The sequence below is a fragment of the Bacillus sp. JJ1532 genome (genome assembly GCF_036965085.1).
Classification (GTDB): Bacteria; Bacillota; Bacilli; order Bacillales; family Cytobacillaceae; genus Cytobacillus.
Genome location: NZ_JBALOW010000033.1, coordinates 68,283 through 113,389 on the forward strand (window position 1 = coordinate 68,283; position 45,107 = coordinate 113,389).

Here is a 45,107-nt window from a genome sequence, read left to right on the forward strand (position 1 = left end):
GCGTTTTCTTCGGTTCCCACCTAAAACGGTCGTCATAATACAATAATCCTTGTTCATTATTGAAGTTAAACACATTTCCCTAATGAAGTAATTTTTTTCTATATCAATTCACTCTTCTCCTGAAACTGCTGCTTTCCTAATTCGTACCAATCGTTTCCATTACTATCAATAATCACGACTGCCGGAAATTGATCAATTTCTAATTTGTAGATCGCTTCTGGACCTAAATCATCGTACGCTACAACTTCCATTGATTTAATCGTTTTAGCAATTAACGCGCCTGATCCTCCGATAGCAGCAAAGTATACAGCTGTATTTTTCTTCATAGATGCTATGACTTCCTGGCTTCGGTAGCCTTTTCCGATCATTCCTTTCAGGCCGCGATCTAAAAGAGAAGGGGTATACTTATCCATTCTGCCGCTTGTTGTCGGACCAGCAGAACCTATAACAAGACCAGGCTTTGCCGGGGTTGGCCCAACATAATAAATCGTTTGACCAGAAATAGCAAAAGGGAGTTCTTCCCCTTTCTGAAGAGACTCTGCCATTCTTTTATGAGCCGTATCTCTTGCTGTATAGATTGTTCCACTGATTAGAACACGATCTCCTGCTTTTAATGTCATTAATGTGTTTTCATCGAAAGGACTTTTGATTTGAAGAGTTGACACCTGCTTCCCTCCTATAATCGTACTTCTTTATGCCTGCTAGCATGGCAATTTAAGTTGATAGCCACTGGAAGTGCAGCAATATGACATGGCTCTATTTCAATTTTGACATCGAGTGCTGTTGTATTCCCGCCAAGCCCTTGAGGTCCAATCCCAAGCTCATTAATTTTGAACATGAGTTCTTCTTCTATTTTTGAAATTTCAGGCCGTTCATTCCGATGGCCGATGGGTCTAAATAAAGATTTCTTGGCCAAATAAGCACATCTCTCAAAGTTTCCGCCAATGCCGATTCCTACAACTAAAGGAGGACACGCATTGGGACCTGCCTTTGAAACGGTATCCAGAATAAAAGCTTTGATCCCCTCCAATCCATCTGAAGGCTTCAGCATTTTCAGCGTACTCATATTTTCACTGCCTCCGCCCTTCGCAGACATATGAATGACGATTTCATCGCCAGGAACAAGCTCAATATGAATAATGGATGGAGTGTTATATCCTTTACTTTTTTCACGGGTAATCGGATGATCGACAATGGAATGCCTTAAATAGCCTTCTTCATATCCCTTTCGAACCCCTTCATTAATCGCGTCATAAATACTGCCACCCGTAATATGACAATCCTGACCAACCTCAACGATAAAAACAGAAACTCCCGTGTCTTGGCACATTGGCACTCTTTCGCTCTTAGCAATATCAGCATTCAAAATTAACTGTTCTAAAATGTCCTTCCCCGTTTCAGATGTTTCTTTTTTTAACGCTGACTGAAAGGCCTTAATCACATCTTGACCTAACTCAAAATTTGCCTCTTGGCACATGCTCGCAACCTGAGTAACGATCGCATTATAAGTGATTGTTCTCATCCATTCTCCCCCTTTCATGAAAATTGATGTTCTACTTTATTGTCTTTGACTGCTATTCTCCGAAAAAATAATAGAAGATTTATAGATGATAATTTTCTTCTCCCATTCCTCTTTTTCCTCTGGAATATCAAGAATCTTGTGCGCTCCGCGGCTTTCTTTTCGGGTCGCCCCTGCTAATGCCGAAGCCCACGCAGTCCGAACCTTATCCTGTATAGGTAAATTTAAGACATCTTGCTCCTCTTCCAATTGCATCGCGATGGATTCTAACTCATCTGCTGCTTCCTGTAAGGACTGAATGGTTCTTTCAATTCCAACCTTTGCCCACATAATTTCCTTCATTCTCTGTATTACTTCTTGTTCTATTGTTCGTTTGTCCTCCCTTACGAAGAACTCATCAACTAAACTCTTTTTGTTTTTCTGGGATTCCCTCATTTCACTTGCTGCCATTTTTCCGGCACGATGCCCAAAAACTAATGCCTCCGTAAGTGAGCCTCCTCCTAAACGATTAGCTCCATGCAGACCACCTGAACATTCTCCGCATGCATATAATCCTTGCAAATTTGTTCTGCCCCATTCATCTGTCTCGATTCCACCCATGCAATAATGCTGTACAGGGCTCATGATCCATTCATCTTCATGTCCTTTTTTAAAGAGGCGATAAAGGTGGGGGCTGTCTGTTTGAATATCTTTTTCCTTCACATTAGAGAAATCAAGCAGCACTTTACCTTGTTTAAACATGGCATAGCTTAATATATCTCTTGTTTCAAGTTCCTTCCTTGGAAAGTGATCCATAAATCGGACCTGCTCTTCATTTAAAAGGAAAGCTCCCTTTCCAAAAATCCTTGTCATAATATCAACATTGGCCGGAGATTTAAGCCTATATGGATAAAATTGCACAAATTCCATATCGACAAGCCTTGCACCGTACCGCCAGGCCATGCCAATTCCTTCTCCCGTAATATCCCGCGGATTATCAGTAGAAGAATAGAGTCCGCCAAAGCCTCCCGTAGCTAGAATAATAGCTGAAGAATAATAGACATACATATTCTTATCCCGCAAAACAACTGCTCCAGTAATCCTCTCATTCTCTTTAATCAAATCAACCAAAGTAGTCTGCCCATGAATATCAATCCCAATTTCCCTTGCATAGCTGCCCATCGTTTTTGTAATATTTCGGCCAATGCCTTTTCCAGCGTATACCCTCCTAGGAAAAGAATGTCCAGGTGTACTAATTTGCCTTTCCCTCTCAAGCTCGATCCCAAATTTACTTTCTAGCTCGTTGACTCTATCAGTACATTCCTCTGCTAAAATTCTAGCTAAATCACGATTTGCAACTTGCCTGCTTCCTATAATAATGTCTTGATAAAATAGATCCGGAGAGTCCCCAGAAGAAAAGATAGCAGATTGAACGCCGTCTGATATAACAGACGATCCGCCTAGCCCAGCCTTTCCCTTCGTTAAAATGGCAACAGATGCACCTTCCTCTTTAGCTGCAATCGCTGCAGCTAAAGCAGCCTGCCCGCCGCCAATTACAAGCACATCATAGGTAAAAGTTTGTTCTATACTCATTTCTTTAACCAGCTCCATAATGCGTAACGGTTCGCATCTTTATTTAACTCAGCTATCGCAGTGGTTAATGGAATCTCTTTCGGGCAAACTTGAACACAGTTTTGGGAGTTTCCGCAGTTGCTTATTCCTTCTTCACCAATGATGACCTCTAGTCGTTCATTTTTTTGCTGTGCACCTGTAGGATGCATATTAAAATATTTCGTTTGTCCAAGGGCTTGAGGTCCAATAAATGGTGATTTGCTATTCACATTTGGGCATGCTTCAAGGCAACAGCCGCAAGTCATGCATGTTGAATATTTATAGGCTTCCTGCTGATCATCAGATGAAATTAACGGACCTGCCCCCATCGCATAGGTCCCATCTATTCTGATCCAGCCTTTAATTTTCTTTAGGGCATCAAACATTCGGTCACGATTTACGACTAGATCCTTTTCCACAGGGAAGGTTTCCATCGGTTCCAAGGAGATGGGCTGCTCTAAACGATCTACTAATGTGGAGCATGCCTGCCTTACCTTTCCGTTAATCTTCATACTACAGGCCCCACATACTTCTTCAAGGCAGTTATACTCCCAAGCAACAGACCTTACTTTTTCACCATTTGAATTAATTGGATTTCTTTGGATTTCCATTAAGGCGGAGATCACATTCATATTTTTTCGGAAAGGAATACTAAATTCTTCCCAGTAGGATTCACCATCGGATGAGTCTTTTCTTTTTATTTTTAGCCGGATATCTGTTGTAGTGGTCACCTTCATCACCTTCCTTTCTTAAACCTTTGAAGGTTCCTCATTTTTTTGCTGTTCTTCGCTAGATGTGACAATGTCGTATCTTCTTTGTCTCGGTGTGATGTATTTCAGATCAACCGGTTCATAGGATAGGCTTGGACCAAAAGGTGTATAGGTAGCAATTGTAGTCTTTAGCCAATTTTCGTCATCCCGTTCCGGAAATTCAGGCTTATAGTGTGCGCCCCTGCTTTCATTACGGTTTAAGGCGCCTAAAGTTATTACTCTAGCAAGCTCAAGCATATTTTTAAATTGACGTACAAAAGGAACCGTTCTGTTCTGCCATCTGGAAGTGTCGTCGATTCCAATATGCTTCATCCGCTCCTGAATCTCCTGCAACTTTTCATCTGTTTTTTGCAAACGGTCATTATGTCTTACAACGGTCACGTTATCTACCATCCAATCGCTCATCTCTACATGTAATTGATACGGATTTTCCGGCCCATCCATTTTGTAGATTTTTCCGATTACTTCCTCCTGCTTTTTTTGCTCACGTTCAAAAATAGAAGTAGGAAGATTATCACATGATTCCGCAAGACCATTTACATAATTCACTGCATTAGGGCCCGCAACTATTCCTCCATAAATTGCGGACACTAAAGAATTAGCGCCAAGGCGATTAGCTCCATGGAATTGATAATCGCATTCACCACAAGCGAAAAGCCCAGGAATATTAGTCATTTGCTCATAATCAACCCATAGGCCGCCCATTGAATAATGCATTGCTGGGAAAATTTTCATTGGCAGCTTTCTCGGGTCATCCCCAACAAACTTTTCATAGATATCGAGAATTCCGCCGAGTTTACGCTGAAGCAGTTCTGGCGGCAAATGGGATAAATCTAGATAAACCATATTTTCTCCATTAATCCCTAGCTTCAGATCTACACAAACATGGAAGATTTCCCTTGTCGCAATATCTCTCGGTACTAGGTTTCCATAGGCAGGATATTTTTCCTCTAGGAAGTACCACGGCTTTCCATCGCGATACACCCAGACCCTGCCTCCCTCTCCACGAGCAGATTCAGACATGAGCCTCAGTTTATCATCTCCTGGAATAGCTGTTGGATGGATTTGAATAAACTCCCCATTTGCATATCTAGCGCCTTGCTGGTAGGCAATACTATGTGCACTTCCTGTATTAATGATAGAATTTGTACTCTTTCGGAAGATGTTTCCGATACCGCCCGAGGCAAGAATAACGGCATCAGATTTGAAAACTTGAATCTCCATTGATTTTAAATTCTGCGCCGTAATCCCCCTGCATCTTCCCTCATCATCTTTCACAAGTGAGACCAATTCCCAATATTCAAACTTTTCAACAAGTCCTTCCGCCTCATATTTTCGAACCTGTTCATCCAATGCATATAGAATTTGCTGTCCTGTCGTTGCTCCAGCAAAGGCTGTTCTTGAATATTTAGCTCCTCCCAGCCTTCTAAAATCAATATGCCCTTCTTCCGTCCTGTTGAACTGGACGCCCATTCTTGCCAGTAAATAAATAATGTCTGGTGCTGCCTCACACATCGCTTTTACCGGCGGCTGGTTAGCTAAAAAATCCCCGCCGTAAATCGTATCATCAAAATGTTCCCATACGGAGTCCCCTTCACCCTTTGTATTCACCGCACCATTTATCCCGCCCTGGGCACATACTGAATGGGAACGGCGAACAGGAACGAGGGAAAATAATTTCACTTTTCTTTTGGCTTCTGCTATTTTAATAGTCGCCATCAGCCCGGCTAGGCCGCCGCCGACAACAATGATTTCTTGATTATTCATATATATCATCCACTCTCCCGTTGTTTCTCCTGTAGAGGAATCCCTAACTAACAAATGAGATTAAGCTCCATACTCCTACTACAGCTAATACGATACATACGACTGTGCAAACTTTCCGAATGGCATTTTGCGAAGCTGGCCCAATCGTAATCCCCCAAGTAATGAGTGCTGTCGATATTCCATTTGAAAAATGGTATACCGTACTCAATACACCGGCTAAATAGAAAACAAAGATAAAAGGATTCGATAAATGTTCACTTACAAGCTGGAAATCTACCTCTATTCCCTTCAATACAGGCCCTATTCTTAATGCCCACACATGATAAATAACGAAAATAAAGGTAATGATTCCTGTCACTCTTTGCAAAACAAAGCTAATATTTCGGCCATATTTATAAACATGAGCATTCTGTGTTGAAATAAAAGATAGATAGATTCCATAAACGGCATGATACAGCAGTGGCAATGCAATAAATACTACTTCTAAGACGAGCAAATATGGCAAGCTGGTCATAAATTGAACATGTTCATTAAATCTTGCACTTCCTTGTATCGCTAACGCGTTTCCCATAAGATGCTGAATGAGAAAAAGGCCTAGCGGGATCAAACCCGCTAGTGAATGCAGTCTTGAAAGAACAAATCTACCTTTCCTTTTGGAAGGACTCGTGAAAGACAGTGGGGTTACTGTATTTGTTTGCACGATGGTTCCCCCTCTTTTAAGGACATCCACTCTTTTACAGTCCAATCCTCTAAGTGTAAAATGGCCTTAATTTGGTCTTCTGCATTATCAATTTTCCCATAAGTCATAACCTCAAATTTCTGAATCAATTCGTCCTTGGCTGCCGGCTTTTCCGGATCCCCCTTCGGATAGTCAGTAGATTGAATGAATGTTCTGCCATCCTTTAATAGTATTTCTACCTTCGCGCCCCATTTTTCTGGATAGGCATTTTCGTAGTATGGATCGACTAGAACCTCTACTTTACTCATTAACTCTCTAATTTCTGCTGAATATAAAATCTCTTCGCTATAATCGTTAAGTGATGCCCTGCTATTAGCTGCTATAAGGGCTGCACAAAACTGGCTGCTGAATTTGGATGCATAAACGGTATCCGGATTCGGATTATCTGTGATATTTAGAACGGTTTGATATGTTTTAATGGTAATCTTTTGAAGTTGATCATGTTGGAGGGATTGTTCTTTCATAATATCTAAGACACAGTCCATTGCTGGGTGCGTATGACGGCAGGATGCATGAATTTTAAAGCTGTTCTCGATGATTTTGAATTCCTGGCCAAGATTAGTTGTTATTTTTTCAGGATCGAATTTCTCAGACATGGCATGGAAAAAGCCGCGTCTGCCTTCTAAAATTTTGCTAGCTGATGTGAAATTCTTCTTCGCTAACAAAGCCGCAACTGTTCCGTTATAAGCAGCTTTCGCTGTATGAAGCTGTTTCGTGTTTGCTCCATCCTCAATGAATTCCCATAATCCTGCCGCCTGTGTTCCTGCATTCCCTAATGCATAGGCTGTTTGTTCGATTGAGAGATTTAACAGCTTTGCTACAGCCGCTGCAGAGCCAAACGTTCCACATGTTGCGGTATTATGCCAATAGTAGTAGTGGGAGGGGGAAACCGCTTCACCAATTCTGTAGCAAATTTCATATCCTGCTACAACAGCTGTAATTAAGTCTTTTCCACTTAAATTGTACCCTTCTGCAACAGCAACCGCTGCAGGAATAACGACTGTTCCAGCGTGGATAATGGAGGATTTATGAATATCATCCAATTCAACAATGTGGCTTGAAGCGGCATTTACTAAGCACGCATTCCCGATCGAGGACTTTCCTCCTGTAATGAGAGTTGCCTGCTCATGACCGCCCCATTCCTCTATCAATTCCTTTATCGATTGAATAGGCTTTTCATCTTTACCTGCTAAAGCAGAACCATACCAATCAAGAATACATAGCTTTGTAAACTCAACAACCTCTGAAGGCAAATCCTCATATTTAAGTTTAGTGGCATACTCAGCTAACGTCTTCGTTAATGTCATTTCACTTCACCCACTTTTACATTTAATACCGTTTGCAACACTTGAATCATATCATCATAGTGATCAACTACATGAGCTCCCGCCTCTTTCAGGGCCTGGATCTTAAGGGATGGGCGCCCTACATTTCCTGAAATCATGGCTCCTGCATGCCCAAAAACCGTCCCTTCAGGCATTGACTCAGTAAACTTGCCGGCAACAAACGAAATGAGAGGCTTTGTAAATCCTCCTTCTTGTAAAAATTGAGCCGCTTCTTCTTCGAAGGAAGTTCCTGGTTCAGAATAAGTGATCACTGCTTCCGTTTCATCATCTTTTTCAAACAAAGCGAGCAAATCCTTTATTGTCGTCCCTATTAAACTATCACCGCCAATCCCAACACTTGTTGAAACGCCAAACCCTGCCCGTTTCACCATCCATGAGGTTTCAGCAGTCATCCCTCCGCTCCTGGATATAACCCCGACACTGCCCGGAATGAAGCAACGTTCTGGACGATCTCCGCCAATCGAGCCCATTTTGATTTTGTCCTTTGGATTAATCAGACCAACCGTATTAGGTCCGATAATCGTAACCTTTTCTTTTTTCGCTGCGAATAACAGTTTTACTACGTCATGCTGAGGAATATTTTCTGTCGTTACGACAATTAGCTTGATCCCATTTGCAATCGCTTCAAGTACAGCATCTAAAGTAAAGGCTGGAGGAACGACAATTAAACTCGCGTTTACTTGATGATTTTTAACTGCCTCGGCCAATGTATCGTAAACAGGAACACCTTGGATATGCTGTCCCCCTTTCCCTGGTGTAACACCAGCATAAATGGCTGTACCATAGGAAAGTGTATGTGTAACAATCATGGAAGCCTCTCTTCCTGTTATTCCCTGAACAACTAGTCGTGTCTGTTTATCTACTAGAATAGCCATTTACAAAACTCCCTCCATTTTCTTAACCATTTCAGCCGCCGCTTCTTCAATTGTTCGATCTTCTCCAAAATAGGTAATTCCAGCTTCAAGGAAGATTCGTTTTCCCTCCTCATCATTTACCCCAGCTTCCCGGACAACGATTGGAAAGTGCTCCGGATTGATGTTCAGTTCTTGAATCGCAGTTACTATTCCTCTTGCCATTACATCAATTTGGGTATTGTTCGTTATGTTATGTGCTACAAATAAACCTTTTACCCCATCTTTGGAGAGAATTCCTTTTGTTAATGCCGCCACTTTTTCCTCAGAAGGATTTCCTCCCGTTTCTGTATAATTAGCCGGTTGTGCTCCTAAATGGACGAGTGCATCGAAACTAAGCAGGCTGCCGCCTCCACCACCGCACATGAATCCAATCTCGCCATCCTCCATTTCTGTGTACCGGGCTGTTCCGCGGTAATCTGCATCATTCACCTTTACCATCTCTTTTTCCAATTCAGTAAGCGGTCTCCATGATCTTTCACTGCCTGATTCCACAAGTCCATCCAGCTCTGGGTGCCTGTAAAGTGCTGCATCATCTACCCCCATTACAGAGGCAGCTGCCATCACATCTTCACCCTTTGTTAGCACTAGCGGATTAATCTCAAGAATATAACAATCGTATTTTGTAAAAACATCATACAGTTTACAAAGAATGGCGGATGCTTTAATAAGAGGTTTTCCTGTAACGCCTAGTCGGCTCCATATTTCCTTTGCTTGATAAGGATGGAGGGAAGAAAATGGCTCGACATGATAAATAACAACCTTTTGTGGGGCATCCCTTACTAGATCCTCTACCTCGACTCCGCCTTCTGTCGTGGCTATGATGACTGGCTGCTGTTTTTGGGGATCAATCGTAATGGAAACATACCATTCTTCATCTATATCAATCTTGTTTTCTAGAAGGACTTTTTCTACAGGGTAGTTTCTAACGACCATTTGAAAAAGTTCATCTGCTTTCGTCTTTGCTTCATTAACCGTATCCGCAAATTTAATGGCACCTGCTTTACCTCTTTTTCCAACTGGGACTAGAGCCTTTAATACCTTTGGTTCCGATATATGCTCCTCTCCAATTTCTGCACTTGAACTAATAACTAAATGTCCTGGAATAGGAATTCCATTTTCTTTAAGAATTGTTTTACTCGCATCCTCTAACATTCTTCCCATACCGTTTTCCTCCCGTTTTAGGATATTGGATCCAATTTTATTGTAAAAAAACTTCAAAGCCGATTTTCCTTATCATCCTCCAAGCTTTGAATTAATTGTTCACCTGTTCTAAAGATATGTTTTGAAACAAGTGCGGCTGCAGTTTCTTTGTTTCCACTAATAACAGCCTCAAGAATTTCCCTATGCTCATGATTAGACGTTTCCATTTTCCCCTTTATTAAATGAGGGGTCTGCTGCGGAAATCCACTCCATAAAGTCCCGATAAAAGAATTTAGTCTTTCCCATTTACAGCGCCTAACAAGGAGCCGATGGAAATCAATATTATGCTGAATAAACTCATCCACATCCACAGCAGATTCCATTTTCTCTACAAGATCGGATAACTCATTTTTATCCTCTTTTGTAAGGAGATCCATGCTTTTATATACAGCCATTTTTTCAAGCTCTGCTCTGAGTGCGTAAATTTCTTCTATATCCTCAATGTTGATTGATTTTACAACAGCTCCTTTATGAGGCTCCAGAAGGATCAGCCCTTCGGATTCTAATTTTCGAAAGGCCTCCCTCACTGGCATGCGGCTTACTCCCAATTTATCGGCTAAATCCGATTGCTTTAATCTTTCTCCCGGCCTGAAATCCCCCCTGATAATCGCTTCTCTTAAAATATTGCATACCTTTAAATGTAAAGTGTCTCTGTTCTCTATGCGCAATTCTGACATTTCCGGCTACCTTTCTTTTGACATTTTTATAAATCCTTACAATAAACCAATCCAGTTCCACCATGTTGCTGCGGTTAATACGGTCACAGCTATCATCGCTATAGTCATCCATAACCCAGGAATTAAAAAATCCTTCTGCTGAATTTGTCCAGTACTGTGGACAACAATATTAGGTGTTGCTTCTACTACAAGAATATAGCCATGCAGACAAGCAAGTGAAGCAGTGACACAGATTAAAACTGGATCCGCACCAGCTGTTGTTGCTAGCCCTATAAATATTGGAATGAGAATCACCACAGCTGTCGATACGTTGGCAACGACTAAATGTAAAACTTGTGTAATGACTAAGACAGAAAAAACAGCTAAAATAGGCGAGCGAAGGAGATCAATGAACCAGCCAGCTGTTAAACTGCCGCCAATCAATTCGGTTGCTCCCGAATGATTAAATGCATATCCTAAAGATAAAGTAACCCCCATGAGTAAAATGGTATCGAAATTTATTTTCACCATACTTTCCCACTTTGAGCAGCCAATTCCTGGGAAAGCCATTAAAATTGCCCCTAAAAGTGCTGGGATGCTAGGATGCAATCCGTGAAAAGGCTCTGTAAACCATAACCCTACAATTAAAATGAGAATCGCGATGCATTTTTTTTCTTGAACATTTAAGCTTCCAAGCTCATCTAATTTCTTTTTCATTTCTTCCTTCACATGTGGAAATTCTTTATTTTCTGGCTGCAATGCAAAGCTTTTTAATAGAACGAACCAAACTACCGGAATAAGCAGGAGCCAAATTGGTACTGTGTACAGGAACCATTGAAAATAAGTTATTTGAATTCCGAGGAATTCTTTTAATAACTCAACAGTTAAAATATTTCCAATGGCTGCAGTCATGACAACAGTCCCGCTGATTGTCCCTCCAAAAGCTACGGCTAACATAATCATTTTCCGCAGATTCCCATTTTCCTTTACCTCTATTGTGTCGAGAGTCATCATTGCAACTGGAATAAGAAGGGTTGCTCTAACAGCTACAGCAGGTATAAAGAAAGCCTGAATTTGCGGAATGATAATAATACTTCCTACTAATCCTTTTGCCGTTCCTCCCCATTTCGCCAGGATAAAATAGGCGAGTCTTTTGGCGAGAGGGGTGTCATTAACCCCGATCGCAAGCATCATCCCACCGATGATCAGAAATACGGCAGGGGATGAAAATCCGCTATATACCACTTCTTTTGGGACAATCCCAAAAACCGTCATTAAGATAAGCAATAGGACGGCTGTCACTCCTAATGGAACAGGTTCAAACGTCCAGTAGAGAACACTCATACCTAAAAGCCCAAGCATGATTTTTGCTGTGTCACTATAATTTTCCGGGAGTATGAAATAAATAGCGGCCATAATAATAACGCCTAAAACAAGCGTAAAGACCTTTGACCTATCAATGGGAACTGAACTAGATTGTTTTATACTTGGAACTACATGTACTTTTCTTTTTGCATTTGGAGAACCCATACTACTCTCCCACTTTCATTGAAAAAGCTATGAGCTTATTTCATGTTCTACTACCTAATAAATAGGATTACTTATTTTTGAAGGCTTGCATTGTTTAATAAATTCACTTAAATCATCTAATTCTTCAAATCGATATACGTAATCAATTAGCCTGTTCTTAGATTCTTCACTTATGATCCTTCCTGTTACATCCAAAAACTTAGCCTTTAGTTGCTGATCAGTCATCGGAACATCCATACTGCCAATGGCATGCTCTACAAAATACCTAATCTCACGTCCATCTATCAGGGTGACTGTGACTATGGCTTGATCTTCCTTCATTTTTTCATCAATCGTAAGCGCGATTTTTGACCTAAGCTCTTTAACCTTTGGATCATTTACAAATTCATCTGAAAACTCATGAACACTTGCCTTTAAATTTAGAAATCCTGCAGCGACACAGTGGAAAACACTGAACTTCCCTTCAAGTCCTGTCGTAATTTCTGTTTTTCCTGTTAACTCTTTTACGAGTGGATGGCCGGTAAGACTAATGGATGCAACTTCCTCTGCCTGTAACTGGTGTTCCCTCTGAATGTTGATGATTCCATCGATAGCTGGGTGTGTTACGATTCCGCTTGCAAATGGTTTATAGGAGTTCTTTTCAATTTCCCATGATTGCCCCCATCCTTCAGTTAGAAGCTCTAGTTTATTTTCTTCCGACAATACATGAATAAAGCCCCGTTCAGCCTCTAAAGCCTTTGTTGAGCTTGTAAACCCTTCTCCTGCAATAAGTGCGGCAAGCATTCCATTCATGGCGGCTTTTCCTGGGTGATAAGGTTTAGTCATCGTTCCAAACATTTCCCTTAAACCAGTTGGGTCAGTTGCGGCAATCCCAATGGCATAGGCTGTTTTTTCCTCATCAAGGCCGAGTAGTTTGCATATAGCAACAGCTGCTCCAATTCCCCCGACACTTCCGGTGATATGCCAGCCCCTCCAATAATGGGATGGATAAATGGCTTTTGCTAATCTTGCTTGAACCTCGCAGCCAATGATAAATGCTTCTAATACCTCTTTCCCTGTTCTTTTATGATGCTCAGCAAAAGCTAAAATAGCAGGAAAAACAGGTGCAGAGGGGTGAAGGACTGTTTCCAGCAGCGTATCATCGAAATCAAATATATGGGATGACATTCCATTTAATAATGCCGCAAATAGCATATCCGTTTTTTCATTTCTTCCTAAAATGGTTGCCTGAGGAGTGCTTTCCATCATTTTCGAAACAGCTAGCACTTTATCCATTGAATCATGGTTAGCTGCTCCAATTGCTACACCTAGCCAATTCAGCAGGCTTCGTTTTGTTTCATAAACTGCATTTTCGCTAATATCTTCATAGTTTGTTTGTTTAATATAGGATACTAATTCGCTCGTTACCAAATCATTGCCTCCTCATAGTGTTATTCACCCGAAAACTGTAAAAGACCTTTTGCTTTCTTATAAACAGGGTAGTCTACTAGTTTATTTCTAACTGAAATTGAAGCTATTCCCTTCAACTCTGCTTCTTCAAATGCCTTCACAATTTCCATTGCTTCTTCTATCTCCTCTGCCTCCGGAGTGAAAACGCGGTGAATAGGTTCAAGCTGCTTTGGATGGATGGCTAACTTTGCTTTAAACCCAGATCTTCTTGCACGAACAGCCTCATTAGTTAATCCTTCATCATTTGCTAAATCTGGATATACTGCATCAACCGGATTTCCGATTCCTGCTGCTCTTGATGCGTTGACAATTTGGGATCTTGCATAAATGAGTTCCTCGCCGCTGGCTGTCAATTCACAATCAAGATCGAGACAGTAATCAATCGAACCAAATACTAGCCGTGGAATGAAATGATGCGCGTTTGCGATATCAAAAGCAAAATGAACCCCCTTTGCGGTTTCAATAAGCGGCAATACCTCGAATGGACATTCAGCTTTTTCTAATCTTTCAAAGCGTTCAATCACTGTTTGACATATGACCTTCATGTTACTGCCATTTTCTGATTTGGGCACAATAATTCCTGCTGCACCTGCGTCAACAGCAGCCTCAACATCCGCTCTCCATAAAGGAGTTGTAATATCATTGATCCGAACATAAATATCCTTTTCTTGCGGGTTATTAATAAGGAAATTTTTTACCCTTTCTCTTGCAATATCTTTTTCACTAATTGCCACTGCATCCTCTAAATCAAAAATCACACAGTCAGCTTCACTGGCTATTGCCTTGCCCATCATTTTCTCAGAAGTTGCAGGAACAAATAAATAGGATCGCTTTATTTTCATATAACCTTCTCCCTTAATGGATATTGGATCCAAAATTTTTATGAAAAGTTGGCAGAGCTATGAAAATTAGCTCTACCGTAATGGGTTCAATTAATCTTCTATAAATTCCAGGAGCTTATTGCCAGCCCTCATGATGTGATTTTCGACCAATAATCTTAATTTTATTGGATCATTCTCTTCTAAAGCCTTAAGCATATTTTTATGCTCCTGATTAGAAACTACGACAGTATTTGGGATTAATATTGGAACGTATGCCGGATATCCCTCAATTAATTCCTTTGTAAGGATTTTTATCTTTTTCCACTTACAACCTTTTTGCAATAATGAGTGAAACTGCTGATTATGGTTCATGTAAGAGTCCATATTGTTCGTTTCAATATCATGATCCATGGACTCGACAAGTGTTTGGAGCTCCGCTTTATCCTTTTTCGTTAAAAAATTCATTGATTTTTGCACAGTAATTCCTTCTAATAAAGATCTTAAATAATAAAGCTCTTCAATATCCTCATTACTAACTCCAATAACCTGTGCCCCTTTGTGAGGAAAAAATATCACTAGCCCTTCCCTTTCAAGGCAACGCAATGCCTCCCTCACCGGCATTCTGCTTACACCAAGCTTTGTTGCCAATTCATCCTGGATTAATCTTTCTCCAGGCTTAAATTGCTGTGTAAAAATGGCTTCCCTAATCATTGCTGTCACCTTTTCCTGCAATGTAAGAAAATCATTTGACTGTTTCATGAAAGTACCCCTCATCGACAACACACTATATTTATTTTGCTAGAAATAAAGAAATTTGCGGGAAAATAACGACCAATATTAATGCTAATAGTATGAGGAAGAAGAAAGGGACAACTCCTCTTACTACTTCCCCAACCTTTTCCCGAGTAATTCCACTGACTACGAATAAATTTAATCCGACTGGAGGAGTAATCATAGCAATTTCCATATTAATTGTCATAATAATCGCAAAATGGATGATATTAATGTCAAATAACACAAGGACAGGAAGTAAAATAGGCAAAGTGATCAAAATAATCGCTACTGCTTCTAAGAACATTCCTAGTACAAAGAACATGAGATTGACGCCAATCATGAATATCCATTTATTAGATGAGCTTTCCTCAATCCAAGTAGCAAAATTTTGCGGTACTTGTTCCGTCGTTAAGAACATGCCGAAAATCATCGCGGAGGCAATGACTAGAAAGATCATAGCTGTAATATTTATTGATTCCCTTAAAACTTCTCTAAATTTAGGGAATGTTAACTCCTTATATATAAATACGGAAACAATTATTCCATATAAACAGGAAACGAATGCTGCTTCAGTTGGTGTTACAATCCCCGAGTAAATTCCGCCAAGAATAATAACTGGCAGCAGAAAGCCCCAAATCGCTTTATATGATTTTTTCCACCTTACATCCATAGGCTCTTTCGGCATTTGTCCATAATTATTAATTCTTGCATTAACGATTGCTGACACTAACAAGATTCCACCCAGCATAAGACCTGGAAGAACTCCTGCAGCAAACAGCTTTCCTACAGATTCCTCTGCTACCGATGCGTAAATGATCAATGGAATAGATGGGGGAATCAAAATTCCGAGCGTCCCTGCGGCTGCCACTAACCCCATAGCATACCGTTTGCTATAGCCCGCTTTAATCATTCCAGGAATCATGATACTGCCTATCGCAGCAGCTGTTGCTGGGCTGGAGCCTGAAATAGCAGCGAAAATCATACAAGCAAGAATCGTAACAACTGCTAAACCGCCGCGAATATGTCCAACCCATGATTTTAATGCTTCAATTAAATGATACGAAATGCCGCCCTTTGACATAATAATTCCTGCAAAAACAAAGCCAGGGATCGCCATTAATGTTGCGGAATTTAAAGAGTTAAACATTTTTTGGATAACAGTATAAAGGGTAAAATCAGTCATAGATAACGCAACAATACTTGAAAGTCCTAGACTGACCGCAATGGGCACCCTAATTAGACAAAGAATCGCAAACACTAGAAATAGGACTAAGACTGGACTCATGCCCCTACCCCCTTGTCACCTGAATGATTTGCTGCTTCCTTCATTTCTTCATAAAGAGTCTCAATTTCTCCTGCCAGTTCACGCTTATCACCCTTCATTGCGCGATATGCGTTAATAAAGAAGTAAAGACCAAGCAATCCCATTCCAACTGGCAGAACGAGATAAGTTATCCAAATTGGAATCCCTACATCAATCGTTGTCATTCCCTGTTCCTTTGAAAGCGTAATCAATTCTATTGACGAATAAGCAAGAAAAATTGAAAAGCATCCACCGATAATATTAGCAATGGTTGCAACTACTTTTTTCATTCCAAAAGGTAATAAATCAAACAAAAGCTCCACCTGGATATGCCTCTTATCCTTTAGTGCCATTCCAAAACCTAAGAATATGGCCCATACTAGCAAAAACTCAAAAACCTCCGTAATCCACGCCGGCGGTGCATTCACCACATATCTCATAAATACACCATACAAACTTACCAATACCCCTGCAGTAAACAGCACCCCAGCTGCACCTTCTTCGATGCGATCAAGCCATTTAAAGAGTTTCATCCTTATCAACTCCTTTTTAGATTGTATCCAATCTTAATCTCATTCTATTTTTTAATATACTAGATATGCCTGAAAAAATAAACAGAAAATTTGATATTTTTATTTATTTTTGTATATTCACAATATTGCGTTAGTTTGTTATAATATTTTCAGCATCATAGATTTACTTTACCAAGTTTTACATTGTATCCAATTTTTTATAAGGAGGTTGGCTTGTGGAATTAGAAATTAGAAAGATTGTCACCATCCAAGAAGAAACATTTATCGAAGGCTTCAAAAAGGCACAGAATCCAGTCCGTATTGCAGCTGCTTTAGCAGTTATCAAAAATCCATATGCAGGTAGGTATGTTGAAGATCTTCTTCCTTTAATTAAAACGTATTCCGAAAAGTTGGGAGAAATATTACCAAAAAAAGCAATGGAGTCGTTAGGAATTACTGGTGAAGAGGTTGAAGCATACGGAAAAGGAGCTCTTATTGGTTTGGATGGAGAAATTGAGCATGGCTCAGCTATCATTCATACGCTCACTTTCGGAAATCCATTTCGCACACTATGTGGAAACGCGGAAACACTTCTTCCTTCTGCTGAAAAAAGAGGGAATGCAGGTTCCACTCTCGATTTAGCTATTAAGCATAAGATGGATGCAAAAATTAGGAGCCATCATATGACCTTTGAGATTCGTATCCCGGATGCGCCAAGAAATGATGAAATTGTTATTGCTGCAGTAGTAACAACTAGCGGCCGGGCACATCCACGGATTGGCTCTTTACATAAAGAGCTTGAGGGAGTTTTTCCTTCATGAGTGAAAGCATAGGTTTTATAGGGCTAGGCAAAATGGGATTACCTATGGCTAAAAATCTATTAAAAAAAGGCTATTACGTTTTTGGATTAGATGTTGACCAAACTGCCATGTCTGAATTTCAATCCTTCGGTGGAAACATCGGAAAAATAGAGGACTGGGTTCACGATGTCCAGTTTATTCTCCTCATGCTCCCCTCCTCTACGATCGTTAACAAAGTTTTGCAGGAAATACTTGACGCCTATTCTTCTGAAAAAAATATTCAACAAGAATCTCTTATGATAATTGATATGAGCAGCTCGTACCCTACCGAAACAAGGAAAAATTGTGAAAGATTAGATTCCCATCATATTTGCTTTATCGATGCTCCAGTTAGCGGTGGAGTAAAAAAAGCGATCGATGGATCCTTAACCGTAATGGCAGGAGGAACTTCTGAACATTTCGAAAGATGTAAGCGTTTGTTAGGTGCATTAGGGAGCAATCTTTTCCATATAGGTCCTGTAGGTAGCGGACATTTAATGAAAGCCATTAATAATTACCTATCCGCTACTCATCTTCTTGCGTCTTGTGAAGCTGTTCAATTATTGGAAGCATTTGACGTTCAACCTGAACAGGCAATTCATGTCATCAATCAAAGTACTGGCAAAAGCGGTTCTACTGAGTATAAGTTTCCTAATTTCATCTTAAATGAAGAGTACAACTCAGGTTTTACTCTCGATTTATTGAGAAAGGATGTAGAAATGGCAAAGCAAATATTTATAGATGCTCAAGCAGCCACTTCTATGCCGCAGCTTGTTTTTGAAAAATTCAACGAGGCAAGCAAAGCTCTTGAAAAAAATGCCGACCACACAGAGATTAACAGATTCGTTTCATCCTATTTATTAAAAAGGGGGATTTCCAATGAAGAAAGTAAGAAAAATGTTACTGGCTGCTCTGACCCTAGTATTCGCGTTCGGTCTAGCAGCATGTAGCAGCGGTTCATCCACTCAAAAAACAGAAGGAAATTCTAAGGGGACAGCGGAAGGAACAGAAAGTAAAGAAAGCGGAGTACAAGAAATAACCATTAAAATTTCACACGTTGTTGCTGAAAACACACCAAAGCACCAAGGTGCATTGAAGATGAAAGAAGTCATTGAAGCCGAATCTGGCGGTAAGATCAAAGTCCAAGTGTATCCAAACAGCTCATTGTTTGGGGATAAAGACGAATATCAGAATCTAGTTGCTAATAACGCTCAATTCATTATCCCGGATATGTCTAAGCTTGTAGGAAACGATCCAGGCTTTAATATTCCCGCTATGCCGTTTTTATTTAAAAGTGATGAAGCAGCAGAAGCTTTCTGGGATGGAGAAAAAGGACAGGAAATTTTCAAACGTTTAGAAAAAGATGGTGTTCTCGGTAGTGCATTTTGGCCAAATGGAACCAAACATATGACAAATGATAAACATCCGATTAGTAAGCCAGAAGACCTTGAAGGAATGAAAATTCGTACACAAGGCGGTCAATTACTCGAAGCTCTTTATGCTAAACTAGGTGCAGGTTCAACATCAATCCCATTTGCAGAGCTTTATACAGCCTTACAGCAGGGAACGGTTGATGGGCAAGAAAATACATTCAGTAATATTGAATCAAAGAAGTTTGATGAAGTACAAAAATATATGACAATTATGGGCCATACTCGTGTTGACTATGCATTATTAACAAATACGAAGTTTTGGAACAGCCTGAACGAAGAAACATTAGCTGTTGTTCAAAAAGGAATCGATGAAGCTACAAAGATTGCTAGAGAGTCTGCAGCAAAATTAAATGAAGATGCTCTAGAAAAAATGAAAGCTAACGGAAAAATTGAAATTAATGAGTTATCTGAAGAGGAGATTGCGGAATTCAAAAAGTTTCTTGAACCAGTATACAAAGAGTGGGCAGAGATAATTGGTGCTGATATTATCAAAGACGCTGAGAGCAGATAATTCTTAAGGAGAAAACCGCAACCATGCGGTTTTCTTTTTTATAAGCTAAGTCAGTAATTGTTGCTGCTTTAGCCATATGTGTGCATGTGAAAGGGTTTTATTTGGGATGAAAACATTCGAGAACATGTGCACATATGGCGGTTTGTACATCACCAAGATAATTTAACAAAGCCTTTTTATATAATCGAAAAGTAAAAAGACCCCAACCTAATGGCTGGAATCTCCTTTTGTTTATCTTCCTTTGAAAGCTTATACAGACACAGTCCTTTTTAGTCTTTCACATATTTCGTCCCCTACTTCGTTTGTTGAAGCAGTCCCGCCAATATCGGGTGTTTTAATGCCATCATTCGTAACATCCTCTAAAACGTCAAGGAGCTTTTTCCCTAACTCAACTTCTCCAAAATGATCAAGCATCATTTTTGCCGTCCAGATTTGGCCAATTGGATTAGAAATTCCTTTTCCATAAATATCAGGAGCTGATCCATGAACAGGCTCAAACATCGATGGGTACTTTCCGTTTAAATTAATATTCGCAGCCGGAGCAATTCCAATGCTTCCCATAATAGCGCCGCCGATGTCTGTTAATATATCTCCAAATAAATTACTTGCGACAATCACATCAAATATTTGTGGTCTCGTAACAAAAAAGGCTGCTAATGCATCAATATGGAACGAATCTGTTTTAATATCAGCATAATCCGATTTAACATCTTTAAAAACCTCATCCCAAAAAGGCATAGAGTGAAAGATTCCATTGGATTTCGTTGCAGAAGTCACATGCCCCCTTCTTTTTTTCGCTAGCTCAAAGGCATACCTCATCGCACGTTCTGTCCCTTTTCTAGTAAAGACAGCATTTTGAATGGATAGTTCATCTTCCCCTTTATGAATTCTTCCCCCTACCTCACTATATTCTCCCTCACTATTTTCTCTAACGACAATCAGATCAAAATCGTTAGGATTAACGAGCGGAGACCTTAGCCCTTTAAAATATTTGGCTGGGCGAATATTAATGGATTGCTCGAATTCTCTTCTAATTTTAATGAGAAGGCCCCATAAAGACACGTGGTCCGCAATGATTGCAGGGTTGCCAATGGCCCCTAGAAAAATAGAATCAAAGTTTGCAAGTGTTTTCAATCCATCATCAGGCATCATTTTTCCATGTTCCATATAGTAATCACAGCTCCATGGGAATTCTTGATACTCAAATTTCAATCCTCCATGAACCTCAGCTACTGTATCTAGAACCTTTAATGAAACCGGCACTACCTCTTTCCCAATTCCATCCCCAGGTATTACGGCTATTTCATATTTTCTCATTTTCACACAGCTCCCTTATTTGTTTTTTGATGATAATTTTCATATTTGGCTATTTCCTGCTCATACAAATCACCGCCATGTGAATCATAAGCTACGAGTAGTGGAAAATCCTCTACTTCCAATCTCCGAATAGCTTCAGGGCCAAGATCTTCATAGGCAACAACCACTTCTGCCTTAATTCTTCTGCTCAAAATAGTAGATAAGCCGCCAATGGCTGCAAAGGAAATAGCCCCATACTGCTGACAGGCTTCCTTTACCATATCTCTCCTCGGGCCTTTTCCGATTGTTCCAACTACTCCGTATTCATACATAGCCGGTGCGTAAGGATCCATTCTGAATGCTGTAGTCGGTGCAACGGGTCCTATCACTTGGCCGGGCTTAGGCGGACAAGGGCCTGCATAAAAAATAACTTCACCTTTTAAATCTACTGGCAATGGTTCGTCTTTTTCGAGCAGCTCAACCATCCTTTTATGAGCTGCATCTCTAGCCATATAAATCGTTCCTGATAGCAGAACCGTATCTCCTATTTTTAGGTTTTCAACATCTGCCTTACTGATGGGTGTTTTCAGTCGGTACTCCGTCATTTCTTCCATCCCTCCAATATCTTGAAAAATACGATTAAATGACCACAGATTTTTTCCGCGCAGCATGACATTGAATATTTACAGCAACAGGCAGTGCTGTAATATGGCATGCATATGTTTCAATCGGCACCCATAGAGCTGTGCTTGTACCGCCAAGGCCTTGAGGGCCGATTCCGGTGTTATTAATTGCCTCTAGCAATTCTGCTTCAAGCTTTGCGATATGAGGTTCTGGATTATGAACACCCACCTCTCTGAGAACAGCATGTTTCGCAAGTGACGTTACTTTATCAAAGCTTCCGCCAATTCCTACTCCGACCACAACGGGCGGACACGCTTTTCCCCCAGCCTCTTTAATGGTCTGTATAACAAAATTCTTAACTCCCTCGGCACCTTCACCAGGCAATAAAAATTTCATAGCACTCATATTTTCACTGCCTCCGCCTTTTGGCAGGACTGTAATCTTAATTTGATCCCCTGGAACAATTTCTGTATGTACAACGGCGGGGGTATTGTCTCCTGTATTTACACGTAATAATGGGTCTCCAACTACTGATTTTCGCAGATAGCCTTCTCTATAGCCTGTACGCACACCTTCCTGTATAGCATCAAGATAATTTCCTCCAGTTATATGCACGTCCTGTCCCATCTCCACGAACACAACGGCCATGCCTGTATCATGGCAATACGGCATATGATTCGTTTTTGCCTCTTCTGCGTTTTCTAGCAGCTGTTGCAGAATAGATTTCCCTATTGGAGAAGCTTCGGTTTTTTCAGCCTGTCTGAATCCTGCCAATACATCCTCGGGCAAATAGTAGCATGCTTCCCAGCAAAGCTTTGCTACACTTTCTGTCAGCACTTCCGCATCTACAATTCTCATCTTATCTCTCCTTTTCTTTAATAAGCTGAACTAAGTTTTCAAGATCTTCTTTTGTATGTTCTATTAATCTTTTTGCTGCCTTTTCTGAATTTCTTTCTTTAATTGCTTCGAAAATTTGCCTGTGTCCATTTAAAATTGTTTCAGCTCGGTTAGCCCCTTCAAGATTTAGTAACCTATAATAGTGTGTTAAGGAATGAAGCTCATTGACTAGCTTTTTTAATCGTAAATTCCCGCTAATATGAATGATTAGCTCATGAAATCCAGAGTTGCATGCTACAATCTCCTCTTTCTCCTTTCTATTAATGGCCTCTTCAGTTTCTAACAAAATGCTTTCTAGCTCATTTATTTGTGCTTCAGATGCCCTCACTGCTGCTAGAGCTACGGCTTTTGATTCAAGGGCGAGCCGGCAATCATAAATATCTTGGACATCTTGTAACGAAGGCTTATAAACGATTATTTGTGATTTGTCATCCATTATGAGTAATCCTTCATTAATTAATGCCCGTATAGCTTCGCGAACTGGACTTCTGCTTATTGCGAATTGTTTCGCTAATTGTGATTCGTACATTCTATCACCCGGCTTGTAAATTCCTTCCCAAATCCCCTTTTTAATGGTTTGCTGAATCTGCTCATAAAATGGAAGAGCCCTTTCTAGTGAATTTTGATCCACAATAAGTGTCTCCTTACTATTTAGTCTGTCTTGTGTCGGCTGTCGACGCCGCTATATTCATAATATTATTTATTATCAGAAATTTCAATAATTATTTAATGCTAAATAGCATTTGCTTCCATTATTACAAATGAAAAAATAGGTACTATTTCCAATTAAGGATTTAGTACCTACTAGCCTAACTACCTTTTCTTCTTTTTCGAATTATCTACTACAGGTTTATTCTTTTTAACCGTTTCTAAGATTATTTGTACATTTATATTTTTTTCATCTACATTTTTAACACTGACAATTTTTCCTTTACGGCCTTTAATGTGTAGTTCCTCACCTTCTGTTGGAACACGTTTAAGCAGCTGGCACAGTAACTTATTTTTGTTTTCAAAAAAATGAACAGCAAACATTTTTGGATCACCTATTTTCATATAGTATTTGTTACACACTTTGTAACCTCTATATAAAATATTGGATGGCTGCTAGAATTAGACCAAAAACTATAAAAAAACTCTAGGTAAAAATCTACCTAGAGTTCACATCTATTTACATTCTACTAAAGCCTTCAGCATCGTTCCATTCTTCGCAAAATCCGAATGCCAAGAAAGTGCTTTTTCTAATACATGAGGTGTGTGGCCGCCTCTTGTTAAGGCTTCATGATAATATTCTCGAAGCTGCTCGCGATACATCGGATGAGTGCAGTTTTCAATAATTAATTCGACACGCTGTCTAGGAGCTAGCCCGCGGAGGTCCGCATAGCCTTGCTCTGTTACAATCACGTCAACATCATGCTCTGTATGGTCAACATGGGATGCGAACGGAACGATACTAGAGATTTTACCATCTTTCGCAATGGACTTTGTCACAAAAATCGCTAGACGAGCATTTCTAGCAAAGTCACCAGAACCTCCAATTCCGTTCATCATTTTAGTTCCAAGTACATGTGTGGAGTTTACATTTCCGTAAATATCTAATTCCAAAGCTGAATTTATTGAAATCAATCCGAGTCTGCGGATAATTTCTGGATGATTCGATATTTCTTGTGGTCTCATCAAAATTCGGTCGCGATACTGATCAAAGTTTGAGAAAACTTGCTTCATTTTTGATTCAGATAATGTGATGGAACAGCAGGAGGCAAAACGGACCTTTCCTGCATCCATTAAATCAAAAACGGCGTCCTGCAATACTTCCGAATACACTTCCAAGTCCTCAAACTCTGAATCTAGCATTCCATGAAGAACCGCATTGGCAACGGAGCCTATTCCAGATTGCAATGGAGCAAGCTTTTCTGTTAATCTCCCGGCTGCTATTTCTTTACGGAGAAATTCCAGTAAATGCCCGGCCATCACTTTTGTTTCCTCATCTGGCGGGACTATTGTTGAAGGAGAATCATCCTGATTTGTAAAGACAATGCCTTTTATCTTCTCGATATCTACTTTTATGCCTGTCGACCCAATACGGTCATCCGCCTTCGTTAGTGGAATAGGCTCTCTTTCCCCTTGCCTTCCAGGTGCAAATAAATCATGCAAGCCTTCCAATTCCGGTGTTTGGGCAAGATTGATTTCAATAATAATGGATTTGGCATGCTGAGCAAACGTTAATGAATTTCCGATTGATGTAGTTGGTATAATTTGTCCATCCTCTGTAATCGAAACCGCTTCCAAAATAGCGAAATCAATAGGATCCATTACATTTGCGCGAATTAACTCTGCAGTGTGTGATAAATGCTGGTCAACGAATAAGAAGTCCCCCTGATTAATTCCTCTTCTCATCGTTGGATCAGCTTGGAAAGGCAAACGCTTATTAATGATCCCAGCCTCTGCAAACAATTTATCAACATCAGAACCTAAAGAAGCCCCTGTATATACATTGACTTTGAAGTTTTCAGTTTTGGCTCTTTCTATTAAAGCAAATGGTACCGCTTTCACGTCTCCCGCACGTGTAAAGCCGCTTAAACCAAGAGTCATGCCACCTTGAATCCATGATGCCGCTTCCTCAGGTGTGACAACACGATCTTGTAAACTAGTGTTTTTTATACGTTCATACCCCTTATTCATTCTCCCAACCCTCTCCCACTATATATAATTATTTTACCTATTAAAAACAGGAGAAAGGAGTTTTTGGATTAAATAGCAGAAAATTAGGACAGAACAGAAAATTTTTCGTACAAAGCAGAATATCTCTGATCTGCTTTGACTTTTTGAACGATTTCTTCCCTTGATATGTCCGTCCAGCACCACTGCTTGGACTTTTTGAACGACTTCTTCCCTTGATATGTCCGTCCAGCACCACTGCTTGGACTTTTTGAACGACTTCTTCCTTTGAAATGTCCGTCCAGCACCACTGCTTGGACTTTTTAAACGACTTCTTCCTTTGAAATGTCCTCCCAGCACCGCTGCTTGGACTTTGTGAACGACTACTTCCCTCGAAATGTCAGTGCAGCATTTAAAATCCTAATAATTTTCGAAAATAGCTAGAATACGACTGACTGACTGTTAGGTGGTCTCCATTATTCATGGCTAGAATAAATGTTGAATATGTATCGGGATAAATTTCCTTAATATGATTGACATTGACAATATAAGACCGGTGACAACGGATAAAATAATCTTTAGGCAATAAATATTCAAATTCCTGAAGGGCATATTTATGTGTACCCGAATACTCTTCTGTATGGACGAACGTTTTCTTATCCTTTGCTTCAATATAAACTACTTTTGAAAAGGGGGTCGGTTTCCAGCCGTCATGGCTCCTTACAGTCACAACCGCTTTCCCATCAGTTAAAGCAGGATAAATAGCAGTGACACAGCCCTCTAGAACTCCGTCATGATGAAATGGAACGGCCATTCCATGGTATGGAACTCCAAATACATCCCGATTGATAAATTCTGAAGCTTTATTCCCTGTGGCAATGGCCTTATAGGCGATTGTCCCATCCTTTAAAGGGTCTCCCGGCTTGATTTTTAAATCTACACGTTTACTCGGCCGGTAATAAATATATTCTTTTGTGTTAGAAACCGCAATTGAAATTTCATCTGAAAACAGTTCACCAATTACATCTAATAGTGAGCTTACTGAAATACTCTTCATTTCCTGCATTCCTTCCAAAAAATAGAACTAGTTTAATATTACAATGTTTTAAAAGAAGATTCTATCTGAATTCTGATGCTTATGAGTGCTCCTGTTTTAATTAATATTATACAACGTTGAAAATTTCTGCGAACCGCTTCATACAATCTTTCGTTTCCTTAAAAAAGATTCATTCTTAAAGAATTTTTGCGTTCACTTCAAAATCCTCTCAACATATCAGGCTCATGTACTCCCCTATTTTTTAATTCCCACTCCCATGTATATGCCTTATACTTAATAAAACGCTTTTTATAAGGGAGAGACAACTTGCAGTGAAATTGAAAACGGATGAAGAACTTATAGAATTAATTGTTCAAAATCATCGCCCTGCACTTGAAGAACTGTATGATCGCTACGTAAAGCTTGTCTACAGCTTCTCCTTTAAAATGTCAAAGGGAGATACAGAGAAAACAAAGGAGATTGTTCAGCAAGTTTTTCTCAGACTTTGGACCACAAAACAAACCTATAGCTCTTCAAAAGGAAAGTTTCCAAATTGGATTCTTACCATTACTAGAAACATTGCAATTGATCTCATTCGGAAGGAACAAAAGCATTCAGCATCGATTCAGCTAGAATCAAACGAATGGGGACAAATCGAAGATCAGCATACAGTGGGTGTACCGGAGCAGGTTTCAAAAAGTCTATTAAAGCATCAAATTCAAGAAGCAAAGCAGCAGCTCTCAGAACCACAGCAGCGCCTAATTAATTTATTATACTGGGAAGGCTACTCATTAAGTGAAATTGCAGAACTGGAACAAAAGCCGCTTGGTACGATAAAAAGCAGACTGCACCAAACCTTGAAAAAATTGCGGAAATATTTTAAAGAAGAAACGGAGGGGGTTCGGCATGGAAACAAATAAATGTGAAAACCTGTCTCTATTTATAATTGATCAGCTGTCAAAACATGAAAAGAAACAGTTTGAAATTCACCTTAAAACATGTGCCGAATGTCGGAATGAAGTCAATTCCCTTCAGGAAACATGGCAAATGCTCTCTTATGATATTGAAGAAACTGAGGTTCCAAATTCCTTAAAAGATGAGGTTATGAATTTTATTTTTGATGAAAATAATATACCAGCACAAATTAATAAAAAGCAAAGTTTTTTTGAACAATTAAAAGGAATTTTAGCTAAGCACTTCTCACCATTATCTGCAGGTATAATGGCAGTTTTAGCAATAGGCTTAACAGGATTGATTTGGCATAACCTTCAATTGAAAGATTCCATTACAGCATTAGAAAACAAAGCCTTTTCTCCTTCGCAAATTGTAAAAACGATTGATTTAAAAGGGCAGGATTTAGCGGCTTCAGCAAATGGGATTGCCTACCTTTTACAGGATGGTCATGACACAAGTCATCTTATTATCGAATTAAACAATATGCCGATGACAAATAACGATGAGGTTTATCAAGTATGGCTATTAAAAAATGGGAACCGCCAAAATGCAGGGACGTTGAAACCCGACCAAAGCGGGAATGGCTTGCTCACTTACCAGTTGCCGAAGGATCACGCTTTTGATGCAATCGGGATTACCTTAGAACCAAATGCTGGCAATACTCAGCCTAAGGGTAAAAAAGTGATGGGAACCCTATAAAGTAATTCGAGCCCCATGGCAAGGTGTTACTTACCATGAGGCTCGTTCAAAAACCCCTACTCTATTTTGAATCCGCGTATTTAACATAAAGGGCTTGACTTGTATTCTTGATTATACAGCCCTCTAAATCTTCATCCTTTAAAAATCCTAAATTTAAGGCTGACTTAATTTTTGCTTCATCTGGTTTCTTCTGGATAAGGTCCATTAGATTTAATTCTTCTAATCGATGAACTGTCGCTTCCTGCTCGTATTTCTCTGTTATCCTTATTTGTCTTTGCAATTTATAGTCATCTATCGTTAGTTCACCTTTTGCATTTATTCCAAAAGCCATGTCAAAGTATTGATTAAAAGCCTTTTTTAATTCATCTAATTGCATTTCAATTTCTTTCTTCCTGCGGTTTAATTCATTGTAATTAGCCACCATTTCTCTCGTAATGAAAGTGTTCTGATTACCCAACCTTATCCCCTCATTCCACATATACTATTTCATCTTATTGTGAAATGCGAAAGAATATTCCCATTTTTCATTACTTGTCCGCTTACTTTTCTATCGTCCTTGCCAGCACAGCCCCGAAGACAAGCCCCCATACTGGTGCACTAATATGCAGAAAGGATATGCCTGATAGCGTTACAATAAAGGCAGCCATGGCGCTTAATCGATAGCGGTTTTCCGAAAAACCCATTTGAATGCTGGAATGCAAAACACCTATAAGAGCAAATCCAGCTAGTAATGAAACAAAGGCTTGTGGCAATGATTGAATGAACGGGACAATTTTCCAAGCGAAAATCCCGAAAAGGATAATGACAATTCCCGATACGACAGAAGCCATATACCTTTTCGAGCGGGGACCTGAATCAGGCCCCGAACATATAGCTGTCATCATTCCCGCAATATTGGCGCTTTGTCCTCCGAAAAAACTGGCGATAATGGAAAATAATCCGCTTATGGAAATGATTTTTCGAATGGGCGGCTTATAATCGGAGCTTTCTAGGGCACCTACTCCCGGTGCCGCATCATTACTCAAAATTAGCATAGCGAGAGGAAGCGCTACTGTCAGTATCCCAAACCAAGTAAACTCTGGCATCTGCAAGGTGGGCAAGAAAAAGGCAATTTCCTTTGCAGGCTCCAGCTTCTGAGTAAATAACAGCGCAATAAAAGCTACAACGACAGCAGCCAACACTGGCGGTACCCGCTTCAAATATCTTGAACAAAGAAAGAAACTGACGACTGCGGATCCTCCAACTAAGGGCATTGCCTTAACAGCAGGAACCAATTGCACTACATAACCGGTAACTAGCCCTCCAAGCATCGCAGCAATAACCTCTTTCGGCACCCATTTAATAATCTTTGTAAAGAGGCCCGATATTCCGATCAAAAGTATAAGTAACCCCGATAGCACATAACTGCCTATTAACTGTGGATAGGTAAATTGCGCTGTGACCGTGGCTAGAAAGGCAACACCCGTAATGGAGTGACCCCCAGTAATCGGGATCCTGTATCGCAATGCCATCATCAATCCTAACAATCCGCCGAAAAAATAGACAGCAAACATCCAGCTAATGGTCTGTTGATCCGTAAATCCTCCGGCTGCAGCTGCCTGTAAGATGATAATAGCTGGACCTGTCATAACCAATGTACTAGATATCAATCCCGTTGAGACGTTTTCTCCTTTTACATCCTGCAGAAGCATGCGCTGTCTAAATTTCCCCTTTGGAACAAACCCACTTTCGCTTATCTTTGGCAATCCCACTTGATCCACTCCCAAACAATCTTCATTATTACTACCTATCATTAGGGCAGAAGGAATGAACTGTCAAATAATTCAATTCCTTTTCACCTAACCATTATTAGAAGATTCCTATTTTAAAAAATATTTATATAAATATCAAACCGTTTTGTAAAACCTATCGTTTACTTAAGTGTAGCAAAAAAATATTTAATTAGGAGAGTGTAAGCATGAAACGATTAACTTTAACGGTAGTAATGATTTTAATGTCCCTTTCGCTGCTGGCTACTTCTGTAGTTGCCGCAGTACCTGATTTCCAAACGCTTGGTTTTCCAAATGTCGTTGCTGAGAAAGAAATTGATCCTAGCAAAGCTGATTCCATTACATATGGAAATGTTAAAATTGATATCCCTGAGGGCACATTCTTAAACCCTGTAAATTTCCAAGTATTAGAAGGCCCAATAGCTGATTTCCAAAAGAATGCACCTGAGGATGAAACTGTTTTAATGAATTTCGCGTTTAAGGTAACGGATCTTTCAACGAATGAGATTATTGGCAAGTTTGAGAAAGCTGTTATGTTTAGCTACACAAATGATAAAGTAAATGCAGACAGCAAATATTATGATACTTTAGTTGACGGAACGTTTTCTTTAAATAAAGTGCCAGCAACAATTGAAGGGACTACCCTGTCTCACCCAATTAAAGGTGCACCAGTTGGGTGGGCGGTAACTTCTGCTGCAATACCAGTAAAGAACGCTACTTCGCCAGTTACAGGCATGAATATGACACCATGGGCAATTGGAGGCTCTGCTCTCCTTCTTGCAGGGATAGTACTGCCATTGTTCGCACGTCGCCGTATGAATTAACCAATGAATCCAAAAACACTTAAAAAGGTATCTGGAGGATTACTGGTTTTGGGCATATTTGTCCTCCTTTTCCCTTTTGTTCAATTAGGCTATTCTAAAGCCATGTCCCAAGCCTTGCAGGAAGAAGCCCAATCCCAGTTCATTCCAGAAGGCTCTTCAGCAAGTCCATCACAAGAAATTACTGCAGGCCTTCATGCGGGAAAGAAACCAACCGCAAAGATGAGCCAAACTGAACCAATTCTTCAAACCTATCAAACCGGACTTTACCCTAAACCAGCTCCAGAACTAACCGCAAAACCGAAAACAGGCGAAATCATCGGAATGCTCACCATTCCAAGTCTCGGAATTAATGAAGCGATTTTAGAAGGAACTGGAAAGAGAGAGTTAGCCAAAGCACCCGGGCATCTGCCAGATAGCGTTTTTCCTGGGCAAATTGGTACGAGTATCATCGCAGCTCACAATTCATCTTCCTTCCGTCATCTAGATATGCTTTCAGAGGGAATGGAATTTACCGTGACAACAGAACAAGGTGTGTTTACCTTTTCAGTGACCAGGCAGCGGATTTTACATGTAGAGGATATACTGCCCGATATGGCTTACCCATCCATAGCACTTGAAACTTGCTATCCTTTAGATGCCTTATATTTAACAGACAGGCGCTTATTTGTTGAAGCAGCTCTCATAAAAAGCGAAATAAAGTAAAAAAACTTATTAAATTTCTATAATTAAAAAAGGCAGCTTCCCTCATATATAAGGTGCTGCCTTTTTTAATATGCTAAGGAGGCGTTTATCCTACGTATAATCTACTATTTCCCTATTAAAAATTTCATGCAATACTAAATGCTCCTTCCTATTTACAACAGCTCTTTCTTTAGCACGAAGGGATCCATTTGGAAGGGAAAACATATGATTAATCTGTTTAGGGAATGTTCGATGTGGAACAGTAATTTTTTCAATTTTTGTAGAGAATGGTTTTTTGGCACCTACATGAAAGCCCCAATCACCAAAGGAAGGAATAACAGTATGGTAAGGTTCCGTATAAAAACCTGCGGCTTCCATTGTCCGGCCAATACTCCAAAAGACAATTGGCGTTTCATCAATTGAGTTTGACTGACAAACTATTTTTCCGTCCACAGCTAATAAATCATAAAGCTGTTGATATAGCTCTAACGTATATAGATTAGCCAATAATGGAACTGTAGGGTCAGGAAAGTCTATTATGATAAGGTTGTATTGACTTCTATTTTTCTCCACAAATTCAACTGCATCTTGTGGGTAAACATGTACCCTTTTATCAAAAAAAGCTCTGTCATCCATAGCTGTCATTTCCGGTACATTTCGTGCAACATCCAAAACTTTTTCATCCAAATCAACTAAATTGGATGTTTTAAAGCCACAAAAAGTGTACAGACACAAGATCATCCGCGAGACTGGGGATTTTGTTCACAGTTCCAAATAGCATATTTTGGTTCCCGACAAAAGAAGACCTCACTCTTACAAAGGTGTAGTGAGGTCCCATCGGTATGACATGCTTATTCATTATTCGCTTTCCCTGTTTTAAATAAAAAGAACGATATTAATCCTGAAAAAAGGGCAGCACCCGTAGAAATAATCACTCTTGTTTGATAATCAAGAATCGAATAATCTTTATGAAGCATCCACATGGCTGCAGCACCAACTATAAGCATAATTGGAATGACCAAGGCTAAATGTCTCATTATCTTTACATCCTCCTACATAAGGCAAGCCAAGAAACTAAATTAGAATTTGAGCGCCAATGTATAGCGCCATTCCCCATATGATTATAGCAGATATTTGGTTCATCTTCTTTAAAAAGCGCCCGCTCGTATCGAACTCTCCTACTTTCCTCCCAACGAGTGCTAAACTGAAGAACCATATCCACGAAATACCGATACATGCTAAAGAAAACGCCCATTTTTCTAAGTCTTCATAGGCTAAAGAACTTGTGCCAATAACGCCTATTGTATCCATAATAGCATGCGGATTCAGCAAAGAAACCGATGCCGCAAACGTGATCTGACGCTTTGTTGAAAAGGAAACCTCCTGTTTGTCACTCTTTACCTCAGGTTCGCTTTTCCAAATGGACCAGCCCATATAGGCTAAAAAAAAGAAGCCGACAATAAAGATTACGTTTTTGATCCATACAAAGCTAAACACAATTATCGATACACCCATTACAGCCAAAAGAATTAAGATCGTATCACAAATTCCTGCAGTAATAACTGCTGGCAATGCTCTTACAAATCGCTTTTGTGTCGCCCCTTGGTTAAAAACAAATACATTTTGCACACCTTAATGGCAGGATGAGTCCAAAAGCAAGAATGGCTCCGTGAAGAAATGCCTCTGTCATAATGCCCTCCCAAATTTTTCTTATGTATTCAATCAAAATTAGAATTCGGAGGTTAGGAAAGAATAAGTTTTTTAATCAATTAAACTAGCACTGTACCAAATTCATTAACATGTAGTATATCATAAATTGGAATTTTGGCTGTAATTTTTTAGCATCCTCAGGCTTTCTTCCTTATTAAAAACAGCCGGAAGAATACATTTCCCGGCTGTTTTGTTAATCTATTTTCATTGCTTCCTTCTGTAAATAAGGTTTCCGGCTGCCCTTGCCCATTGAGAAGAAAGCAGTCCCAAAAGCAAATAAAACGAATATTCCACCAGCTATTGGATTTAGATCTACAGACGATGTCTGCTCGATCACTAGTCCCCCTATTAATGAACCTAAAGCAATTCCAATATGGACAGCAGAATTATTTAAGGTTTGCTGAATATCCGAAGCACCAGCAGAAATTTCAATTAAATAACTTTGCATAGGAGGTGTGATCGCCCAGCTAAGCAAACTATACACACCTAGGATCATTAGAAAAATCGGCAGTGAAAATGTTGTAAATGGAATCATAAACATCGATAGCGCAAAAAGTGCCGTAACTGATAGAATGGTAGTCTTAGTGCCAAAACGATCAGCAAGCAAGCCTCCGATTCCACCTCCCACTACCGCTGCAATACCAAAAACTAAATATACAATACTAACCCACTGACCATCCATACCCATTTTCATTTTTAGAAAAGGAGTCAAGTAACCGTAAAACGTTAAATGTCCTGCCAGAAAAATAATGGACGTTAATTGCGCAAGTAAAATTCTTCGATTCTTCAAAGTCTTAAGCTGAACCCCAATAGGAACAGCTGGCTTAGGTGGGATTTTTCCTAAAAAGAAATACACACCTGCCATCGAAACGAGGGTAAGGATTGATATCAGGACAAAAGGCGCGCGCCAGCCAAATGAATTTCCTAGCATTAATCCAATTGGAATGCCTAATACAAGAGAGCCGCTCACTCCCATAAATACAACCGAAATAGCACGAGTACGGTATTTTTCATCGACAATGGCTGGGACTATCGTTAAGCATAAAGCGATAAGCAATGAGCCGCTTGCTGCTGATATGATACGCCCCACTAGTAAAATACTATAATTGGGGCTGAATACAGCAATCACATTCCCAAGCAAAAATACTGCTAGAGATATCAAGGTAAGCTGCTTACGGTCCACTCTCTGGGTTACAGTTAACAAAATAGGCGCGGCAATCGCAAATGAAAGCGAAAAGGCCGTCATAAGAAAACCTGCCTGCCCTAGACTTACATCTAAATCATTTGCTACTAAATCAAGTAAACCACCTATAATTAACTCCACCATCCCAACTACAAATGAGACAATGGCCAATAAATACACACGTTTATTCATCAAGTAAGACCTCCTAAAGTACCTTACTCATGTTAACGATTTATTCGCCTTAAAACAAGTGGTAATCCCACCAATTTTAAATTATGGAATTTTTCGCAAACGATAATTATACGAAAAAAAGCCTCGATTGGCGAATTAATCCAAAATTGAGGCTTTCATTATTTAATTACTTTGCTTTTGTAGCCATTCACGGCCAAAATCAATAAGCAGCCGCTGCTTCATGAGCTTGCACGTGGCTAAACCAATTTGGCAAGATTTAATTGGATGTTTCTCTTCAAACTCTTTCCCTAAAGCATCAAATGAATCTGAATCATAAACAATTTCTTCGTATGTTTTCCATACTGGTTCGTTATTTTCAAATAAAGCAGTCCCTTTTTGGACCTTCTTTCTATTAACGATTGCATGTTCAGCAAAATGCAATGAAGTATTGCTATCATGCTGCACCCCTAGCAATAATACATAACCATCCAATTCATAGATTTTGGCTAAAGGAGATTCAAGTCCAAATCCCTCTTCCAAAGGCTGTAGAGATAATATGTACTCCGCATGCTTTCCCCACGCTGCAAATGAATAAGTTGGGTGCAAGCTCCTCTTAACCCCTGGGAAGGTTCTAAAGGCTTCAACAATTTTCCCCATTCCCGTTGTTGGTGTGAAATGTGGATCATATGCAGGTGTTTCCTCACGAATAATCGGCCACCATTCCTCCGGTACAGGAGGGTTTTGCCATTCTGCAGGATCTGAATTATCCGCTGTTTGAGTTGGCATAATAATAGTCCCCTCTTCCCCAACAGTTTCCATCAGGGCTTGGACAACAGCTACTGGCCCTCCGCAAACCCACCCAAGTGCACTTAAGGACGAATGGACAATGACAACCATTCCCTTTTCTAAGCCAAGATTTTGAAAATCCTTATGCAAACTTGATCTTGTGTTAGGTGTTTTCATTTGATAAATAGCGTTTACTTCACTCATCTTGCCTTACGACTCCATTCTTCCTTTAATATGGCATAATAAAATTCATCCCACCAGTCATTCCCCTGTGGAATGCATTTCTTAAAAAACCCTTCTCTTCTCATGCCGATTTTCTCCATAACACGGTATGATGGAGTATTCTCAGGCTGGCATGTAGCTATAATTCTATGTAACTTCATGTCTTCAAAACCAAATTTCAATAAAGCTTCTGCTGCCTCTGAGGCATATCCCCTATTCTGAAACTCCTGTTTAAACACCCAGCCAATCTCATAAGTATGCTCACCAAAAAATTTTTCAAAAGCGATGTGACCAATTAGAATATTTTCATTCTTTAATAGTACAGGAAATTTTACCGCTTGATCAACTGAATTTTTGATGACAAACTCCTTTGCATCCTCTTCCGAAAAAACCCCTTCTGGAATATATTTCATAACAATAGGGTCAGAGGTATACTTGTAGACTGCTTGCCAATCATCAAAAATAAATTTCCGGATGATTAATCTTTCTGTTTGTATGAACATTATCTTTACTCGCCTTTCCTATTAACCTTCATTTTTTTGTAAACGCTTCATTATATTTCGACAAAAAAACCTTTACCTCCTGCTTAAATTCAAACAGCCATAGAAGTGTGTCCCCGTTGCCAACTATTGAACCTTCTTAATAAATAATTTATTATTATAATAATTATAAAAAGTTTTCGTTAATCCTCTGAGCATATTCATTAATATTCGACATGTCCACTAAACCTGCTCATTCTCCATAGAAAAGATATTTTGAGGATCTAAACTTCGCAAAAATAGGTTGCGATTGATAAAGTGAAACTTCAATCAGTGGGGGGCCAATGCACAGGACGTGCTAGTGCCGACAAAGACATTAGATAGTGGCGATCTTAGTAGGCCTCATCGCCCACTGATTGTTAGTTGAACTAATCGGGCCTTTACGGGCTGTTGATCCCCTACTTAGAAATTTTTGTTTTACTCAACTTCTTGAAGTGAGGGTCTTACAGCCCGTTAATCTGCGATAAAGGGGAAGAACTGTTCATGCCTACTCGAAACACGAAACTAAAGTTAACAACATTCCTCATTTATTTTATCTTCACGATCGTACCCTCACTTTTAATCAGCTTTTTACTGACGGTACAAAAAATGGAGTTTTATGAAAATGAGTATAAAGAGGAGGCGTACAGAAATGCAGACCTTCATTCAAAAAGCATCGACAACTTTATTGGTGAAACGTCTGGCCGGCTTGAAATGCTTGCTACGTTAATCAAGGTACAGCAATTTAGCTTTAACCATATAGATGAAGTATTGAAGGAAACCCATAAACAGGATAATCGGTTTTCCGGCTTTTATTGGGCCAATCCAAAGGGAGATATTCTAATAAGTTCAAACTCTCCTTTTACCCCTGTAAATATAAGTGATCGCGAATATTTCCAGAAAGCGGTTGAAATCGGAAAAACGAGTATATCTGAAGCACATTTTGGTCGGGTTACAGGAAATTATATTATCACATTAGCTACTCCTGTTATCGAGAATCATAGGGTCATAGGTGTATTGCTTGCTAGTTTAAATATAAATACATTAGAGGCTAATTTATCTTCCCTTTTGAATGATGAAGAAATTTTCATATCTGATGATAAGGGAATAACCATCATGCAAGCAGGGGCGTTACATACAAATGAAAAATATGTCCTGAAAGAATTAAGCTTAGACCGTTTACCATGGACGTTAACAGCAAGAATTAGCTATGATGATAAACATTTACGCCTCGAAGCCTTTATAACTTACTTTTTTATAGCATTTATTTTTACAAATATCCTATTGCTCTTAATCTACAATTTCCGCTTAAAATGGAGAGCAAAATTAGAGAAAGAACAGTATGAGTTTCAGAAGATGGAGCTGATTGGTAATCTGGCAGCCAGCACAGCCCATGAAATTAGAAACCCTCTTACTGGAATTAGCGGTTTGATAAAATTATTAAGCGAAGAATATCATGATAAAAAAGCCCAGAATTATTTCGAGGTAATACAAATTGAAATTGATCGAATCAATTCAATCGTCAGTGAGCTTTTATTTCTAGGACGGCCTACAGCCTATACATATAAAACATACAATATAAACGAAATATTGAAAGAGATCGAACCCATTTTACAATCTGAAGCGAATTATATGAACGTACAGCTATCAATCTTCTACTCTACTAAAGATCCACATATTTCCTGTGTTAAAGATCATTTAAAACAAGTCATTCTAAATCTTAGCAAGAATTCCTTACATGCAATGCCTAACGGTGGGCAGCTTACCATTTCTATAGAAAGCGATTCAGCAAGCTGCATGATTAATGTAAAAGATACCGGAATAGGGATTCCTAATGAAGAACTCGAGAAAATATTCCATCCATTTTTTACAAAGAAAAAAGATGGCTCTGGTATCGGATTAACCGTCTGCAAACGAATTATTGATTCCTATAATGGAAGCATTTCGATTGAAAGCACAGTAAATGTGGGAACTCAGGTAAACATGATGATTCCTTTAGTAAGGAATCGCAAAGAAGATATCTCTTAAGGATGGATGAACTTTGAAAAATTTATCTTTTCTCTTACTTACCTCAACAAGAGTTCTCATGTTTTTATTATTGAGCAGCTACTATTTTCAATTTACAGAACCTACTGAAGGGTGGAAGCTCAGCTTTATTATTGGGGCGATGATTCTTTTTGTTGGAAATCATATTCTGCAAATTTTCACGGAAAGTATAAGAGTAAGAGTATTCTGTACAGCAGTTGATATGCTTCTGAGCTTTGGGTTTGGGGCTATATTTCCGTCTAGTGGCAATTTATACTTAATATTCTTTGGTGTGATATCAACAACCGTCTTTTTATTTTTCTCAAATCGAAGCATTTTAAAATGGTTTTCGATCGCCTTTTTCATCATGTGGATGTTGATTACCGTTGAAAAATATTATTTATTCGGGGCATCTGCATTTTCCGATAATATATTAAATTTGATGTTCATCCTATTTGGAGCGATTGTCGGGAGCTTAATCCAAAATTTACAGACAGCAAGAGAAACGATCAGCAGTCAGTTCCAGCAGCTAAATGACTCACATGGTGCCTTGCAGAATGCACACGAGCAATTAAGTGAGTATTCCAATCAAGTGGAACAATTAACCGTAATACGGGAACGAAATGAAATTGCACGTGAAATCCATGATACGGTCGGCCATAAAATTACAGCCTTACTCGTACAGCTGCAATTAGCAAATGAAATGATATCGATGGATCCAGATAAAAGCAAAGCCATATTAAATACATGCGAGCAATTGACTCGTGACTCTCTCCATGAAATTCGCTTATCTGTTCGAACATTGAAGGAAGAGGATCACCTGAAAGTCTCATTTCTGCATGTTTTGCGTGAGATGATGGATGAATTTGCTAATCTGACTGGAATGGAAACACGACTGGAATTAGATGGTGATCCAACGTCTATCTCTCTCTCCATTCAACCAACCATAAAAAGAATCGTTCAGGAAGCTTTAACTAATGCACAAAGGCACGGTTCCGCTAATGTATGTCACGTATCGATTCAGATTACAAATGAAGCTGTCTATATTGAATTGAAGGATAACGGAAAGGGAACTGAAAATGTAGTCCCAAGCTTTGGGCTTATCAATATGAAGGAACGCATTTTAGAGCACGGTGGAACGATACAATTTAAAAGTGCGGAAGGACAAGGATTTTCGATTTCCGTTAAACTTCCAAATAAACTTGTACAATGGAGCTCAGCGGGGGTGATGAATTGATTAAGGTCTTAATTGTAGATGATCAGCCATTAATAAGGGAAGGACTAGGCTCCCTATTGAATTTGCGCAATGAAATTGAAGTAATCGGGACAGCCGGCGATGGAGCTGAGGCATTGGAAAAGGCTTTAAGTCTTACCCCTGATATCGTTTTAATGGATATCCGGATGCCAAATGTCAATGGGGTTGAAGGAACAAGGCTTTTAAGGGAAAATATCCCCCAAGTTAAAGTGTTAATGCTGACGACCTTTAGTGACAGTGAATACATTTTTGATGCGTTAGAGGAAGGGGCAAGCGGTTATTTATTAAAGGATATGTCCACTGACACAATCGTTCAGGCGATTTTAACCGTTTTCCATGGAGGCGTAGTCCTCCCTAAGGACTTCACTTCTAATGTGCTCACAGAGATCCGATTGAAAAAAAGTAAGGAAGAAATCAACTCAGAAGCCCCTATCCCCTTTTCCTTAAATGAATTAACAAGCCGTGAGCTTGAAGTATTGAGTCATCTTGGCCAAGGATTCAATAATAAAGAGATTGCAGATGCCTTATTTATTACAGAAGGAACGGTCAAAAATCATGTTTCGAATATTATTCAAAAGCTTGAGCTTAGGGATCGCACACAGGCAGCCATTTTTGCGGTACGATACGGCATCACTACCTTTTAAACATGACTTTTGGCATACGGCAGGATGAAAAACGACACATGGGTGTCGTTTTTTTTATGCTTGAAAATCTATCGCCAGCTAGATGGAGAGATTCCCCCTTCGGATTAAACTGAATGTAGTGAATAAGGAGGCGGTTTAAGGTGCTTGCACTAACTAATATTAAAAAAAGCTTTGGCCAACATGAAGTAGTTAAAGGAATTACGTTAAGTATTGAAAAAGGGGAAGCGTTCGGTTTACTTGGACCAAATGGAGCGGGAAAATCAACGACCATCTCCATGATTTGCGGGTTAGTTCCGTATCAGGATGGAGATATTCTCGTGGATGGAGTTTCAGTAAAAAAGGACCCACAATTTATTAAAAACAAAATTGGCGTTGTGCCACAGGATATTGCTCTTTATCCGACAATGTCTGCCATCGATAATTTAATTTTTTGGGGTCAAATGTACGACTTAAAAAGGAAAGAGGCTAAAAACCGGGCAAAGGAAGTGCTCGAAATTGTTGGTCTTTCCGATCGGGGAAAGGATAAAATTGAAACCTTTTCAGGCGGGATGAAGCGGCGGATTAATATTGGAGCCGCCTTAATGCATAAGCCCGAATTGCTGATCATGGATGAACCGACTGTTGGCATTGACCCGCAATCGCGAAATCATATTTTAGAAACGGTCAAATCGTTAAATGAGCAAGGAATGACCATCATTTACACAAGCCATTACATGGAAGAGGTTGAATTCCTTTGCAAACGTATTGCGATCATCGATCATGGCCAATTAATTGCAAGCGGGTCAAAAAAAGAGCTCACCAATAGGCTTTCCGGCGGCAAAGTGCTTCATCTTGTTGTTGATCAAGCGAAGCCTGCTTTTCTGATGCAATTGAATTCAATGGATGGTGTTGAAAATGTAACGGTTCAACAAGAAACCGAAATTGATATTTTCTTGCAAAATCATAAAGAGCTCTTAGCTGATATCGTTTTATTGTCTAATCAATCAGGTGTCAAACTGCAGCAAATTCAGCTTCAGGAACCTAATTTAGAGACATTGTTTTTACAATTAACCGGACGTTCATTGCGTGATTAGAGGTGAGTATATTGAAAATGTTTATTATAGCTGCGAAGGATCTAAAGCTTCGATTGAAAGATAGAAAAGCCATCATTTTGATGGTTTTCATGCCCATCCTTTTGACCGCGATTTTAGGATCTGCTCTGAAAGGGGTTATGGGTAATAGTCAGTTGCCAAAAACAACTGTAGGTATTTACATTGAAGATGCTGATGCTCTTGCAGAAACATTTATAAATGATGTTTTAATTGATGAATTTAATGATTCAGTATCTGTGAAACAAACCAATTCTAGTGAAGAACTGCAAAACTGGGTAAATGACTCTCAGGTGGATGTTGGTCTAGTCATCCCTAAACTGTGGGAAGAAAGCCTCGGTAATCATCAGGAAAATCCTGTTTACATTTATCCAGCTGCTGGGAAGGATTTTGAAGCAGCTTTTATCCAGCAAATCACTGATTCATTTACACTGACTGCTGAAACAATGGCTGTTTCGACAAAGGAAGTGATGTCAAATATCGCAGTGACAGCAGCAGCCAATGGAAGCACCTTTCATCCGGAAGCAGTCCAAATGGAACTTTTACAAAACATGGAAAAGGTGATGAAGCTTCAGCTGGATGTCATTATAGAACAGCCTGTTAGCGAACAGAATGTGTCGTCCATGCAATACTACGCTGCCGCGATGGCGGCTATGTTCTTATTATTTAATGCTATGCATGGCGGGAAAGCTTTTCATCAGGAGCGCAGTACGGAGACTTTAGCCAGATTAATGACGACACAAGCGAGTAATAGCTCCATTTTATTAGGAAAATTTCTAGGGACGCTATTCTTTGCCTTCATCCAATTTCTGATCTTTATGGCTGCGACTCATTTTGTTTTAAACGTAGGCTGGGGAATCAATGTTCTCCAAACAATCTTCATTGCTTTCATATACAGCTTTGCGGTATCAGGGCTGTCGATGGTTGTGGCTGCCTTTACTTCGAGTGAAAAAATGGCAGACACACTAGGTGGAATTGGTGTACAGCTCCTGGCTTTATTAGGGGGTTCAATGCTTCCCATTTCTGTATTTCCAAGCCTTATGCGAAAAATTTCTATGATAACACCAAATTCATGGGCTTTAACAAGCTTTACAAATATTATGTCTGGAACTACATGGGTCTCATTAATGGCGCCAACTATCACTTTATCTTTGATTGGTATTGTATCGATCTTAATCGGAACTATGCGCTTACGCCATAAGGCTCTCTAAGGAGGATTGGGAATAATGATGAAAATATGGGCAATTTGCCAGTTTGAACTAAAGCGTACATTTAAAAAGCCGTCTGTTTATCTATTGATGTTCGCAATGCCGCTTCTGTTTACCTTCCTATTCGGGAGCCTTTTCGGCGGAAGCTCGGATCCCACTATCCATATAGGCATTGTTGATGAAGATCAAACAGAATTATCGACTGGGCTCATAACACAGCTGAAATTGAGGGAGCTTGTTACGTACCATGATGTTGCAGCTGCAGAGGCAAAGGATCTGCTAGAGCAGCAGGAGGTCCAAGGTGTTTTTACAATAAAAAAGGGATTAGCAGCCCAGCTTATTAAACAGGAAAATCCTGAGATTACCTTTCAACATTTGCCTAGCAGCACAACTGCACCCATTGTGAAGCAAATGATGAATGGGGCTGTACGAACAATGGGTATGCAAGTCTCAGCAGCAAAAACGGGAAGCCAATATAACGGAGGGGAATGGGATGACATATACAATAAGCTTGCGAGCGGCCTAGAAAACCGGCCAGCCTTAACAAAAATTATCGCAGGTGATGGCTCAAAGGAAAATAATCTGAACAGAATGTCATACAGCTCGGCAGGATTTTCTATCATGTTTGTTATGATGGTGATGCTGTCTGTCACTGGAGCTCTAATTGAAGCAAGAAATATGGGCATTTGGTCAAGATTGTTTACAACTCCAACTTCCAAATTTCATGTTATGTTTGGATACTTCCTATCATTTTTTACCATTGGCTGGATTCAATTCTTCTTATTGATCGTCATGTCCTCGGTCATTTTTGATGTGAAGTGGGGAGATCCTGTTGGGTTGCTTGTTCTTATCTCCTCATTGCTTTTATCTGTAATCGGATTAGGTCTCGCAATTGCTGCCTTTGCCAAAACAGCCGAGCAGCAAAACGCAATTGGAACGCTCATCATTGTTTCTACCTGTATGCTTGGCGGTGTTTATTGGCCTACAAGCATTATGCCTGAATTCATGCAATCCATTGCAAATTTCGTTCCTCAGTCATGGGCTATCGAAGGGTTTACAGCATTAAACGGGAGTGGCGGTACTCTTGGGGATATTCTTACACCTGTATTCATATTGCTTGGATTTGCGATGGTGTTTTTTACCGTTGGATTGTCAAATGTACGGTATGAATAAGTGAATATTTTGGGTTGACCTTGTTGGGGTCAACCCATTTATTTTATGCGGTCATTGGAACAGTATATTTGCGGAACTGTCCAATTTATTTGCGAAACCAACTAACTTATTTGCGGAACTGACTAATTTATTTGCGAAACTAGCCAGTTTATTTGCGAAACTAGCCAGTTTATTTGCGAAACCGACCGTAATGTACACGAATCTTCCTCTAGCCTAGAAAAGTTTCGGGAATTAGTGTAAATCCTTCAACCATCGTATCTTCGTCCACTTCAATCAGTAAACAGCGCTTGCCGTTAAAATTAACCTGTCTAACATATTTTAAATCCTGTGGACTAATAGAGATATTTGCTACTTTCGTGTTAATTTTAATTGATTTCGTATTATAATTCGGTACAATACTGCTTGCTTTCAGTTCATATTTTTCATCATCAATGATTTTCTGGAACGCCATTTCAACCTTTTCAGTATTAACGTCCTCTACACCACTTACCTTTAATACACGTTCTACATCCTTGTAATCCAATTTAGGAGTATCTTCCTCTTCTTCTTCATCCATGATTCGATTGATTTCTTCATATACATTGGAAAGGGTTGTTGCATCAACCTGGTCTCCAACGACTTCTTTGACGATTTCCTCGAATACAGCTTTATCATCTTGAGCGGTCATAATCTCTTCGCCATTCAATACTTCTTCGATAAAATGATAATCGGGCTGATTTGGTTTCCCGGACGAGTAAAGAACGCGGTTTACATCTGCTGAATTCTCAGTAAAGCTAGGATATAAAAAACCTGCCACAGGAGATGTAAGATTGATAATGGAATCAACGACAACACTAGACTTAAATTCCTTTTCAATATAATCAAACAACAAAGATCTTTTTGGCTGTATCGTTTGATTAATGCTGCATAGGATAAAAGGATGTTTATACACCTCATCCCGGGCACTAATTTCGGCTTCTTCATTACTCCTTTTCGTTGGCTTAAAATATTCCCCCCGAATAAAAGTCACGACCATGTCCTGTTCATATTGAACATCTTTAAACATTTTTTCAACCATAAGCAGCATTTGTTCCTTCCAATCTTCTACATCATCGGACTGTAGCCCATCGTGGAGAATGAACTGACTATGATTTTCAGCTTCTCGTTTGAATTTTACTTCAAATAATTTCACATCCACTTGACCCGTAAGTACTTTCTTAAAGTTAGTCATGAATAACTCTTGCTGTTCCTGGTCTAACATCGGAAAAGGATGACTTTCTTCATGATAAATCTCACTGCTTTCCTTTCTTATATAAACATTAAAGATATTTGCGATTTTCAATAAATCATTATTAAGCTTAAATTGTTTACGTATGTTTGCTATATCCTTCTTATTCATTTTAAAAAGTCCAACTCCTAAGCTGATTAGTGTATTCCTAAATTATAAGCAATCTGTTTGCTTAAGGGAATGATTAACTTCGTCAGCGTTTACTGGTATCCTTCAGCTAGAAGAAGACGATCAAGCAGATGTTCATATTTTTCCTATTAGTGATGTTAATGGTTCTTTCCTTTCTTCTTTATTTATTTTTTTTGCCCATAGGACTAAACAACCAAGTTTTTTTCCTTTGTATAGGACAAGTTTGGAATTGGGAAAGCTGAGGGGTAAGGAGGCGATGATTGGATGGAGACTTTTGAAGCTTTGTCGTTGATGATTAGCTTTGGGATGTTGGTGATCGCCGTTTTGAAATTTAATGATAAGGATAAAAATTCTTGAACACGCTGAAAATAGCGTGTTTTTTTCTGTAAATAGTGATTTCTTTGGAAGGGTTGTTTAGTGGGGATCAAAGGGCTGTGAGGATACAGTTCAATGACCAGCAGCCCTTTTATATTTTACCTGCAAAGATCTATGCAAGCCTCTTTAATTCATGCCGTGCTTCTATCCGTTTTTCAATCTTCTCTATAGCCTTTTTGTCCTTTAATAGTTCTTGTTTATTTTCTTCAATAAGCTCTTTCAATGTTTTACGCATTTTCTATACA

At 39.5% G+C, this 45,107-nt stretch carries 46 protein-coding genes and 1 pseudogene; 14 read left to right on the forward strand and 33 right to left on the reverse strand.

What is annotated here, in order from left to right; translation table 11 throughout:
• Window positions 1–98: 98 nt before the first annotated feature.
• The 16 genes from V7122_RS12530 to V7122_RS12605 all read right to left on the reverse strand — a co-directional run bounded on the left by V7122_RS12530 (window position 99) and on the right by V7122_RS12605 (window position 16,911).
• Window positions 99–665, reverse strand: a complete 567-nt coding sequence (locus V7122_RS12530) for a Fe-S-containing hydro-lyase (RefSeq protein ID WP_335526999.1) — start codon at window positions 663–665, stop codon at window positions 99–101.
• 11 nt (window positions 666–676) lie between these two features.
• Window positions 677–1,522, reverse strand: a complete 846-nt coding sequence (locus tag V7122_RS12535; protein WP_335527001.1) for a fumarate hydratase — start codon at window positions 1,520–1,522, stop codon at window positions 677–679.
• A 36-nt stretch (window positions 1,523–1,558) separates the two neighbouring features.
• Window positions 1,559–3,091, reverse strand: a complete 1,533-nt coding sequence (locus V7122_RS12540) for an FAD-dependent oxidoreductase (RefSeq protein WP_335527003.1) — start codon at window positions 3,089–3,091, stop codon at window positions 1,559–1,561.
• Window positions 3,088–3,840 carry a succinate dehydrogenase iron-sulfur subunit gene (gene sdhB / locus V7122_RS12545; protein WP_335527005.1) on the reverse strand — a complete coding sequence of 251 codons (753 nt, stop codon included), beginning with the start codon at window positions 3,838–3,840 and terminating at the stop codon, window positions 3,088–3,090. Before sdhB ends, V7122_RS12540 begins: the two co-directional genes overlap by 4 nt.
• 18 nt (window positions 3,841–3,858) lie before the next feature.
• Window positions 3,859–5,646, reverse strand: coding sequence for a succinate dehydrogenase flavoprotein subunit (gene sdhA / locus V7122_RS12550; protein WP_335527007.1), 1,788 nt, complete (start codon window positions 5,644–5,646; stop codon window positions 3,859–3,861).
• A 43-nt stretch (window positions 5,647–5,689) separates the two neighbouring features.
• Window positions 5,690–6,346: a succinate dehydrogenase cytochrome b558 subunit gene (locus V7122_RS12555; protein ID WP_335527008.1), complete on the reverse strand. Its 657-nt coding sequence runs from the start codon at window positions 6,344–6,346 to the stop codon at window positions 5,690–5,692.
• Window positions 6,328–7,692 (reverse strand): MmgE/PrpD family protein, encoded by a 1,365-nt coding sequence (locus tag V7122_RS12560; protein WP_335527010.1) that lies wholly within the window; start codon window positions 7,690–7,692, stop codon window positions 6,328–6,330. Before V7122_RS12560 ends, V7122_RS12555 begins: the two co-directional genes overlap by 19 nt.
• The gene (locus V7122_RS12565) at window positions 7,689–8,606 is read right to left on the reverse strand and encodes a succinate--CoA ligase subunit alpha (RefSeq protein ID WP_335527011.1); all 918 of its coding nucleotides are present in this window, start codon (window positions 8,604–8,606) and stop codon (window positions 7,689–7,691) included. Before V7122_RS12565 ends, V7122_RS12560 begins: the two co-directional genes overlap by 4 nt.
• Window positions 8,607–9,806, reverse strand: a complete 1,200-nt coding sequence (locus V7122_RS12570; RefSeq protein WP_335527013.1) for an ATP-grasp domain-containing protein — start codon at window positions 9,804–9,806, stop codon at window positions 8,607–8,609.
• A gap of 53 nt (window positions 9,807–9,859) precedes the next feature.
• Entirely contained in the window at window positions 9,860–10,522 is a 663-nt protein-coding gene (locus V7122_RS12575; protein ID WP_335527015.1) for a GntR family transcriptional regulator, read from the reverse strand.
• 36 nt (window positions 10,523–10,558) lie between these two features.
• Complete coding sequence (locus tag V7122_RS12580) at window positions 10,559–12,031, reverse strand: SLC13 family permease (RefSeq protein WP_335527017.1); 1,473 nt, start codon at window positions 12,029–12,031, stop codon at window positions 10,559–10,561.
• 54 nt (window positions 12,032–12,085) lie between these two features.
• On the reverse strand, window positions 12,086–13,441 hold the full coding sequence (locus tag V7122_RS12585; RefSeq protein ID WP_335527019.1) for an MmgE/PrpD family protein: 1,356 nt from the start codon (window positions 13,439–13,441) through the stop codon (window positions 12,086–12,088).
• 20 nt (window positions 13,442–13,461) lie between these two features.
• A complete protein-coding gene (locus V7122_RS12590; protein WP_335527021.1) occupies window positions 13,462–14,322 on the reverse strand; it encodes an HpcH/HpaI aldolase/citrate lyase family protein in 861 nt (286 codons plus the stop codon).
• A 90-nt stretch (window positions 14,323–14,412) separates the two neighbouring features.
• Complete coding sequence (locus V7122_RS12595; protein WP_335527024.1) at window positions 14,413–15,060, reverse strand: GntR family transcriptional regulator; 648 nt, start codon at window positions 15,058–15,060, stop codon at window positions 14,413–14,415.
• 31 nt (window positions 15,061–15,091) lie between these two features.
• The gene (locus V7122_RS12600; RefSeq protein ID WP_335527026.1) at window positions 15,092–16,360 is read right to left on the reverse strand and encodes a TRAP transporter large permease; all 1,269 of its coding nucleotides are present in this window, start codon (window positions 16,358–16,360) and stop codon (window positions 15,092–15,094) included.
• Window positions 16,357–16,911, reverse strand: a complete 555-nt coding sequence (locus tag V7122_RS12605) for a TRAP transporter small permease (protein ID WP_335527028.1) — start codon at window positions 16,909–16,911, stop codon at window positions 16,357–16,359. Before V7122_RS12605 ends, V7122_RS12600 begins: the two co-directional genes overlap by 4 nt.
• A 215-nt stretch (window positions 16,912–17,126) precedes the next feature.
• Between V7122_RS12605 and V7122_RS12610 the strand changes: the two genes are divergently transcribed.
• The 3 genes from V7122_RS12610 to V7122_RS12620 are packed head-to-tail and all read left to right on the forward strand — an operon-like array spanning window position 17,127 to window position 19,673.
• Window positions 17,127–17,711, forward strand: coding sequence for an amino acid synthesis family protein (locus V7122_RS12610; protein WP_335527030.1), 585 nt, complete (start codon window positions 17,127–17,129; stop codon window positions 17,709–17,711).
• A complete protein-coding gene (locus tag V7122_RS12615; RefSeq protein WP_335527033.1) occupies window positions 17,708–18,679 on the forward strand; it encodes an NAD(P)-dependent oxidoreductase in 972 nt (323 codons plus the stop codon). The genes V7122_RS12610 and V7122_RS12615 overlap by 4 nt, the downstream gene beginning before the upstream one ends.
• Entirely contained in the window at window positions 18,609–19,673 is a 1,065-nt protein-coding gene (locus V7122_RS12620) for a DctP family TRAP transporter solute-binding subunit (RefSeq protein ID WP_335527034.1), read from the forward strand. The genes V7122_RS12615 and V7122_RS12620 overlap by 71 nt, the downstream gene beginning before the upstream one ends.
• Window positions 19,674–19,922: 249 nt before the next feature.
• Here V7122_RS12620 and V7122_RS12625 read toward each other — a convergent pair whose 3' ends face one another.
• The 7 genes from V7122_RS12625 to V7122_RS12655 all read right to left on the reverse strand — a co-directional run bounded on the left by V7122_RS12625 (window position 19,923) and on the right by V7122_RS12655 (window position 26,202).
• Window positions 19,923–20,990, reverse strand: a complete 1,068-nt coding sequence (locus V7122_RS12625) for a tartrate dehydrogenase (RefSeq protein WP_335527036.1) — start codon at window positions 20,988–20,990, stop codon at window positions 19,923–19,925.
• A gap of 2 nt (window positions 20,991–20,992) precedes the next feature.
• Entirely contained in the window at window positions 20,993–21,574 is a 582-nt protein-coding gene (locus V7122_RS12630) for a FumA C-terminus/TtdB family hydratase beta subunit (protein ID WP_335347606.1), read from the reverse strand.
• Window positions 21,575–21,608: 34 nt separating this feature from the next.
• Window positions 21,609–22,451 (reverse strand): fumarate hydratase, encoded by an 843-nt coding sequence (locus tag V7122_RS12635; RefSeq protein ID WP_335347605.1) that lies wholly within the window; start codon window positions 22,449–22,451, stop codon window positions 21,609–21,611.
• A 1-nt stretch (window position 22,452) separates the two neighbouring features.
• Window positions 22,453–23,121: a GntR family transcriptional regulator gene (locus V7122_RS12640; RefSeq protein WP_335347604.1), complete on the reverse strand. Its 669-nt coding sequence runs from the start codon at window positions 23,119–23,121 to the stop codon at window positions 22,453–22,455.
• Window positions 23,122–23,303: 182 nt separating this feature from the next.
• Entirely contained in the window at window positions 23,304–23,522 is a 219-nt protein-coding gene (locus tag V7122_RS12645) for a hypothetical protein (RefSeq protein WP_335347603.1), read from the reverse strand.
• 132 nt (window positions 23,523–23,654) lie between these two features.
• Window positions 23,655–25,169, reverse strand: coding sequence for an acetyl-CoA hydrolase/transferase family protein (locus V7122_RS12650; RefSeq protein WP_335527038.1), 1,515 nt, complete (start codon window positions 25,167–25,169; stop codon window positions 23,655–23,657).
• Between the two features lie 388 nt (window positions 25,170–25,557).
• Window positions 25,558–26,202 carry a LytTR family DNA-binding domain-containing protein gene (locus V7122_RS12655; protein ID WP_335527040.1) on the reverse strand — a complete coding sequence of 215 codons (645 nt, stop codon included), beginning with the start codon at window positions 26,200–26,202 and terminating at the stop codon, window positions 25,558–25,560.
• 311 nt (window positions 26,203–26,513) lie between these two features.
• Here V7122_RS12655 and V7122_RS12660 point away from each other — a divergent pair, with 311 nt between their 5' ends.
• Both V7122_RS12660 and V7122_RS12665 read left to right on the forward strand, forming a co-directional pair.
• Window positions 26,514–27,101: an RNA polymerase sigma factor gene (locus V7122_RS12660; RefSeq protein ID WP_335527042.1), complete on the forward strand. Its 588-nt coding sequence runs from the start codon at window positions 26,514–26,516 to the stop codon at window positions 27,099–27,101.
• Entirely contained in the window at window positions 27,088–27,834 is a 747-nt protein-coding gene (locus V7122_RS12665) for an anti-sigma factor (RefSeq protein WP_335527044.1), read from the forward strand. The genes V7122_RS12660 and V7122_RS12665 overlap by 14 nt, the downstream gene beginning before the upstream one ends.
• Before the next feature lie 61 nt (window positions 27,835–27,895).
• On the opposite strand, the gene V7122_RS12670 is transcribed toward V7122_RS12665, so the two are convergent.
• Together V7122_RS12670 and V7122_RS12675 are read right to left on the reverse strand one after the other, a co-directional pair.
• Complete coding sequence (locus tag V7122_RS12670) at window positions 27,896–28,291, reverse strand: hypothetical protein (protein ID WP_335344993.1); 396 nt, start codon at window positions 28,289–28,291, stop codon at window positions 27,896–27,898.
• A gap of 82 nt (window positions 28,292–28,373) precedes the next feature.
• Window positions 28,374–29,585, reverse strand: coding sequence for a benzoate/H(+) symporter BenE family transporter (locus V7122_RS12675; protein WP_335527046.1), 1,212 nt, complete (start codon window positions 29,583–29,585; stop codon window positions 28,374–28,376).
• Window positions 29,586–29,791: 206 nt separating this feature from the next.
• Between V7122_RS12675 and V7122_RS12680 the strand changes: the two genes are divergently transcribed.
• Together V7122_RS12680 and V7122_RS12685 are read left to right on the forward strand one after the other, a co-directional pair.
• On the forward strand, window positions 29,792–30,427 hold the full coding sequence (locus tag V7122_RS12680) for a hypothetical protein (protein ID WP_335527047.1): 636 nt from the start codon (window positions 29,792–29,794) through the stop codon (window positions 30,425–30,427).
• Between the two features lie 48 nt (window positions 30,428–30,475).
• Window positions 30,476–31,129 carry a class D sortase gene (locus V7122_RS12685; protein WP_335527049.1) on the forward strand — a complete coding sequence of 218 codons (654 nt, stop codon included), beginning with the start codon at window positions 30,476–30,478 and terminating at the stop codon, window positions 31,127–31,129.
• Window positions 31,130–31,219: 90 nt separating this feature from the next.
• Here the strand turns inward: V7122_RS12685 and V7122_RS12690 are convergent, their stop codons facing one another.
• The 6 genes and pseudogenes from V7122_RS12690 to V7122_RS12715 all read right to left on the reverse strand — a co-directional run bounded on the left by V7122_RS12690 (window position 31,220) and on the right by V7122_RS12715 (window position 35,683).
• Complete coding sequence (locus V7122_RS12690) at window positions 31,220–31,849, reverse strand: spermidine synthase (RefSeq protein ID WP_335527050.1); 630 nt, start codon at window positions 31,847–31,849, stop codon at window positions 31,220–31,222.
• A gap of 110 nt (window positions 31,850–31,959) precedes the next feature.
• Window positions 31,960–32,145, reverse strand: coding sequence for a histidine kinase (locus V7122_RS12695; RefSeq protein ID WP_335527051.1), 186 nt, complete (start codon window positions 32,143–32,145; stop codon window positions 31,960–31,962).
• Window positions 32,146–32,182: 37 nt separating this feature from the next.
• Window positions 32,183–32,798: pseudogene (locus V7122_RS12700) on the reverse strand (LysE/ArgO family amino acid transporter).
• A 213-nt stretch (window positions 32,799–33,011) separates the two neighbouring features.
• Window positions 33,012–34,193 carry an MFS transporter gene (locus V7122_RS12705; RefSeq protein WP_335527053.1) on the reverse strand — a complete coding sequence of 394 codons (1,182 nt, stop codon included), beginning with the start codon at window positions 34,191–34,193 and terminating at the stop codon, window positions 33,012–33,014.
• A 162-nt stretch (window positions 34,194–34,355) separates the two neighbouring features.
• Window positions 34,356–35,162 (reverse strand): aminoglycoside N(3)-acetyltransferase, encoded by an 807-nt coding sequence (locus tag V7122_RS12710; RefSeq protein ID WP_335527054.1) that lies wholly within the window; start codon window positions 35,160–35,162, stop codon window positions 34,356–34,358.
• Window positions 35,159–35,683, reverse strand: a complete 525-nt coding sequence (locus tag V7122_RS12715; protein WP_335527055.1) for a GNAT family N-acetyltransferase — start codon at window positions 35,681–35,683, stop codon at window positions 35,159–35,161. Before V7122_RS12715 ends, V7122_RS12710 begins: the two co-directional genes overlap by 4 nt.
• A 519-nt stretch (window positions 35,684–36,202) precedes the next feature.
• Here V7122_RS12715 and V7122_RS12720 point away from each other — a divergent pair.
• The 6 genes from V7122_RS12720 to V7122_RS12745 all read left to right on the forward strand — a co-directional run bounded on the left by V7122_RS12720 (window position 36,203) and on the right by V7122_RS12745 (window position 43,091).
• On the forward strand, window positions 36,203–37,726 hold the full coding sequence (locus tag V7122_RS12720) for an ATP-binding protein (RefSeq protein WP_335527057.1): 1,524 nt from the start codon (window positions 36,203–36,205) through the stop codon (window positions 37,724–37,726).
• A 13-nt stretch (window positions 37,727–37,739) separates the two neighbouring features.
• Window positions 37,740–38,960, forward strand: a complete 1,221-nt coding sequence (locus tag V7122_RS12725) for a sensor histidine kinase (protein WP_335527059.1) — start codon at window positions 37,740–37,742, stop codon at window positions 38,958–38,960.
• Window positions 38,957–39,622, forward strand: coding sequence for a response regulator transcription factor (locus V7122_RS12730; RefSeq protein WP_335527061.1), 666 nt, complete (start codon window positions 38,957–38,959; stop codon window positions 39,620–39,622). The genes V7122_RS12725 and V7122_RS12730 overlap by 4 nt, the downstream gene beginning before the upstream one ends.
• Before the next feature lie 140 nt (window positions 39,623–39,762).
• Entirely contained in the window at window positions 39,763–40,695 is a 933-nt protein-coding gene (locus V7122_RS12735) for an ABC transporter ATP-binding protein (RefSeq protein ID WP_335527063.1), read from the forward strand.
• Window positions 40,696–40,712: 17 nt separating this feature from the next.
• Entirely contained in the window at window positions 40,713–41,921 is a 1,209-nt protein-coding gene (locus V7122_RS12740; protein WP_335527070.1) for an ABC transporter permease, read from the forward strand.
• A gap of 15 nt (window positions 41,922–41,936) precedes the next feature.
• Entirely contained in the window at window positions 41,937–43,091 is a 1,155-nt protein-coding gene (locus V7122_RS12745; protein WP_335527065.1) for an ABC transporter permease, read from the forward strand.
• 208 nt (window positions 43,092–43,299) lie between these two features.
• On the opposite strand, the gene V7122_RS12750 is transcribed toward V7122_RS12745, so the two are convergent.
• Window positions 43,300–44,469: a DUF4317 domain-containing protein gene (locus tag V7122_RS12750; protein WP_335345722.1), complete on the reverse strand. Its 1,170-nt coding sequence runs from the start codon at window positions 44,467–44,469 to the stop codon at window positions 43,300–43,302.
• Window positions 44,470–44,751: 282 nt separating this feature from the next.
• Between V7122_RS12750 and V7122_RS12755 the strand changes: the two genes are divergently transcribed.
• Window positions 44,752–44,844, forward strand: coding sequence for a putative holin-like toxin (locus V7122_RS12755; RefSeq protein WP_335343802.1), 93 nt, complete (start codon window positions 44,752–44,754; stop codon window positions 44,842–44,844).
• Window positions 44,845–44,974: 130 nt separating this feature from the next.
• Here the strand turns inward: V7122_RS12755 and V7122_RS12760 are convergent, their stop codons facing one another.
• Window positions 44,975–45,097, reverse strand: a complete 123-nt coding sequence (locus V7122_RS12760; RefSeq protein ID WP_335343803.1) for an FbpB family small basic protein — start codon at window positions 45,095–45,097, stop codon at window positions 44,975–44,977.
• Window positions 45,098–45,107: the final 10 nt, after the last annotated feature.

Coding starts and splice junctions, on each gene's coding strand:
- V7122_RS12600 (WP_335527026.1), bottom strand. CDS start 16,360: ATGAGTCCAGTCTTAGTCCTATTTCTAGTGTTTGCGATTCTTTGTCTA.
- V7122_RS12750 (WP_335345722.1), bottom strand. CDS start 44,469: ATGAATAAGAAGGATATAGCAAACATACGTAAACAATTTAAGCTTAAT.
- V7122_RS12645 (WP_335347603.1), bottom strand. CDS start 23,522: ATGTTTGCTGTTCATTTTTTTGAAAACAAAAATAAGTTACTGTGCCAG.
- V7122_RS12590 (WP_335527021.1), bottom strand. CDS start 14,322: ATGAAAATAAAGCGATCCTATTTATTTGTTCCTGCAACTTCTGAGAAA.
- V7122_RS12595 (WP_335527024.1), bottom strand. CDS start 15,060: ATGAAACAGTCAAATGATTTTCTTACATTGCAGGAAAAGGTGACAGCA.
- V7122_RS12540 (WP_335527003.1), bottom strand. CDS start 3,091: ATGAGTATAGAACAAACTTTTACCTATGATGTGCTTGTAATTGGCGGC.
- V7122_RS12605 (WP_335527028.1), bottom strand. CDS start 16,911: ATGAAACTCTTTAAATGGCTTGATCGCATCGAAGAAGGTGCAGCTGGG.
- V7122_RS12575 (WP_335527015.1), bottom strand. CDS start 10,522: ATGTCAGAATTGCGCATAGAGAACAGAGACACTTTACATTTAAAGGTA.
- V7122_RS12680 (WP_335527047.1), top strand. CDS start 29,792: ATGAAACGATTAACTTTAACGGTAGTAATGATTTTAATGTCCCTTTCG.
- V7122_RS12760 (WP_335343803.1), bottom strand. CDS start 45,097: ATGCGTAAAACATTGAAAGAGCTTATTGAAGAAAATAAACAAGAACTA.
- V7122_RS12665 (WP_335527044.1), top strand. CDS start 27,088: ATGGAAACAAATAAATGTGAAAACCTGTCTCTATTTATAATTGATCAG.
- V7122_RS12650 (WP_335527038.1), bottom strand. CDS start 25,169: ATGAATAAGGGGTATGAACGTATAAAAAACACTAGTTTACAAGATCGT.
- V7122_RS12705 (WP_335527053.1), bottom strand. CDS start 34,193: ATGAATAAACGTGTGTATTTATTGGCCATTGTCTCATTTGTAGTTGGG.
- V7122_RS12565 (WP_335527011.1), bottom strand. CDS start 8,606: ATGGCTATTCTAGTAGATAAACAGACACGACTAGTTGTTCAGGGAATA.
- V7122_RS12715 (WP_335527055.1), bottom strand. CDS start 35,683: ATGTTCATACAAACAGAAAGATTAATCATCCGGAAATTTATTTTTGAT.
- V7122_RS12655 (WP_335527040.1), bottom strand. CDS start 26,202: ATGAAGAGTATTTCAGTAAGCTCACTATTAGATGTAATTGGTGAACTG.
- V7122_RS12745 (WP_335527065.1), top strand. CDS start 41,937: ATGATGAAAATATGGGCAATTTGCCAGTTTGAACTAAAGCGTACATTT.
- V7122_RS12720 (WP_335527057.1), top strand. CDS start 36,203: ATGCCTACTCGAAACACGAAACTAAAGTTAACAACATTCCTCATTTAT.
- V7122_RS12580 (WP_335527017.1), bottom strand. CDS start 12,031: ATGGGTTCTCCAAATGCAAAAAGAAAAGTACATGTAGTTCCAAGTATA.
- V7122_RS12695 (WP_335527051.1), bottom strand. CDS start 32,145: ATGAGACATTTAGCCTTGGTCATTCCAATTATGCTTATAGTTGGTGCT.
- V7122_RS12630 (WP_335347606.1), bottom strand. CDS start 21,574: ATGACGGAGTACCGACTGAAAACACCCATCAGTAAGGCAGATGTTGAA.
- sdhA (WP_335527007.1), bottom strand. CDS start 5,646: ATGAATAATCAAGAAATCATTGTTGTCGGCGGCGGCCTAGCCGGGCTG.
- V7122_RS12740 (WP_335527070.1), top strand. CDS start 40,713: ATGTTTATTATAGCTGCGAAGGATCTAAAGCTTCGATTGAAAGATAGA.
- V7122_RS12615 (WP_335527033.1), top strand. CDS start 17,708: ATGAGTGAAAGCATAGGTTTTATAGGGCTAGGCAAAATGGGATTACCT.
- V7122_RS12710 (WP_335527054.1), bottom strand. CDS start 35,162: ATGAGTGAAGTAAACGCTATTTATCAAATGAAAACACCTAACACAAGA.
- V7122_RS12560 (WP_335527010.1), bottom strand. CDS start 7,692: ATGACATTAACGAAGACGTTAGCTGAGTATGCCACTAAACTTAAATAT.
- V7122_RS12620 (WP_335527034.1), top strand. CDS start 18,609: ATGAAGAAAGTAAGAAAAATGTTACTGGCTGCTCTGACCCTAGTATTC.
- V7122_RS12690 (WP_335527050.1), bottom strand. CDS start 31,849: ATGATCTTGTGTCTGTACACTTTTTGTGGCTTTAAAACATCCAATTTA.
- V7122_RS12570 (WP_335527013.1), bottom strand. CDS start 9,806: ATGGGAAGAATGTTAGAGGATGCGAGTAAAACAATTCTTAAAGAAAAT.
- V7122_RS12635 (WP_335347605.1), bottom strand. CDS start 22,451: ATGAGAATTGTAGATGCGGAAGTGCTGACAGAAAGTGTAGCAAAGCTT.
- V7122_RS12625 (WP_335527036.1), bottom strand. CDS start 20,990: ATGAGAAAATATGAAATAGCCGTAATACCTGGGGATGGAATTGGGAAA.
- V7122_RS12535 (WP_335527001.1), bottom strand. CDS start 1,522: ATGAGAACAATCACTTATAATGCGATCGTTACTCAGGTTGCGAGCATG.
- V7122_RS12755 (WP_335343802.1), top strand. CDS start 44,752: ATGGAGACTTTTGAAGCTTTGTCGTTGATGATTAGCTTTGGGATGTTG.